55 protein-coding genes (2 of these 55 running past the window's edge) are annotated in these 57,671 nt (G+C 35.3%); 41 read left to right on the forward strand and 14 right to left on the reverse strand.

Features of this window, described 5'->3' with window-relative positions; translation table 11 throughout:
- Positions 1-737, reverse strand: partial view of a Na(+)-translocating NADH-quinone reductase subunit A gene (locus ACY2RT_RS04590; RefSeq protein ID WP_490154702.1) — the 5' portion only. It extends 616 nt beyond the left edge of the window; 737 of the gene's 1,353 nt are visible here — the first part of the coding sequence; it begins with the start codon at positions 735-737; its stop codon lies off the left edge, out of view.
- 181 nt (positions 738-918) lie between these two features.
- Between ACY2RT_RS04590 and ACY2RT_RS04595 the strand changes: the two genes are divergently transcribed.
- Genes ACY2RT_RS04595 through apaG form a run of 3 tightly spaced genes read left to right on the forward strand, consistent with a single transcriptional unit; the run spans position 919 to position 3,723 of the window.
- On the forward strand, positions 919-2,172 hold the full coding sequence (locus tag ACY2RT_RS04595) for a type IX secretion system plug protein (RefSeq protein WP_490154703.1): 1,254 nt from the start codon (positions 919-921) through the stop codon (positions 2,170-2,172).
- Positions 2,173-2,199: 27 nt separating this feature from the next.
- A complete protein-coding gene (locus ACY2RT_RS04600) occupies positions 2,200-3,336 on the forward strand; it encodes a DUF3667 domain-containing protein (protein WP_490154704.1) in 1,137 nt (378 codons plus the stop codon).
- Positions 3,337-3,723 carry a Co2+/Mg2+ efflux protein ApaG gene (gene apaG / locus ACY2RT_RS04605; protein ID WP_490154705.1) on the forward strand — a complete coding sequence of 129 codons (387 nt, stop codon included), beginning with the start codon at positions 3,337-3,339 and terminating at the stop codon, positions 3,721-3,723.
- A 5-nt stretch (positions 3,724-3,728) separates the two neighbouring features.
- Here apaG and ACY2RT_RS04610 read toward each other — a convergent pair whose 3' ends face one another.
- Positions 3,729-4,433, reverse strand: coding sequence for an NRDE family protein (locus ACY2RT_RS04610; protein ID WP_490154706.1), 705 nt, complete (start codon positions 4,431-4,433; stop codon positions 3,729-3,731).
- A 150-nt stretch (positions 4,434-4,583) separates the two neighbouring features.
- On the opposite strand from ACY2RT_RS04610, the gene pruA reads away from it, so the two are divergent.
- Positions 4,584-6,209 (forward strand): L-glutamate gamma-semialdehyde dehydrogenase, encoded by a 1,626-nt coding sequence (gene pruA, locus ACY2RT_RS04615; protein WP_490154707.1) that lies wholly within the window; start codon positions 4,584-4,586, stop codon positions 6,207-6,209.
- 80 nt (positions 6,210-6,289) lie between these two features.
- On the opposite strand, the gene ACY2RT_RS04620 is transcribed toward pruA, so the two are convergent.
- Positions 6,290-7,585, reverse strand: coding sequence for an Omp28-related outer membrane protein (locus ACY2RT_RS04620; protein ID WP_490154708.1), 1,296 nt, complete (start codon positions 7,583-7,585; stop codon positions 6,290-6,292).
- A gap of 148 nt (positions 7,586-7,733) precedes the next feature.
- Here ACY2RT_RS04620 and ACY2RT_RS04625 point away from each other — a divergent pair, with 148 nt between their 5' ends.
- Together ACY2RT_RS04625 and ACY2RT_RS04630 are read left to right on the forward strand one after the other, a co-directional pair.
- A complete protein-coding gene (locus tag ACY2RT_RS04625) occupies positions 7,734-8,216 on the forward strand; it encodes a TlpA family protein disulfide reductase (protein ID WP_490154709.1) in 483 nt (160 codons plus the stop codon).
- Between the two features lie 34 nt (positions 8,217-8,250).
- Positions 8,251-9,900 (forward strand): DUF6029 family protein, encoded by a 1,650-nt coding sequence (locus ACY2RT_RS04630; RefSeq protein ID WP_490154710.1) that lies wholly within the window; start codon positions 8,251-8,253, stop codon positions 9,898-9,900.
- Between the two features lie 74 nt (positions 9,901-9,974).
- Here ACY2RT_RS04630 and ACY2RT_RS04635 read toward each other — a convergent pair whose 3' ends face one another.
- On the reverse strand, positions 9,975-10,703 hold the full coding sequence (locus ACY2RT_RS04635) for a T9SS type A sorting domain-containing protein (protein WP_490154711.1): 729 nt from the start codon (positions 10,701-10,703) through the stop codon (positions 9,975-9,977).
- A 387-nt stretch (positions 10,704-11,090) separates the two neighbouring features.
- Between ACY2RT_RS04635 and ACY2RT_RS04640 the strand changes: the two genes are divergently transcribed.
- A complete protein-coding gene (locus ACY2RT_RS04640) occupies positions 11,091-12,776 on the forward strand; it encodes a T9SS type A sorting domain-containing protein (RefSeq protein ID WP_490154712.1) in 1,686 nt (561 codons plus the stop codon).
- Between the two features lie 76 nt (positions 12,777-12,852).
- Here ACY2RT_RS04640 and rsmG read toward each other — a convergent pair whose 3' ends face one another.
- Entirely contained in the window at positions 12,853-13,482 is a 630-nt protein-coding gene (rsmG, locus tag ACY2RT_RS04645) for a 16S rRNA (guanine(527)-N(7))-methyltransferase RsmG (RefSeq protein ID WP_490154713.1), read from the reverse strand.
- A 127-nt stretch (positions 13,483-13,609) separates the two neighbouring features.
- Here rsmG and ACY2RT_RS04650 point away from each other — a divergent pair, with 127 nt between their 5' ends.
- Together ACY2RT_RS04650 and ACY2RT_RS04655 are read left to right on the forward strand one after the other, a co-directional pair.
- Complete coding sequence (locus ACY2RT_RS04650; RefSeq protein WP_490154714.1) at positions 13,610-14,710, forward strand: fatty acid desaturase family protein; 1,101 nt, start codon at positions 13,610-13,612, stop codon at positions 14,708-14,710.
- A gap of 4 nt (positions 14,711-14,714) precedes the next feature.
- Positions 14,715-15,902, forward strand: coding sequence for a pyridoxal phosphate-dependent aminotransferase (locus ACY2RT_RS04655; RefSeq protein WP_490154715.1), 1,188 nt, complete (start codon positions 14,715-14,717; stop codon positions 15,900-15,902).
- A 76-nt stretch (positions 15,903-15,978) separates the two neighbouring features.
- Here ACY2RT_RS04655 and ACY2RT_RS04660 read toward each other — a convergent pair whose 3' ends face one another.
- The gene (locus ACY2RT_RS04660; RefSeq protein WP_490154716.1) at positions 15,979-16,788 is read right to left on the reverse strand and encodes a T9SS type A sorting domain-containing protein; all 810 of its coding nucleotides are present in this window, start codon (positions 16,786-16,788) and stop codon (positions 15,979-15,981) included.
- A 251-nt stretch (positions 16,789-17,039) separates the two neighbouring features.
- Between ACY2RT_RS04660 and ACY2RT_RS04665 the strand changes: the two genes are divergently transcribed.
- Positions 17,040-17,357: a cupin domain-containing protein gene (locus ACY2RT_RS04665; protein ID WP_490154717.1), complete on the forward strand. Its 318-nt coding sequence runs from the start codon at positions 17,040-17,042 to the stop codon at positions 17,355-17,357.
- Here ACY2RT_RS04665 and ACY2RT_RS04670 read toward each other — a convergent pair whose 3' ends face one another.
- Both ACY2RT_RS04670 and trkA read right to left on the reverse strand, forming a co-directional pair.
- Positions 17,358-18,863, reverse strand: a complete 1,506-nt coding sequence (locus ACY2RT_RS04670) for a TrkH family potassium uptake protein (RefSeq protein ID WP_490154718.1) — start codon at positions 18,861-18,863, stop codon at positions 17,358-17,360.
- A complete protein-coding gene (gene trkA / locus ACY2RT_RS04675; protein ID WP_490154719.1) occupies positions 18,863-20,212 on the reverse strand; it encodes a Trk system potassium transporter TrkA in 1,350 nt (449 codons plus the stop codon). The genes ACY2RT_RS04670 and trkA overlap by 1 nt, the downstream gene beginning before the upstream one ends.
- A gap of 133 nt (positions 20,213-20,345) precedes the next feature.
- Between trkA and ubiE the strand changes: the two genes are divergently transcribed.
- Together ubiE and porT are read left to right on the forward strand one after the other, a co-directional pair.
- Positions 20,346-21,077, forward strand: coding sequence for a bifunctional demethylmenaquinone methyltransferase/2-methoxy-6-polyprenyl-1,4-benzoquinol methylase UbiE (gene ubiE, locus ACY2RT_RS04680; protein WP_490154928.1), 732 nt, complete (start codon positions 20,346-20,348; stop codon positions 21,075-21,077).
- Positions 21,078-21,079: 2 nt separating this feature from the next.
- Positions 21,080-21,787 carry a type IX secretion/gliding motility protein PorT/SprT gene (gene porT, locus ACY2RT_RS04685; protein WP_490154720.1) on the forward strand — a complete coding sequence of 236 codons (708 nt, stop codon included), beginning with the start codon at positions 21,080-21,082 and terminating at the stop codon, positions 21,785-21,787.
- On the opposite strand, the gene ACY2RT_RS04690 is transcribed toward porT, so the two are convergent.
- Positions 21,774-22,502 (reverse strand): TrmH family RNA methyltransferase, encoded by a 729-nt coding sequence (locus tag ACY2RT_RS04690; RefSeq protein ID WP_490154721.1) that lies wholly within the window; start codon positions 22,500-22,502, stop codon positions 21,774-21,776. The genes porT and ACY2RT_RS04690 overlap by 14 nt on opposite strands.
- 36 nt (positions 22,503-22,538) lie before the next feature.
- Between ACY2RT_RS04690 and tamL the strand changes: the two genes are divergently transcribed.
- Genes tamL through accD form a run of 3 tightly spaced genes read left to right on the forward strand, consistent with a single transcriptional unit; the run spans position 22,539 to position 27,090 of the window.
- A complete protein-coding gene (tamL, locus tag ACY2RT_RS04695; protein WP_490154722.1) occupies positions 22,539-25,097 on the forward strand; it encodes a translocation and assembly module lipoprotein TamL in 2,559 nt (852 codons plus the stop codon).
- A gap of 43 nt (positions 25,098-25,140) precedes the next feature.
- Complete coding sequence (gene fbaA, locus ACY2RT_RS04700) at positions 25,141-26,208, forward strand: class II fructose-bisphosphate aldolase (RefSeq protein WP_490154723.1); 1,068 nt, start codon at positions 25,141-25,143, stop codon at positions 26,206-26,208.
- 15 nt (positions 26,209-26,223) lie between these two features.
- On the forward strand, positions 26,224-27,090 hold the full coding sequence (accD, locus tag ACY2RT_RS04705; protein ID WP_490154724.1) for an acetyl-CoA carboxylase, carboxyltransferase subunit beta: 867 nt from the start codon (positions 26,224-26,226) through the stop codon (positions 27,088-27,090).
- A 42-nt stretch (positions 27,091-27,132) separates the two neighbouring features.
- Here accD and ACY2RT_RS04710 read toward each other — a convergent pair whose 3' ends face one another.
- On the reverse strand, positions 27,133-27,963 hold the full coding sequence (locus tag ACY2RT_RS04710; protein WP_490154725.1) for a hypothetical protein: 831 nt from the start codon (positions 27,961-27,963) through the stop codon (positions 27,133-27,135).
- A 178-nt stretch (positions 27,964-28,141) separates the two neighbouring features.
- Between ACY2RT_RS04710 and rpsO the strand changes: the two genes are divergently transcribed.
- The 21 genes from rpsO (at position 28,142) to ACY2RT_RS04815 (ending at position 49,529) form a co-directional block, all read left to right on the forward strand.
- Positions 28,142-28,411 (forward strand): 30S ribosomal protein S15, encoded by a 270-nt coding sequence (rpsO, locus tag ACY2RT_RS04715; protein ID WP_490154726.1) that lies wholly within the window; start codon positions 28,142-28,144, stop codon positions 28,409-28,411.
- Positions 28,412-28,608: 197 nt separating this feature from the next.
- Positions 28,609-30,828 (forward strand): polyribonucleotide nucleotidyltransferase, encoded by a 2,220-nt coding sequence (locus ACY2RT_RS04720; RefSeq protein ID WP_490154727.1) that lies wholly within the window; start codon positions 28,609-28,611, stop codon positions 30,826-30,828.
- 171 nt (positions 30,829-30,999) lie between these two features.
- Positions 31,000-31,914, forward strand: coding sequence for a hypothetical protein (locus ACY2RT_RS04725; protein ID WP_490154728.1), 915 nt, complete (start codon positions 31,000-31,002; stop codon positions 31,912-31,914).
- Positions 31,896-32,618, forward strand: a complete 723-nt coding sequence (locus tag ACY2RT_RS04730; protein WP_490154729.1) for a hypothetical protein — start codon at positions 31,896-31,898, stop codon at positions 32,616-32,618. Before ACY2RT_RS04725 ends, ACY2RT_RS04730 begins: the two co-directional genes overlap by 19 nt.
- A gap of 36 nt (positions 32,619-32,654) precedes the next feature.
- Positions 32,655-33,416 (forward strand): hypothetical protein, encoded by a 762-nt coding sequence (locus ACY2RT_RS04735; RefSeq protein WP_490154730.1) that lies wholly within the window; start codon positions 32,655-32,657, stop codon positions 33,414-33,416.
- Between the two features lie 185 nt (positions 33,417-33,601).
- On the forward strand, positions 33,602-34,711 hold the full coding sequence (locus ACY2RT_RS04740; protein WP_490154731.1) for an ImmA/IrrE family metallo-endopeptidase: 1,110 nt from the start codon (positions 33,602-33,604) through the stop codon (positions 34,709-34,711).
- Positions 34,698-35,222 carry a DUF4411 family protein gene (locus tag ACY2RT_RS04745; protein WP_490154732.1) on the forward strand — a complete coding sequence of 175 codons (525 nt, stop codon included), beginning with the start codon at positions 34,698-34,700 and terminating at the stop codon, positions 35,220-35,222. The genes ACY2RT_RS04740 and ACY2RT_RS04745 overlap by 14 nt, the downstream gene beginning before the upstream one ends.
- Positions 35,223-35,378: 156 nt before the next feature.
- Positions 35,379-35,603: a hypothetical protein gene (locus ACY2RT_RS04750; RefSeq protein WP_490154733.1), complete on the forward strand. Its 225-nt coding sequence runs from the start codon at positions 35,379-35,381 to the stop codon at positions 35,601-35,603.
- A 151-nt stretch (positions 35,604-35,754) separates the two neighbouring features.
- The gene (locus ACY2RT_RS04755) at positions 35,755-36,714 is read left to right on the forward strand and encodes a hypothetical protein (RefSeq protein WP_490154734.1); all 960 of its coding nucleotides are present in this window, start codon (positions 35,755-35,757) and stop codon (positions 36,712-36,714) included.
- Between the two features lie 141 nt (positions 36,715-36,855).
- Entirely contained in the window at positions 36,856-37,413 is a 558-nt protein-coding gene (locus ACY2RT_RS04760; RefSeq protein WP_490154735.1) for a hypothetical protein, read from the forward strand.
- Positions 37,414-37,721: 308 nt separating this feature from the next.
- The gene (locus tag ACY2RT_RS04765) at positions 37,722-41,483 is read left to right on the forward strand and encodes a fibronectin type III domain-containing protein (protein WP_490154736.1); all 3,762 of its coding nucleotides are present in this window, start codon (positions 37,722-37,724) and stop codon (positions 41,481-41,483) included.
- Between the two features lie 188 nt (positions 41,484-41,671).
- Positions 41,672-42,226, forward strand: coding sequence for a Crp/Fnr family transcriptional regulator (locus ACY2RT_RS04770; protein WP_490154737.1), 555 nt, complete (start codon positions 41,672-41,674; stop codon positions 42,224-42,226).
- Between the two features lie 162 nt (positions 42,227-42,388).
- Entirely contained in the window at positions 42,389-43,090 is a 702-nt protein-coding gene (locus ACY2RT_RS04775; protein ID WP_490154738.1) for an alpha/beta fold hydrolase, read from the forward strand.
- Positions 43,091-43,184: 94 nt separating this feature from the next.
- Complete coding sequence (locus tag ACY2RT_RS04780; protein ID WP_490154739.1) at positions 43,185-43,694, forward strand: alpha/beta hydrolase; 510 nt, start codon at positions 43,185-43,187, stop codon at positions 43,692-43,694.
- Complete coding sequence (locus ACY2RT_RS04785) at positions 43,687-44,397, forward strand: hypothetical protein (protein ID WP_490154740.1); 711 nt, start codon at positions 43,687-43,689, stop codon at positions 44,395-44,397. The genes ACY2RT_RS04780 and ACY2RT_RS04785 overlap by 8 nt, the downstream gene beginning before the upstream one ends.
- Before the next feature lie 211 nt (positions 44,398-44,608).
- Complete coding sequence (surE, locus tag ACY2RT_RS04790; RefSeq protein ID WP_490154741.1) at positions 44,609-45,511, forward strand: 5'/3'-nucleotidase SurE; 903 nt, start codon at positions 44,609-44,611, stop codon at positions 45,509-45,511.
- 172 nt (positions 45,512-45,683) lie between these two features.
- Positions 45,684-46,724 (forward strand): hypothetical protein, encoded by a 1,041-nt coding sequence (locus tag ACY2RT_RS04795; RefSeq protein WP_490154742.1) that lies wholly within the window; start codon positions 45,684-45,686, stop codon positions 46,722-46,724.
- A 23-nt stretch (positions 46,725-46,747) separates the two neighbouring features.
- Positions 46,748-47,290 carry an RNA polymerase sigma factor gene (locus ACY2RT_RS04800; protein ID WP_490154743.1) on the forward strand — a complete coding sequence of 181 codons (543 nt, stop codon included), beginning with the start codon at positions 46,748-46,750 and terminating at the stop codon, positions 47,288-47,290.
- Complete coding sequence (locus ACY2RT_RS04805; protein ID WP_490154744.1) at positions 47,290-47,955, forward strand: hypothetical protein; 666 nt, start codon at positions 47,290-47,292, stop codon at positions 47,953-47,955. Before ACY2RT_RS04800 ends, ACY2RT_RS04805 begins: the two co-directional genes overlap by 1 nt.
- On the forward strand, positions 47,942-48,541 hold the full coding sequence (locus tag ACY2RT_RS04810; RefSeq protein ID WP_490154745.1) for an Lcl C-terminal domain-containing protein: 600 nt from the start codon (positions 47,942-47,944) through the stop codon (positions 48,539-48,541). The genes ACY2RT_RS04805 and ACY2RT_RS04810 overlap by 14 nt, the downstream gene beginning before the upstream one ends.
- Positions 48,542-48,665: 124 nt before the next feature.
- A complete protein-coding gene (locus tag ACY2RT_RS04815) occupies positions 48,666-49,529 on the forward strand; it encodes a sigma-70 family RNA polymerase sigma factor (protein WP_105216487.1) in 864 nt (287 codons plus the stop codon).
- Between the two features lie 146 nt (positions 49,530-49,675).
- On the opposite strand, the gene ACY2RT_RS04820 is transcribed toward ACY2RT_RS04815, so the two are convergent.
- Positions 49,676-50,176, reverse strand: coding sequence for a hypothetical protein (locus ACY2RT_RS04820; RefSeq protein WP_490154746.1), 501 nt, complete (start codon positions 50,174-50,176; stop codon positions 49,676-49,678).
- A 137-nt stretch (positions 50,177-50,313) separates the two neighbouring features.
- On the opposite strand from ACY2RT_RS04820, the gene ACY2RT_RS04825 reads away from it, so the two are divergent.
- The 4 genes from ACY2RT_RS04825 to ACY2RT_RS04840 all read left to right on the forward strand — a co-directional run bounded on the left by ACY2RT_RS04825 (position 50,314) and on the right by ACY2RT_RS04840 (position 54,475).
- Positions 50,314-51,312 carry a hypothetical protein gene (locus tag ACY2RT_RS04825; protein ID WP_490154747.1) on the forward strand — a complete coding sequence of 333 codons (999 nt, stop codon included), beginning with the start codon at positions 50,314-50,316 and terminating at the stop codon, positions 51,310-51,312.
- A gap of 114 nt (positions 51,313-51,426) precedes the next feature.
- Positions 51,427-52,089 carry a ribulose-phosphate 3-epimerase gene (gene rpe / locus ACY2RT_RS04830; RefSeq protein ID WP_490154748.1) on the forward strand — a complete coding sequence of 221 codons (663 nt, stop codon included), beginning with the start codon at positions 51,427-51,429 and terminating at the stop codon, positions 52,087-52,089.
- Positions 52,090-52,170: 81 nt separating this feature from the next.
- Positions 52,171-53,265 carry a helix-turn-helix domain-containing protein gene (locus ACY2RT_RS04835; RefSeq protein ID WP_490154749.1) on the forward strand — a complete coding sequence of 365 codons (1,095 nt, stop codon included), beginning with the start codon at positions 52,171-52,173 and terminating at the stop codon, positions 53,263-53,265.
- A gap of 85 nt (positions 53,266-53,350) precedes the next feature.
- A complete protein-coding gene (locus ACY2RT_RS04840) occupies positions 53,351-54,475 on the forward strand; it encodes a T9SS type A sorting domain-containing protein (protein ID WP_490154750.1) in 1,125 nt (374 codons plus the stop codon).
- Between the two features lie 55 nt (positions 54,476-54,530).
- Here ACY2RT_RS04840 and ACY2RT_RS04845 read toward each other — a convergent pair whose 3' ends face one another.
- The 3 genes from ACY2RT_RS04845 to ACY2RT_RS04855 form a co-directional block, all read right to left on the reverse strand.
- Positions 54,531-55,367 carry a zinc-dependent peptidase gene (locus ACY2RT_RS04845; protein WP_490154751.1) on the reverse strand — a complete coding sequence of 279 codons (837 nt, stop codon included), beginning with the start codon at positions 55,365-55,367 and terminating at the stop codon, positions 54,531-54,533.
- 101 nt (positions 55,368-55,468) lie between these two features.
- The gene (locus ACY2RT_RS04850) at positions 55,469-56,179 is read right to left on the reverse strand and encodes a Bax inhibitor-1/YccA family protein (RefSeq protein WP_490154752.1); all 711 of its coding nucleotides are present in this window, start codon (positions 56,177-56,179) and stop codon (positions 55,469-55,471) included.
- A 34-nt stretch (positions 56,180-56,213) separates the two neighbouring features.
- Complete coding sequence (locus ACY2RT_RS04855) at positions 56,214-56,747, reverse strand: DUF8685 domain-containing protein (protein WP_490154753.1); 534 nt, start codon at positions 56,745-56,747, stop codon at positions 56,214-56,216.
- Between the two features lie 140 nt (positions 56,748-56,887).
- Here ACY2RT_RS04855 and hemN point away from each other — a divergent pair, with 140 nt between their 5' ends.
- Positions 56,888-57,671 carry the 5' portion of an oxygen-independent coproporphyrinogen III oxidase gene (hemN, locus tag ACY2RT_RS04860; protein ID WP_490154754.1) on the forward strand. 581 nt of this gene lie beyond the right edge of the window, so the window shows 784 of its 1,365 coding nt (coding positions 1-784); it begins with the start codon at positions 56,888-56,890; its stop codon lies off the right edge, out of view.

The following is a 57,671-nucleotide window of genomic DNA, read 5'->3' on the forward strand; positions in this document are numbered from 1 at the left end:
AAATCCTGAGCTGAAACTGTCCAAACTGTTTCTCCTTTATTAATTGGGTCCAACTTTGCAATTTGTGTTCCTACATTTCCTGCAGGGTGTGGCCCCGATACTTTGTGTATTATACAATCTTTAAGATCTGCAAAAGGAGAGGTCCCAGTTTTTCCAATTGCTATATGGACTGGGCCATCTGTCAATTTACTCAATCCCGTGACCGCAGCTTGCAATTGTTTTTCTTTACCTTGTAATGAAAAATCATAATCCGCTGCTAACGGAGCTGTTGCATATGCCGAAACAAAAATTGCTTTTGGTGCCACATCCGGATTTGCAATTACGTCATATGGACGCTGTTTTATAAAAGGCCAGCATCCAGAAGCAAGCAAGTGTTTCTTTATAGCTTCCGGCTCCATAGAGTCTGGATTAACAATTCCAAAATCTTTGTAAACATCTTGCTGGTCTGCATCTATTAAAAGCTCTGTAATGACACGCTTAGCTCCTCTTTCAATTTTGGTTAGGGTACCACTTACAGGAGAAACAAATTTAATTTCTTCCTTTGCTTTCGAATAAAATAAAACGTCTCCGGCTTGTAGTTTGTCTCCTTCTTTAACCACCATTTTTGGGGTGATTAAGTGAAAGTCTGAAGGTCTAATGGCAAAGGTTCTTGACCGCGGTGCGTTGGAAAGAGTTTTGTCCGCTTCGCCCTTCAATCTAATCGTAAGACCTTTTTTAATCTTAATGTCTTTGGACATAGGATGATTGTGTTAAAAATTTCTTTTTTCTCCCGAACAGATTTCGGGAGTGCAAATTTATAAATTTAAAGTAGCATCACATAATAATTATATATAATTTTCTTATAAAGTCGAAAGTGTATTTTTCGATAAAATTTAAGGCACAAAAATTGTTTATCTTTAGGCTCACAAAATTGCTTTTATGTTCAAAAAGACTTTCGCTTTTATTTTTTTAGCCTGTACGGTTTATCAGGCAATTTCTCAAGTTGAAGAAAAAGTAGCACCTCAATATATAAGTACCATCCAGTTTAGTGGAACAACCTCACAAAGTCAGCTCCCTATTATACGCTTGGGTGAACGGTTACAACTTTCTTTTGATGCACTAAATGGAGATGAAGAAGATTATTACTATGTAATTTCACATCATAATTTTGATTGGACCCCCAGTGACCTATCTAAAGGTGAATATCTTAATGGTTTTGATGAAGTGAGAATTGAAACTTATGAAAATTCATTGAATACACTTCAGATTTTTTCCCATTATACACTTAGCATTCCCAATAGAGAAACCAGAAGAATTACTAAAAGCGGGAATTATCTGATCAGTATATACAATGATGATAATGACCTAATATTTTCAAGAAAATTTATGGTTATGGAGACCATCGTTGGAGTGGATGTAGAAATTAAGAGATCTCGTGACCTAAAATATATTGAAGAAAAGCAAGTTGTTAACTTCACTGTTAATTCACCAACATTGTTACTGATCAACCCAAAACAGAATGTTAAAACCTTAATACTTCAGAACAGTAATTTAAAAACTGCTATTTTCAATTTAAAGCCTCAGTATACTATTGGAACAGAACTTATTTACAGATACGATAAGGAATCTGCTTTTTGGGGAGGAAATGAGTTTTTAAGCTTTGACAATAAAGATGTAAGGTCTGCGTCCTATGGTGTTAGAAAAGTAGAATTAAGCGACATTTACGAAAATTATATATTCACAAATGTTTCCCGAAAAAATCGCCCCTATACCTATAACCCGGATTTTAATGGAAACTTTATTGTAAGAAATATAGATGCTCAAAATCAGAATATAGAAGCTGAGTACGTCCGTATGCATTTTAACCTTCAGTATTTTGAGGATATTGGCGACAAAGAAATTCACGTCTATGGAAACTTTAATAACTGGACCATTGATGGAACCACCTATTTAGAATATGATAATACGAGTGATACCTTTAGAAACTCCAGACTCTTCAAACAAGGGTATTATGATTATAAGTATGTATTAGTAGATCGTGACGGCTCTATTGATGAAGGTGCCATTGGCGGAAATTTTTGGCAAACTGAAAATCAATATACTGTATTAGTATATTATAGAGATTTAGGAGGCCGCTATGACCGTATTATTGGTATGGGAACAGGAAGTTCCACAAACATTACCAATAACTAACAGGCAAAACATTATTATCTTTATAGTATGGACACTAACAAACCTGTAAAGAGTAATAGTAGAAAAGCTTTTAAATATCGTGGGGCAAAGTGTCTTAATTGTGGTCATCCATTAGATTTAAGCGATCGGTATTGTTCCTATTGTTCACAACTGAATACGAGCAAGCAACTCTCATTAAAAGATTTTTTTGGAGAATTTATCGGAAGTATTTTAACCTATGATTCACGCTTACGGTATACTATTAAAGACCTGCTATTAAAGCCCGGAACCATTACCAAAAATTATGTGCAAGGGCAACGTCTTAAATATGCCAATCCCTTTCGGTTCTTCCTAAGCGTTTCAATTATTTTCTTTTTAATTCAGGGGCTAATGACTTCTATTTCTCCTGATTTGAATTCTTTTATAAACCTTAACAATAATGGGAATGCTGTAACGCTTGACTCCCTCACGAATCAAAACATTGTGTATCAAAGTGAAAATGGAACAAATGATACTTTAAAGCTTTCTGAACTGGAGGTAATTACTAACAACAACATTATTCCTATTGAAACCAAAGAGGAAGAGGAGAGTTTTAAGTACATCTCTGAATCGGGTTTTGATACCATACAATGGTCCAACAGGTTTGTAGAACGTTTTGTTCTGTATCGTGATTTTTATAAGCTTCACAAAATAAAAGATGCATCAATTGCATTGGATAGCCTTAATCACAATAAAAGTGCTTACAATCGATGGGTTTATAACAAGAACAATTCCATTGACCGTATTGTAGAAGACCCTTTTGGGTTTGGAAATTATATGATGGGTAAAGTTCCTTTTTTCTTGTTTTTCTTCACACCCTTATTTGCATTTTTCTTTTGGATAATCTATTCTAAAAAAAAGTATACATATATGGAGCATATGGTTTTTATCTTCCATATTTTCAGCTTTTTATTTTTGGGAATGCTCATCTGCCTTATTCCGGATTTACTAATAGACACTGAAATCTTTGGTGGTATTTTAATAGGACTAATTGGCCCTTTTTACTTTTATAAAGCACTCCGTAACTTCTACAAACAAAGCCGTTTGATAACAATCATAAAATTTGTACTTTTAAACTTTGTATTTTGGTTTAGTTCATCTATTGCAGCACTATTATTTTTTGCGGTAACCGCAGCAGCATATTAAATGGTACAACAAGTAACACAAGGGATCAAAGTTTCGGTTGAAACTAGTTTTGAAGGCACATTTTATAAGAATTATAAAATGTACTACGCCTATGGTTATGTTATTACCATTGAAAATCAAGGAAAAGATACTGTACAGCTTACAGCGAGACACTGGAAAATTAAAGACGCTCTAAACAATGTTGAAATTGTTGAAGGTGAGGGTGTTATAGGAAAAAAACCTGTTCTTCAACCTGGCGAAAAACATATTTACAACAGTGGTTGCCTGTTACTTTCTCCTATAGGATCCATGAAGGGGTATTATGCTATGGTCAACTTTAGTACCACCAGAAAATTTCGGGTAGCAATTCCTTCCTTCAAATTAAGTGCGCCTTTTGCCATTAATTAAAAATACTAGCTAAAATCCAGCTTTGTTATCTCCTTTTTTTGCAGATCTTCATAACGCATTACTGTAGTTTCAGCTTTTATAATTTGTGTAATACTTTTGGTTTTCACAAAACCTCGATCCATAATGATATCTGTTTCAATATTTCCATCGCCTGCAGTTTTGTGAAAATGTAGCAATTCTACTTCGGAAGGGTTTAAATTTTCGAAAAGAAACTTTGAGAACCATTGCTCTCTCTTCCTTTTTACTTCTTGAGAATACAGTAATGAAGAAGACCAAATATGTGGGACAAGTGATTTTTCTTTAAAGTGCGAACTCATTCCATCCCAAACAAGTTCAAACAAACGCAGCTTTTTTTTCCATTCTACCATAATAATGGTAAAAGGCTCAATATCATTAAAGTTGTAGGTTTCAATTTTAGAAATGGCATCCTCCGAGGTTAACAAATCGGTCACAATGATACCACGACTCATTCTATATATATCCTTACGCTCATGCGCAGTAAAACCCCCATTCAGTAAACAGATTATTCTGCTTTGATTACTTGTGCCAATCCATGTACCTCCGGCTACTTCGTCTTTCGGAAACAATAATTCCACACCATTAACCCTATATTGTTGTGGTGAGATAGTACTACGGTCCGGAGCTTCATCTCTATTTGAAGTTAAAACAAAGCCTGTTGTTGCTTTTGGTATAAAAGTTACAGTACACATATTATAAGTGGTCTATTTTTGAAAAAGAAAATTACAAAAAAAGGTTGGTGTAAAACGTTAAGTATTCGTTAGAAGCTTTTCTATTTCCTTTTTGAAATTTGTACCTTTGCACCTTGCTTAATTAACAATACTATAAAAATAAATATACTGATGGGAAAAGGATTTTTTGAAGTACCAATAGCTGTTAACGAACCTGTAAAGGGATATGCTCCGGGCTCACCGGAACGCAAAGAAGTTTTAGCTACCTATAAAAAAATGTACGACAGTACTATAGAAGTACCTATGTACATTAATGGTAAAGATGTTAAAACAGGAGATACAGCTACCATGTCACCTCCTCACGAGCATAAACATATATTAGGAAACTATCACAAGGCCGAAAAAAAGCATATTACCGAAGCTATCGAAACAGCTTTAGAAGCTCGTAAATTGTGGGCAAACATGCCTTGGGAACAACGCGCAGGTATTTTTCTTCGTGCTGCGGAGTTGATCGCAGGCCCATACCGTGCAAAAATTAATGCCGCAACTATGCTGGGGCAGTCAAAAAATATTTATCAGGCAGAAATTGATGCTGCTTGTGAATTAATTGACTTTTTACGATTTAATGTTCAATTTATGACCGAAATCTATGCCGAGCAACCAGAATCTACTTCTGGAGCTTGGAACAGATTGGAGTATCGGCCACTGGAGGGTTTTATATATGCCATCACTCCTTTTAACTTTACAGCCATTGCAGCTAATTTACCTGCAAGTGCTGCATTGATGGGAAATGTAGTGGTTTGGAAACCAAGTGACAGCCAGGTATATTCTGCCAAAATAATCTTAGATGTTTTTAAAGAAGCAGGAGTCCCTGCAGGAGTTATAAATATGGTAATGGGTGATCCGGTGATGATTACAGATACTTTACTTGCCAGCCCGGATTTTAGTGGAATTCACTTCACGGGCTCTACTCATGTTTTTAAAAATATCTGGCAAAAAATAGGAACCAACATACATAACTACAAAACCTATCCCCGTATCGTTGGAGAAACAGGAGGAAAAGATTTTATTGTCGCACACAAGTCGTCAAATCCACAACAAGTAGCCACTGCTATTTCCAGAGGTGCATTTGAATTTCAAGGGCAAAAATGTAGCGCGGCAAGCAGGTGCTATATTTCAAGAGAAATTTGGGAAGATGTAAAAGAATTATTGATTGCAGATGTCAATTCTTTTAAAATGGGATCTCCCGAAGATATGAGCAATTTTATTACAGCAGTAATTCACGAAGGCTCTTTTGATAAATTGTCAAACTATATAGACCAAGCTAAGAAAGACAGTAATGCTGAAATAATTGTTGGTGGAGGCTATGATAAAAGTGAAGGGTATTTTGTAGAACCTACGGTTATTGTGACCGAGGACCCCAATTATACAACAATGTGTACAGAACTCTTCGGACCTGTAGTTACTATCTATGTTTTTGAAGATAACGACTGGGAAAAAACATTACACCTTGTTGATGAAACCGGTGAATATGCTTTAACAGGGGCTGTATTTAGTGAAGATCGTTATGCATTGGAGAAAGCAGTACATATTTTAGAAAATGCTGCCGGAAACTTTTATATTAATGACAAGCCTACCGGAGCCGTTGTTGGACAGCAACCTTTTGGTGGTGCAAGAGCAAGTGGAACCAATGATAAAGCAGGAAGTAAATTAAATCTTTACCGATGGATCTCGCCCAGAATGATTAAAGAAACATTTGTTTCGCCAACAGATTACAGATATCCCTTTTTAGGATGAAATAATTAAGGATACCTAATTTAAAATAAAAAAGCCATCCGCCTTAGGCGGATGGCTTTTTTTATCAGAATATCATTATTCTATTCGTATTCTTTGTCTTCATTTATATCAGCAAACTGAGAATTTCTTGCAGTGTTATCTGCACTTACAACCATTGCTATAAGCTCAAGGTTTGCCGCTACATATTCAGAAGGGATCGTTACGGTAAAACTTCTTGTATAAGTATCAAAAGAAGCAGTAGCATCAATCTCATCTCCTAATATATTAGTAAGAGACATCCTTAACACTTCATTATGTTCAAAATCGGGAATTGGATTCCCCATTTGATAAAAAGGACTTGTTGGGTCGGTATCATAATAATTTGTTTGGTCGTGTATCAACCCGTTTTCGGTTAAATAAAGTACTAATTTATCTCCCGGCATCGATCCGTTTTCGTAAACTACTTTTACATCAACCGTAAGAGTAGTTCCTGTCAATTGAGAGTTAACAGCAATTGCAAGATCGGTTTCTTCTCCGGCAATACCAATTATATCACTAGTTGCATACGGTATGCTCCATGTCGTTGTTCTGTTAATTCTGGCAGCAGGAAGTCCGAGTACACCAAATTCAGCTTTTAATAAACCAACCTGATCAAAATGATATGGATCCGGGTTACTGTTTGCTGTTTCATGGATAGCAACAATAGATACATCACTAGTAGCAGCATGTGCATCTACGATAGCGGCAGCAACACTTGGGCAATATCCACACCAAGTACCTGTATAGTCTTCTAATACAACTTTACGCTTCGGCACAAAGACAACAAATGATTTGGTTTCTGTAGTTTCAGTAGTCCCTGATACATCGTATTCTGCATATACATCGAAACTACCTTCGGTAGCAGACGAATATGTATTTCCGGATATTTCCGTATCATTCACATAGAAAGTAGCTTCAGATGTAACATCGTTTCCGTCTGAATCTACCATAGTAAATGTGATTGTTTGGTTCCGAAACGCTTTTGCATGGTCTACTAAAATAGTTCTTTCATCAGCATCAATTACATCAAAACTTAATGAGTTACTACTTATTCCTAAATAGGAAGCATACACTTCGAAATTTCCTTCGGCATCAAAAACGTAATTGGCTCCGGTTATTTCATTTTGGTTTACATAAAACACTGCATCGCTGGTATAATCAACTCCATCATCTCCTTTGACAATAAAATTTAAAGATTCATTAACCACCAAAACATTATCCTGAGAATCACTGGTAAGTTCTAAACTTGCAAAACTTCCACCTCCAACAAGAGGTACATTCTCTTCTTTTTTACTACAAGAAATTATAGTAACTATTGATAGAATTAGAGAAATTTTAAAAAAAAATTTGGTATTCATGATTGTGGCATTTGATTTGTATATGCAATAATACTAGTTTTTTAAAAGAATTTATATTAAGAAATGAAAAAAAATGACTTATAAAATTTTATTTATTCTTTTTTAAAGAAAATTAACTAATATTGCCTAATTAATAAAACCTGAACTCATGAACAAAATTGTATTCCTTTTATCTGTTTTAGTAACATTTAGTGCTTTCTCTCAGGAAGATTTACCTAATGTAGATCTTACTACCATGGAGGGAGGTACAATTAGTGTCAAAGACGCAACCCAACAAGATAATGTAGTGATCGTATCCCTCTGGGCTACTTGGTGTGTTCCTTGTTTAAAAGAACTGGACGCCATTAGTGAAGTATATGATGAATGGCAAGCTGAAACCAGTGTTGAGCTTATAGCTGTTTCTGTTGATGACAGCCGTACCGTAAAACGTGTTAAACCCTTAATTAATGGTAAAGGATGGGATTATACAATCTTACTTGATTCTAATAACGACTTTAAGCGTGCTCTTGGTGCTGCAACTGTTCCGTTAACTTTATTAATTAAAGACAGCCAGATTGTTTACAGGCACTCGGGGTACAGCCCAGGTGCAGAAGATGAACTGTATGAAAAAATCAAAGAGTACTCAAATTAATTTACTTATTACTTAACCAACCAATCTTTTTTGAATGAAATACTTAATCTTTTCTTTCGCTATTCTATGCAGCGGATTTACGTTTGCACAAGACAATGGATATTTTTTTGGAGGACTGGAGTCAAACTCTCAGTGGCTTTTGGATGACGACGGCATCAATTTTGTAACACCGGAAGACCAATTCAGGTCCAACAATTACGTACAACTTAACTACAGTTTAGGTAAGTTTACGGCCGGTGTACAGTATGAATCTTATTTGCCTTCTTCTTTACTGGGATACTCTCCTGTTTATGATAATGGTAATAACATTGCAACCTATTACTTAAACTTTAAAAACGAAACACTTGATATAACCGGTGGATTTTTCTACGAACAGTTTGGAAGTGGCCTTATATTACGTGCCTGGGAGGATAGACAATTAGGTGTTAATAATGCACTTAAAGGAGTTAGAGTGAACTTTCAGGCCACAAAAGATCTTGAGCTTACAGGTGTTTACGGACAACAACGAAATGGGTTTGTTGTTTCTGAAGGTGTTATTCAAGGAGTTGATGCCAACTTCGATCTTAGCTCCGCTTTAAAAATTGAAGAGGTAGACCTTAAATTGGGAGCCAGTTATGTAGCCCGTTATCAAGATCGAGGTACCAATGAAGCTATTCCAAGTAATGTAAATGCTTATGGAGGAAGATTGGATTTTATTTGGGATAACTTTTACGGAGGTGTTGAAGCCATTACAAAAGGTCCGGATGCTATTGCCAATGAAGGCCAATTGGTTTCTAATAAATTGTATGATGGAACCGCCTTACAGGTAAACTTAGGGTTTGCAAAAAAGGGAATTGGCGTAAACAGTACATTTAGACGCCTTGAGAACTTTAGTTTTTATAGTGACCGCCTGGCGGAAGGTAATGTTTTCAATGAGCTAATAGTCAACTATGTCCCTGCATTGACAAAGCAGCAGGATTATCTCCTAACAAATATATATGTCTACAATGCCCAACCGCGTTTGATTGTTGAAACTTTTGACCAAAGAGCCGGTGAAGTGGGTTCTCAAACAGATATATTCTATTCTTTCAAAAAAGGGACTACTCTTGGAGGAAAATATGGTACTAAATTGGCTTTTAATTTTTCGTATTGGGCTGGTTTAGATGCTGAATTTAATATTCCTAACCGTTGGTATGAAGCAAAATTCATTGGAAATGGACCAAGACTATACAGAGACTGGAGTGTGGAAATTAAGAAACGATGGACTCCAAAGTTTAACTCTGTTATTACATTTCAGGACGTAATCATTGATAAAGGTGTTACCCTTGGAGGTCCAGTAGGAGTTCAAGGAGATATTAAAGCTAAGATTGGTGTTCTAGAAGGTATTTTCAAATTTAAAGGAAGTAAATCTTTAAGAGTAGTAGGACAACACTTATGGAGCGATCAGGATAGAAAAAACTGGGCTGCAGGAGTATTGGAATATAACTTCTCCTCAAAATTAGGAGTGTATGTTGCAGATTCATGGAATTATGGTGGAGAAGAAGAAATCCACTATTATAATCTGGGTGGAAGTTATTCTAAAGGAAGAACTCGTGTAGGTGTTAATTACGGACGCCAAAGAGGAGGATTGATATGTGTGGGAGGTGTATGTCGTTTTGTTCCTGAGAATACAGGCCTAAGTGCTAATCTTGTAGTTACCTTCTAAAAAAAGAATTTAAACATAAAAAAAGCCGATAACAGAATTGTTATCGGCTTTTTTTATGTTAGAAATAATATTGTTTATCTAACAACTATCTTGGTTGTTTGAGAAACACCTCTATTATTTGTGAAATGTAAAAGATACATTTGAGATCTTAAATTTGAAACATTGATCGATTGTTGTCCAACACTTAATGTCTCTTGCTGTACTACTCTTCCCTGTAGGTCATAGATTACCAGATTAACATCTTCATTGATAGTTATGTCAAGTTCACTTGTTACAACGGTAGACTTTACAGCAACATCAAGTTTATTTATATCATTTACGCTCAATGCAGCAGGATCATAACGGTAGGTCATAGATAAAGGAGTACCTATCTCATTTCCTCCACCATCTACCTGATAAAATCTAAAAACATATTCTATAATATCAGTTCCATTTCCAGGATCTGAATTATACATATGATTTCCTGCTAATGTTTGTCCACCTGGAGCAATAGTAATAACATCACTTCCCGGAGGGTACACCTGGCCAATAACAATACCAGTATAACACAATCCAAAACATAGTTCCATTTGCGAACCGTCAGCATTTAGTGCACTTACAAATTCAATTTTCATATTAATATCATCTGTAGCAGAGGTATTATTAACAAAGAAGTCTAAAGAAGCTTCAGGATAAGTAATTACTCCATATGTAACAACATCTCCATCAACTATAGGATTTCCGTCATGATCTTCAACAGTATATTGTGCAGTCACAGTGATTGCAACAAATAACATGCATAGTAATAGTAAATTCTTTTTCATTTTAATAAATATTTAAGTTAATACAGTATTTTTTAGCTTTTTGATGACTAAATCATTTAGCTAAAATACTTTTTTTTTATTAAAAACATCATAATAATTAACTGATTTCAAAGTCAGTATCTACATTTCACTAATCTTAAGCAAATACCCATAACCACTAAGATCAAAAAAAAATTATTTTTTTATTCCTACCAGTTTAATGGGATAACTCTGTTTAAAAGCTGTTCGAAAAGAAAAATATAAAGTGCTATTGAAATCCGGATCGTGATGTATTATAAAACTTGTTTTTTAACGCCAATTTTGTATCTTTAACAATTAATTCGCTCTTTTTTTATGAAAAAGAAGAATTTGTCTAAACTAAATCTAATTAATTAAAAAATTAAAGAAATGCTAAAAAAAATACCCGCTATTTTAGTATTTATGTGTCTGGCGACCTTTGCTTATGGTCAAACGATAGTAAGTACTACTCCTGAAAACAAGAAAGTAATCCTTGAGGAATTTACAGGTATACATTGTGTATTCTGCCCACAAGGCCATGCTATTGCGCAAGCAATACAAGACAACAATCCCGGAAATGTATTTTTGATTAACATCCACACAGGTAGTTTTTCAAATCCTGGTGCAGGTGAGCCTGATTTTAGAACTCCTTTCGGATCAGCTCTTGCCAATCAATCTGGTCTGGTAGGATATCCTGCTGGTACAGTAAACCGTCATATATTCCCTGGTCAATCACAGAGTGGTGGAAACCACACTGCTATGAGTAGAGGTAACTGGACTGGTACATCGAATACAACACTTGGAGAAGCTTCTTACGTTAACGTAGCTGTAGAAGCAGAAATTGATGTTTCAAACAATGAGCTTACTGTTCATGTGGAAGCATATTATACAGGTGACAGCCCGGAAGCTTCTAACTTATTGAACGTTGCTCTACTACAAAACAACACCTTAGGGCCACAAACCGGAGGGAATATGGGCGATGAATATGTTCACCAGCACAGATTAGTACATTTGGTTACAGGACAATGGGGAGCTTCTATTTCTCCTACTACTACGGGAACCTTTATTGATGAGACCTATACATATACAATCCCTGCAGACTATAATGGAGTACCTGTAGAATTAGCAGATTTGGAAGTAGTTGCTTTTATTAGTGAAACGCAGCAGGAAATTCCTAGTGGAGCCGGAGCTTATCCAACCTATGTAGGATTTGCAAATGCCAATGATGCTTATGCCAGATATGTAGAGGACATTGATGACCAATGTGGTTTTGATATATCTCCTAAGGTGAATATCCAAAATGTGGGTGGTGATGAATTAACTGCAGTAACAATTAACTATTCTGTGAATGGTGGACCAACTCAATCATATGATTGGACAGGTTCTCTTCTTTCTTTACAGAATGAAACTGTTGAGTTACCTCCAATCTCTTACACAATTCAAACTAATAATTCAGTAGAGATCACTTTAGAGAATGACGAAAACAATGCAAACAATGTTACAAATAAGACCTTTGATACTGCTATAGAAGGTACTGGTACTGTATTTATGATATTAAATACTGACAACGCTGGTAGCCAATGTACATGGGATGTTGTAGATTCTTCAGGAACTACCGTTTACAGTGGAGGTCCTTATGGAAACAATGAAACCATTAACGAAACATTTAGTTTACCAGCTGAGTGCTACAAATTTAGCGTGTATGATTCCGGCGGAAACGGTGGAGGTTCTATAGTATTATATGATACAAACAATGATGTATTATACAATAGTAGTGGAAACTACGGTGCTGGGGACTCTGGCAACTTCTCTTCTGACGGAACATTAGGCATCGGCGATAATGCACTTGAAGGTATTCGTTTGTATCCTAACCCTACCAATTCAATCTTGAATATATCTAATGCTGCAGCTTCAACTGTAGAGATTTATAATTTATTAGGACAACTTGTTGCAACTAAAACAAACATCTCTAATAATGACCAGATTGAAGTTTCACGTTTACAAGCTGGAACTTACCTTGTTAAAGTTTCAAAAGACAATGCTGTTAAAGTAGATAAATTGATTATTTCTAAATAATATTTAACAGTTTACATTAGTATTTTAAAACTCCGGCAGATTTGCCGGAGTTTTTTATTTAAGTATATAGTTTCCCCTATCCTTTATATTTTAAGGGAAGGTGCACTAGACATTTAGTTTCAAAAAAATCTTCTTTAAAAAAATCGCTCAGTGGATAGATTCTCGCTTTGGGGAATAAAGAAAGTTCTTCTGTAAGTTCACCTCCTTTTAGATAAAGGATGCCATTTTTGAACTCATGGTTGCTTTTTTTAGCCACCCTGTTCTTTACCCAATGCACAAAGGTTTCCATTTGTGCTACAGCCCGGCTTACTATAAAATCGTATTGGTCTGGTATTGTTTCTACACGTGTGTTGGTGATCTTTACATTTCGCAATTCCAACCCTTTGGAAACTTCCTCCACAACTTTTATTTTTTTCCCAATACTATCCACTAAATGAAAATGTGTTTCAGGGAACAGGATTGCCAGAGGAATACCCGGAAATCCTCCGCCGGTTCCAACATCCAGTATTTTAGCTCCGGGTTTAAAGGGTTGTATTTTGGCTATTCCTAAAGAATGTAGAACATGTCTTAGATATAGTTCCTCGATATCTTTTCGAGAAACAACATTAATTTTTAAGTTCCAGTCCTTATATAATTCGCTCAATTTAGCAAACTGTTGCTGTTGTTTTTCAGAAATATCAGAAAAGTAATTGAGAAGTAATTCCATAGTAAGTTATCAACTGCAAAAGTAGGGTTTCTTTAATAAATTTATGATTTCATTGTACTGTTTTACAAGGAAGATGTGTATTTTAGCGCTTTCCTTTAAAGGAATCCCCATTTAAAACAAAATTATTTTGAGAAAAACACAAATATCCTTCTCGAGAGTTGATTCTGCTAAGTTTTTTAAAACACTCAACAAACGAGTAAATAACTATTTTAAGGAAAATAACATTTCCCGTAATGGTAATTGGAAATTACATCTCAAAACTGTAGTGATGTTTTCCTTATTTTTAACTCCTTACTTTTTATTTTTGACACTTAATTTCCCCTGGTGGGCTCAATTATTGCTTACTATAGTTATGGGTGTCGGTATGGCAGGAGTTGGTATGAACGTAATGCATGATGCCAATCATGGCGCATACTCCTCTAAAAAATGGATCAATAAGATAATGGGGGGAAGTATGTATATTCTTGCCGGAAATGTTTATAACTGGCAGGTTCAACACAATGTACTACACCATACGTATACAAATATTCACGGACATGATGAAGACCTGGAAGCTGGAAGAATCCTTAGGTTTTCAGAACATTCCAAATGGAACAGGTTTCACAGGTTTCAACATTACTATAGTGTCTTTTTTTATGGGTTACTTACTATTAATTGGGTTTTAACGTCAGATTTTCTTCAGACGAAACGGTATCTCGCTCAAAAATTAGCTTACGGTAAACTCCCAAAACCTGCAACTCAATGGAGTGTATTAATTATTACAAAATTGATTTATGCAGCTATTTGGATATTAATCCCTATACTTTTCTTCGATATAGCGTGGTGGAAAATATTGATTGGCTTTTTTATTATGCACTATGTAGCAGGCTTGATTTTAAGTATCGTTTTTCAATTAGCGCACGTAGTAAAAGAAGCAGAAGTAATGCTGCCGGACCCGTCAGGAACCATGAAAAATACCTGGGCAATTCATCAGCTGTTCACTACTGTTAATTTTTCAACTAAGAACAAAATTATGAATTGGTTTACCGGTGGGTTAAACCACCAGGTGGAGCATCATATTTTCCCAAATATAAGCCACATTCATTACTCAAAGATTTCTGAAATAGTAAGACAGACAGCTCGAGAATTTAACTTGCCCTACAACGAATATAAAACTACACGAAAGGCAATTATTGCTCATTTTAAACATTTAAAAGAAATGGGATTAAAACCTGTAGTCCCTGCTTAGAGTTATGAACCCAAAACTTTCTAACCGTGTCAACAAAATGGCCACTTCTGCAACCTTGGCCATGGCGGCAAAAGCACGAGAATTACGAGAAGAAGGAAAAGACATCATTGGCTTGAGTCTTGGAGAACCGGATTTCACAATACCCGAATTTGTAAAGGAAGCTGCTATTCAAGCCATAAAAGATGATTACCATGCGTATACTCCTGTAGACGGCTACAGAGATTTAAAACTGGCCATTATTACCAAGTTTAAGCGTGATAATAATCTTACATATTCACCTTCCCAAATTGTAATATCTACCGGTGCAAAGCAATCACTTGCAAATTTGGCCATGGTACTGCTTAATGAAGGTGATGAAGTATTATTGCCAGCTCCATATTGGGTAAGTTATAGTGATATTAGTAAAGTAGCTGGCGGTATACCCGTAGAAATACCTACTTCCATTGAAACCGATTTTAAGATCACTCCGGAAGCTTTAAAGGCTGCTATAACCTCCAAGACCAAAATGATGATCTACAGCTCTCCATGTAATCCCAGTGGCTCTGTATATAGTCGTGAAGAATTACGAGCTCTGGCAGATGTTCTGGTGAAGTATCCTGATATCATTGTGGTAAGTGATGAAATATACGAACACATCAATTTTACTGAAGGACATGCCTCTATAGCACAGTTTGAAGATATGTATGACCGAACTGTAACTGTAAATGGTGTTTCCAAAGCGTATGCAATGACCGGATGGCGTATTGGGTATATTGGCGCTCCCGAATATATTGCTCGTGCCTGTAATAAGATGCAAGGGCAAATTACAAGTGGTGCAAATTGTATTGCACAAAGAGCGACTATCACTGCTTTGGAAAATTCGCCCAGTAAAATTCAATATATGGTAGATGCCTTCAAAGAAAGACGGGGGATGGTTTTACAGTTACTCTCTGAAATTCCCGGATTCAAAACCAACGAACCTGAAGGTGCTTTCTATGTATTCCCCGATATTTCGTATTACTTCGGAAAAACCCTTCGCGGAAAAAAAATTAATTCTGCATCCGATTTTTCACTATATCTTCTGGAAGAAGCCAATGTAGCAACAGTTACCGGTGAAGCTTTTGGGGATGCAAATTGCATTAGGATATCCTATGCTGCTTCAGAAACAGAAATTAAAGAAGCTATGAGAAGAATTCGAGAAGCAGTTATCTGAACTATTAAACTATGATCGTAAAATAAAAAGCTCACTAGTTTCCTAGTGAGCTTTTTATTTTAAAAGGATATCCAAATTATTTGATTATCAAACTTTTATTAGCAGATCCTAAATCTGTGTTCACATTCACTATATAAGCTCCACTGGATAGGTTTGCATCAATTTTTATAGAATTACCATCAAAACTATTGGTGTATACTAATTTTCCAACAACACTATAAATATTAACTACTGCACTGGTTGTAGCATTATTTAATTTTAAATTAATGGTAGAACCATTACTTGGATTTGGAAACAATTGAAAGCTTACTTCTAATGCATCATCTTCAACTCCTAATACAGGTGTACAAGGGTCTGGGGTAGGGTCAAAACCAACCGGAAACGTTGATTCCAAAAGTGACATAGAAATACTTCCATTCCAAATATCCTTTTCTAAGAGAGTGTTATTTGGGCCAATAAGACAAAAGGTTGGATATGCAGCTACTCCAAAGTTATTATCTACAGCAGCGCTACCTCCTTCATTCGATGCTGCAGGAGCATGCTCAAAAGGACCACCATAAGTTTCTTCATAGGCGATAACTTGCGCATCATTGTCATTACCATTATTTATGGAAAGACAATATACTTCTCCTTCATTACAACCGTATTTATCATAAAATTCGCTAAAAACCGGTTGATTTACTTGGCATGGTACACAAGCCACAAAAAAGAAATCTAAATAAACATATTTTCCTTGAGCAGTAATACTATAAAGATTGTGTTCATTTCCATCAGTATCGGTTACGGTAAAATCATCTACAACATCTCCTACATTGTAGTTTTGAACTTGTGCATTTATAGATAAGCCAAATACAATAAATGCTAATAATAAAGTAATTTTTTTCATGATCGGGTAGTTTAAAAGTTTATCTAAAACTACAAATATATTGTTTAAAAACAAGGGGTTAAGCTTCCTTTTCATACATAAAGAAAGAAGTTTTTTTCAATTTCGCTTCTGCTAGCTTTACCTGTCTGCTACCCTACTTTTTTAATAGGAATATTATTATTTTCAAAAAAAATTATACAATCGCCTCTTTGAAGCTATTTTTGTGTAAGTATTATATACCAAACAAATAAAAATATATTAAAATCTATTCCATGTTTACATCTTTTCAAAATTGTGAGCCTAAAGAAATTGCTCCGGGATTTACAGCCCGTTTTATTCATACAGATCTACAAACTCATGCATTAGTAACTATAAAAAAAGGGGCTGTTCTTCCTGAGCATTCTCATATACATGAACAAGTTTCACAAGTTATGGAAGGTGAATTTGAATTAACTATTGACGGAAAAACCAAACTTTGTAAAAAAGGAGATGTAGCTATTATAAGTTCAAATAATAATCACTCAGGAAAAGCACTGACATCTTGTGTAATCTTTGACGTTTTTACACCTGCAAGAGAAGACTACAAATAGTTACCTGTTCCTCCAGAAGAAAGGTGTTAGTAAAATTAATACTGTAAAGAGCTCCAAACGGCCTATGAGCATTAAAAAGCAAGACCACAATTTTGTTAAATCCGGTAAGTTTCCATAATTATTTACCGGGCCTAAGTCGCCTAATGCAGGGCCTACATTGCCTAAAGTAGATGCAGCAGCACCCAAAGCAGTATCAAAATCAAGTCCCAGCCAGGAAAAAACCAGTACACCAACAATAAACGAAAGCATATACAAAATAAAAAAACCTAATATGTTAAATACAATAGGTTGCTGTACCGCTTTGTTGTTATACCTAACCGGTAAGACTGCATGCGGATGTAGTGTCCTCTTAAACTCCATAATCCCATTCTTTACCATGATCAAATGGCGTACAATTTTCACCCCCCCTGCGGTAGACCCGGAAGAACCTCCTAAAAACATTAAACAGAAAAAGAAGATGGTCAAAAAGGGTGTCCACAGCATATAATCTGCTGTGATAAAACCTGTAGTGGTTACAACTGCAAGTACCTGGAACAATCCATGACGCACAGCACTTTCAAATTCTCCCCAAACCATAGGATGTGCAATGCTGGAATCTGTAATATCACCTTGAAAATAAATCACTAATGAAGCTACAATTGTAAATACAAGGATAGCATATCCATACAAGCGGAATTCTTCATCTTTAAATATTTTGCTAAACTTGGTTTTAAAGGCAAAATAACTTAGTACAAAATTCGTTCCCGCCAAAAACATAAAGAACATTATAATGTACTGTATTAAAGGTTGTCCGTTCCAGTGAGCAACACTAGCATTTTTAGTAGAAAAACCTCCTGTACTAAGAGTACTAAGTGAATGGTTTATGGCATCAAAAAAACTCATGCCGGCGATCTTTAGAAGTATAGTTTCTGCTATGGTATACCCCACATAGATAAGCCATAAACGTTTCGCTGTATCTGTAATCCGCGGATGTAATTTATCTCCTCCGGGGCCCGGAGCTTCAGCAGCAAAGAGTTGCATCCCTCCTATTCCCAGTAAAGGTAAAATAGCAATTGCCAATACAATAATACCCATTCCTCCTATCCAGTGAGTGATGCTACGCCAAAAAAGCACTCCGTTGGGAACACTTTCAATATCACTTAAAATGGTGGCCCCTGTAGTAGTATACCCACTCATAGTTTCAAAAAAAGCATTTGTAAAACTCGGAATAGCACCGGTAAACACATAAGGAAGTGTTCCTGCCAAGGACATAAATATCCAACCAAAAGTTACAATAATGTACCCTTCTCTTTTTTGAATTTCTTTACGATGATTACGAGTGGCAAGCATGACAGCTCCACCAAGAATAAGAGTAACTACCCCGGCTAAGAACATTTCTTTAACTACACCATCTTCATAAGCAAAACTCACCAAAGTAGCCAATAACATAAAGCCTCCATTAACGGTAAGTAAAAGCCCCATTAAATGAAAGATAATTTTAAAATTAATCCTGGAAATTGAACGCATTACACAAAGAGTTTTTCAACTTTGGCAATAGATTGTGGTAAACAGCATACTACGATACGGTCACCGCTTTGTATTTTAAAATCACCTAAAGCTATGATACCTTCACCGTTTCTAACTACTCCTCCAATAATTGCAGACCTCGGAAAGTCAATCTCTTTAACAATCATATCGCAAACTTTTGAAGTAGGAGAAACAATAAATTCCAAAAGTTCTGCATTCATGTTATTCAACTTTGTCATTGCTACTACTTCCCCTTTTCTAACATAGCGGAAAATATTATTTGCCGCTAAAAGCTTCTTGTTGATGAGTGTATCTATCCCTATAGAATGTGATAACTGAAAGTAATCCATATTTTCAACCAAGGCAATGGTCTTTTTAACTCCTTTAGATTTGGCAACCAGACAGGACATAATATTGGTTTCACTGTTTCCTGTTACTGAAATAAAAGCATCCATATCTCCTATAGATTCTTCCTGAAGCAATTCGACATTTCTTCCATCACCATTAATCACCAGGCAATTTGGGAGATCATCGGCAATCTCAAATGCTTTATTTTTATCGTTTTCGATTAGTTTTACGTTAAAACTGTTTTTACAAAGATCATTAGCCGTTTTACATCCAATATTACTTCCACCTAAGATCATTACATTTTTAATTTCCTCTCTTACTTTTCCACTCAATTTATAAATATGATCAACCCCGGCCCTGGTAGTTGTAAAATAAACCTGATCCCCTTCTTTGAACTTTGTATCCCCACGCGGAATAAGCGTATACTGTGTACCGTAGCGTTGTATGGCAATTGGCACATATTTCAACTCAGGATATTCTTTGCCAACTTCTCTTACGGTTTTACCTACAAAAGCTGTCGTTCTTGAAAGAGAAAGCCCAATCATGGTAAGTGCACCACCTTCAAACTCATACGTATCATTAAAAGCACTTTGGTTAAGAAGTAATTCTATTTCATTAGCTGCAAGAGATTCGGGAGAGATCAATTCGTCAATACCAAATTTTGTAAATCCAACTTCGTCTTTATTCTCAATAAATTCGGTATTTGAAATACGGGCGATGGTCCGTTTCGCTCCTAGTTGTTTTGCTAAAACACAAACAGTAATATTGGTGGTTTCACTGGAAGTAACTGCAATCACCAGATCTGTACGTGCTACTTTAGAATCCCGCAACACCGAAATTGATGTAGCATCTCCCCTAATAACACGAATATCCAAATGTGTATCGGCATAGGCCAAAGAATCCCTATTGGTATCTATAAGTGTAATATCTTGGGACTCGAAAGAAAGGAGTTTTGCTAAATGAAATCCAACCTCGCCGGCGCCGGCAATAATAATTTTCATAAAATCTTAAGCAATAGGTGCCACAAAGGTATAGAATTTAATACAATTGGCACATAATCAAATATAATTCTATTAAACAGATGATTAGTTTACAAATTGTAAAAAAATGGTAGCTTTGCAGCCGCTATTTACTATGAGTGAGAAAGTAAAACCATATAAAGATTCCAATCTCAACAAGAAGAAACAGGTTGAGCAAATGTTTGATACAATTTCCGGTAATTACGACGGGCTTAACCGTTTAATTTCATTGGGAACAGACAACAAATGGAGAAAAAAAGTCATTAAAATGGTGACTGAAAAAAAACCGGATACAATTCTGGATATTGCTACAGGAACCGGAGATCTTGCTATTAAATTTGCTGAAAAAACAAATACTTCAAAAATTGTAGGTTTGGACCTTTCCGAAGGAATGCTTAGTATCGCAAGAAAAAAGGTTTCGGGTACTTCTCTTAAAAATACCATAGAATTTATAAAAGGAGATTCTGAAGCTTTGCCTTTTGAAAGCAACTCGTTTGAAGCAATAACAGTCTCTTTTGGGATACGAAATTTTGAAGATCTGGAAAAAGGGCTTTCAGAAATTTACAGGGTATTAAAGCCTGATGGGTTATTTGTTATTCTGGAAACCTCGGTTCCAACAAAATTTCCCTTTAGACAAGGATACTTTTTTTATTGTAAAGGTTTATTACCTTTTATTGGTAAAATCTTTTCAAAAGATAAAGTAGCCTACAAATATTTAAGCGAAAGTGCCTCTGTTTTTCCCTATGGAGAAAAACTCAACAATATTTTAAGAAAAATAGGGTTTATAGAGGTGAAAAATAAACCACAAACTTTTGGCGTGGCTACAATTTATAACGCCACCAAATAATTATGAAGAAATTATTTTTTGTATTAGCAATTATTTTGTTTGCACAAAGTGTACAAGCACAATTATTCAGCAAAGAGAGATTGGCAAATCTGGAAAATTTTGACAATCGTTTTCTTACCTGGGGTTATTTTTTAGGCTTTAATGCTTATGATTTTAAGTTCGATTATATCGATCAGAATACAGATGCCAATACCGATGTGCTTGTAGAAGGACAATCCGGATTCAATGTAGGGCTTATTGGTGATATGCGTATCAATAATCATGTAAATCTACGGTTAGAACCAGGGCTGTATTATACCCAACGAAATCTTACGTTTCCGGGGTTTGAAGAAGAAAAGGATTTTTTACGGGAAGTGAAATCAACCTATATTCACGTTCCCTTACTGGTAAAACTATCTACTAAAAGATTGAACAATATCCGTCCTTTTATTGTCGCCGGGATTTCCACATCGCTCAATTTATCAAGCAACCAGAAGAACCCTGATGATAATTCAAATGGAGAATTTAGAATGACCAATAGCACAAGTTATTACGAACTTGGGTTTGGGATAGACTTCTATCTATACTACTTTAAGTTTACGCCTTCAATTCGTGGAGTGTTTGCTATGAGTGATGAATTAGTTAAGGATGCAGACCCCAATAGCCCCTGGACAAGCAATATAGAGACAATGGCAACCAGAGGTATTTTTGTCAATTTTACGTTTCAGTAAACCGCCTGAATTCACTTAACAAAATTGCCGTTGCCGTTGCCACATTCAGGCTTTCGGCATCATGCTGTTCTCCAAATTGTGGGATAGTGATTTTTTCCCGTACTAATGCCGTGACCTCTTCAGAAATTCCATTAGCTTCATTACCCATCACTACAATGGCTTCTTCTGGCATTCTGTTAGAATACACATTAACACCTTGCATATAAGCACCATAAACCGGTAAAGAAGTATTTTTTAAAAATTCTGAAAGAACAACATACCTAAGCTGAACTCTTGCAATAGAGCCCATGGTTGCCTGTATGACTTTTGGATTGTAGCAGTCTGCTGTATCCTTTGAACATATCAGTTGCGTCACTCCAAACCAATCACACAGTCGAACAATAGTACCCAAATTCCCCGGGTCACGGACAGCATCCAGAGCCACTATTAATCCTTTGTCACTTATTTCTTTTTGTTCAGGAATCTCAAAAATCGCCAATGAAGTATTGGCAGTCTTCAGAAAACTTAATTTCTGGAGCTCTGTTTCTGTAACCTGAAAATGATTTTCAGAAGGCTTTAAGGTCTTTTCTGTAGAAAAAAGAGAATGCAGTTGTAATCCGGCTGTTAGAAATTCAGCAATAACTTTCGGACCTTCAGCAACAAAAAGTCCGGTTTTATCTCGGTACTTTTTTTGTTGTAAACTCGTTATTAATTTTATTTGACCTTTACTTACCAAAATATAGTATTTTTGAATTGAAGTAAATCCATACGATTGACCCAAACCCTCACAAAAATATCACTATTTTTAGGATTAACGATATTCCTATTTTCCTGTAACGCTGTAAAACGTGTTGATGATGATAAATTCTTACTAACCGAAAATACAGTTGTTGTAGACAGTGTTAAAATTAAAGATACAAAAGTGTACAGCCAGCTGTCACAACGTCCAAACTCAAAGGTATTGGGGATTCCCATTGGAATTTACATCTACAATTTGGCAAACCCCAGTCCGGATTCCACCTTCCAGCGTTGGTTACATAAAAATCCAAAAAGACAAGAACGCCTGGTACGCTTTCTTTCCCAAAAACAAGTCGATGAACTTGGCAACAGCTATATAGGTTTTAATAAATGGTTGCAGAAATCGGGGGATGCTCCTGTAGTGATCGATGAAGATAAAATCAATAAATCAATAAATCGTTTAAAAAGATATTATTCAAGTTTTGGATATTTTAACACCCAGGCAGATTATACGATCAATAAAAATGAAAAGAAAGAAAAAAGAGCTTCTATAACCTATAATGTGAAGCGTTATCAGCCATATTTTATAGATTCCATTTCTGAAAAAATAAGCTCCCCGGTGGTAGATTCTTTATATCAGGAAACAAAAAGGAATTCATTTATAAAGAAAGGCAAACAATATGCAGCCAATGATTTTGTAAACGAACGCGACAGACTAACCATTCAATTTAGAAATTCCGGCCTGTATTATTTTGATCAAGATTATGTTGGTTTTGAAGGGGATACTGTACAAACAGGACATAAGGCCAATATGACCCTAATTATTCCTGACCGTAAGATTACCAATGGAGACAGCACACGTACCGAACCCTTCAAAATACATAAAATCAATGAGGTTCGCATTGTAACAGATTATAGCTACACTAACAGAAATAAAAAATTGAAAGATTCTGCTTCCTATAATGGTTATAAGCTATATAGTTATGATGACCTAAAGTTCAGACCCAAAGCAATTACCGATGCAATTTCCATTGCTCCGGATAAGATCTTTAAAGATATAGACAGAACTCTCACCTATAACCAAATAAGTAATCTCCGTATCTTTAAATACCCTAACATATCCTATCAGGAAGATCCCAAAGATACTACCGGTACAGGACTTATTGCCACTGTGTTGTTAACCCCTCAAAAGAAATATACCTTACAAGCAGATTTTGATGTAATTCCCTTTCCTTCCCCTATTCAACAATTTGGAATGGGTTTTAGTGCTACATTACTTACCAGAAATGTATTCAGGGGAGCAGAAACTTTAGAAATTTCCGGCCGTGGAAATGTGGGGTCATCTAAAGATGCCGCAGACAGTGACAGTCAGTTTTTTAATATTTCAGAAGTTGGAGGTGATGTAAAGCTAACACTGCCACGTATTTTGTTTCCAATTAATACAAATAAAATAATTCCCAAATATATGTCGCCTTTTACCAGTATGAGCTTGGGTGCCAATGCGCAAAATAATATTGGACTGGACAGGCAAAATTTCAATGCAGTTTTTAATTATAATTGGAAACCTTCAAAAATTAGAAGTAACCAAATTGATTTAATGAACATTCAATATGTACGCAATTTGAATATTGATAATTATTTCAATGTATATCAAAGCTCTTACAATCGACTCAATGAAATTGCACAGGAAGTAGGGTATGATTTTAATAATCCCTCTACAGACCCGATGCTGGAAATCCCAACAGAGACCAATGAGTTTATCAGTTATGTTTTAACCGAAGGTGACCCGAATGTTTCCGATGATAATTTTCAGGAAGTATTGAGTATTGCCGAAAGACGGTTTCGCCTTACTGAAAACAATCTGATTTTTGCATCCAACTTCACCTGGGTAAGGGATAGCAGGGAGAATATCTTTGACAATAGTTTTTCAAGAACACGTTGGAAAGTAGAGGTTGCAGGGAATTTACTTTCGGGAATTGCAAATATTGCCGGTTTCGATAAAAATGAAGATGGTAATTATAAAACTCTTGGAGTTGTATTTTCACAATATGCAAAAGCAGAAGCAGAATATATCAGGCATTGGGAACTTAATGATAATAACATTTTTGCCATAAGAGCCTTTGGTGGGATCGCTATTCCGTACGGCAATAGTAATAGCATTCCTTTTACCCGTAGTTATTTTGCGGGAGGCACTAATGATAATCGTGGATGGCGGGCATACGACCTGGGGCCCGGTAGTAGTGGAAGTATATTAGATTTCAATGAAGCTAATTTTAAAATTGCCTTAAACGGTGAGTACAGGTATACTATTTTAGGGGATTTTAAAGGTGCTTTCTTTGTAGATGCCGGTAACATTTGGAATGTCTTTGACGAAATTGAAGCTCCGGAATTTAAATTTGAAGGTATTCAAGACCTTAAAGAAATAGCAGTTGCTTCAGGTTTGGGGATCCGTTATGATTTTGGATTCTTTGTTTTTCGTTTTGATGTTGGCTTTAAAACCCATGACCCTGCAAGGCCAATAGGAGAACGTTGGTTTAAAGACTATAATTTTGCAAATGCAGTTTATAACATAGGGATCAACTATCCCTTCTAAACCATTAAATTTTGTTATTTTTGCTTTCCTAATCGATCGATCTATGAGTCATTCTATTCAACCCGGTGTTGCAACGGGAAGAGAAGTTCAAAAAATACACAAATTCGCTAAAGAAAAAGGATTTGCATTGCCAGCTGTTAATGTGGTTGGTTCCAATAGTATTAATACGGTAATGGAAACTGCCACAACTTTAAATTCCCCGGTAATTATTCAATTTTCTAATGGAGGTGCCCACTTTAATGCAGGGAAAGGACTTTCCAATGAAAATCAAAGAGCTGCCATTGCCGGTGGTGTTGCCGGAGCAAAACACATTCACGAATTGGCCAAATTATATGGTGCTACCGTTATTCTTCATACAGACCATTGTGCAAAAAAATTATTGCCCTGGGTGGATGGTTTACTGGATGCGGGCGAAGTACATTTCAAAGAAACCGGAGTTCCCTTATATAGCTCCCACATGTTAGACCTTTCTGAAGAACCCATTGAAGAAAACATTGAAATCTCAAAACGCTATTTAGAGCGAATGAGTAAAATGGGAATGACATTAGAAATAGAATTAGGTATTACGGGAGGTGAAGAAGACGGGGTGGATAATACAGATGTAGATTCTTCAAAATTATATACACAACCTGAAGAAGTTTCCTATGCTTATGAGGAATTGATGAAAGTCAGTGATCAGTTTACAGTAGCTGCTGCCTTTGGAAATGTGCACGGTGTTTACAAACCCGGAAATGTGAAGCTAACTCCTGTCATCCTTAAAAACTCTCAGGATTATGTTCAGAATAAATTCAATACGGGACATAACCCAATTGATTTTGTTTTTCACGGCGGAAGTGGTTCCACGCTGGAAGAAATTCGAGAGGCCATTGGCTATGGTGTGATAAAAATGAATATTGATACCGACTTGCAATTTGCCTTCAATGAAGGAATTAGAGATTATATGGTCAACAATATTGATTACCTTAGAACCCAAATAGGAAATCCGGAAGGAGCTGATGCTCCCAACAAAAAACATTACGACCCCCGTAAATGGTTACGCGAGGGTGAGCTTACATTCAAGAAACGATTAGAACAAGCTTTTCAAGACTTGAACAACGTAAACACATTATAAACGAAACCCAACAATATGTCTTGGTTTAAAAGAACAAAAAAAGGGATTCAAACTCCCACCGAAGAGAAGAAAGATGTCCCTAAAGGACTTTGGTATAAATCCCCTACCGGGAAAATTGTAGATTCTGATGAGTTGGAAGCCAATTTTTATGTTAGTCCGGAAGACGGTTATCACGTTCGAATAGGCAGTAAAGAATATTTCGAAATATTATTTGATAACAACGAATTTAAAGAACTGGACAAGGGTCTGGCTTCTAAAGACCCTTTAAAATTCGAGGATAGTAAAAAATATACAGACCGCTTAAAAGATGCACAGGAAAAGACCGGATTAAAGGATGCTGTACGCACTGCCGTTGGCAAATCCATGGGAGAAAATATTGTAATTGCTTCTATGGACTTCAGTTTTATAGGTGGTTCTATGGGAAGTGTTGTAGGTGAAAAGATTGCACGTGCAGCCGACTATTCCCTAAAAAAGAAAATTCCATTTTTAATGATCTCAAAAAGTGGAGGTGCCCGTATGATGGAAGCTGCACTTTCCTTAATGCAACTGGCAAAAACAAGTGCTAAACTTGCACAACTTTCAGATGCAGGAATTCCTTATATTTCTCTATGTACAGACCCGACCACCGGGGGTACCACAGCTTCTTTCGCCATGCTGGGAGATATAAACATAGGCGAACCGGGAGCATTAATTGGTTTTGCAGGTCCAAGAGTTGTACGTGATACAACCGGTAAAGAATTACCTGAAGGCTTTCAGACTTCAGAATTTTTACTGGAACATGGATTTCTAGATTTCATCTCTCACCGTAAAAACCTGAAACGAAAAATCAATCTCTATCTGGACCTCATATTAAACAGGCCGCTTAGAGAAAAAACCGCATAAAAAAAGCCGCTTCTCAAAGCGGCTTTTTTATATAATATTGTACTATAGTCCCAGAAGAATAGTATATTCTTGTCCGTTAAAAGTAAGTATTGCTTTATTATCACAGGTTCCATCACCAAAATCCAAAGTTCCGGTAAGTGCTTGTTGAGAAATGGTTAAAGTACCACTCACCAAATAGATACAAGATAATTTCCTAATGAGTGGCCGTGTGACTTCACCACTTCGGGTAAATCCATTTGAGAATGTAGTGTTCCAGTTTCCGGTAATACTATAGACATTATCTGTCCATGTACCACTTCCAACACCTTCTATCCATTCAGCAACACGTAAACCAACCCGGGTAGCCGTAATATTAGTATTTGAAAAACTAACCGTGATCGTCTCATTTACGGTAGAGGACGGATTACCATTATCATTCTCAATATCACGTACGATCTCACCTCCTCCTGTTACTCCATGTCCATTATAGGTATATTCTTCAAAAGTGTAATTGATGGTTCGGGTGCCGTTTACAATACCGCCATATTCCAGATTGATCTTTCCGGAAACCACGCTTCCGTTATTCAATGTGCAGGATGTTCCAAAGTCCAATACAATAGTACCACCATCACCATTGGGCGTGATCGTAATAATTGTACAGGAAGGAAAGAGTGAAATAATACCACTTTTGGTTTCTTCAGCCTCGTCATAACCGTTCTCCATAATATTAAATGTATTCTCCACAATAATGTCGGCTTGTGCCGCACGGGCCGAATCTTCTGCCGAATAATTAACATCTATTGTACCGCTATCGTCATTTGAACTACAACTTGTTATAAAAATGCTTGCGATACAACAAGAAAACAGGGCGATTTTCTTTATTAGAGTTTCCATAAGTATGATTTATAATTTATGTTATTACGATCTTAAAAACGGAAAAAGACCTGATTTCGTATACACTTTGTAAGAAAAGGAGTCGGTATTACCTTGATATTAAATAGATTTTTGTACTTTTGCCGCTTGATTACCAAAGAGGTAATTTGTACATAAAAATCATTTAAATAATATTGGCATGTATTTAGCACCAGAAGAAAAAGAAAAGATCTTCGCAAAACACGGAAAGTCTAAGACCGACACCGGTTCTGCAGAAGGACAGATCGCATTATTCACGTACCGCATTGATCATTTAACAAAACATCTTAAAGCAAATCACAAAGACTATAACACAGAGCGTTCTTTAGTGAAGTTAGTAGGAAAGCGCAGATCATTGCTGGATTATCTTATGAAGAAAGACATTATGAGGTATCGTGCAATCGTTAAAGAATTAGGATTACGTAAGTAATAAAAATGGGACGCTTTGGTGTCCCATTTTACTTTTTATATATTTTTTTCAGAATTTTAATTCTGAAACACATAGAAAAGCTACCCTTAGGTTTTTCATTGGTCAACAACCACACACAACAACACAACCCTCGATCGATTGACGATCGCTGACCAAATGTAAACGCTCATATGATATGGGCAAAAATGAAAAACAAAATGATACCAAAAGTATTTAAAGAGGTCATAGACCTTGGCGACGGTAGAGAGATCTCTATTGAAACCGGAAAATTAGCAAAACAGGCACATGGTTCTGTTGTTGTGCAATCTGGAAAGTGCATGTTACTATGTACTGTAGTTTCCAATTACGAACAAAAAGATCTGGACTTCCTTCCATTGACGGTAGATTACCGTGAAAAATTCGCAGCTTCAGGACGTTATCCGGGAGGTTTCTTTAAAAGAGAAGCAAGACCCAGTGATGGTGAAGTGTTAACTATGCGTTTAGTGGACCGTGTATTACGTCCACTATTCCCAAAAGATTATCATTCGGAAACACAGGTGATGATCCAATTAATGTCTCATGACGATGATGTAATGCCGGATGCAATGGCAGGATTGGCAGCTTCAGCAGCTATTCAATTATCCGACTTCCCTTTTGAGTGTGCTATTTCCGAAGCAAGAGTAGGACGTGTAGACGGCAAGTTCGTTATCAACCCTACCAGAGCTCAACTAGCAGAATCTGATATCGATATGATGATCGGTGCTTCAATCGACTCTGTAATGATGGTGGAAGGCGAAATGAAAGAGATCAGCGAAGAAGAAATGGTAGAAGCCATTCAATTTGCTCACGATCACATTAAAAAACAATGTGAAGCGCAAATAAAATTAGCCGAAGCTTTCGGAAAGAAAGAAGTTCGGGAATATGAGCCGGAAAGAGAAGATGAAGAATTGGCTAAAAAGATCCACGATATGGCATACGATAAAGTATATGCTATCGCAAAAGCAGGGTCTGCTAAACATGAAAGAAGTGCTGCCTTTTCAGAAATAAAAGAAGAAATTAAAGCTACTTTTTCTGAAGAAGAATTAGAAGATCTTGGCGACTTGATTTCTAAATATTACCGAAAAGCCGAAAAAGCGGCCATTCGTGATCTAACCTTAAATGAAGGTTTGCGTTTGGACGGAAGAAAGACCGATGAGATCCGCCCTATCTGGTGTGAAATAGATTATTTACCATCTACACACGGTTCTTCTATCTTTACAAGAGGAGAAACACAGGCATTGGCAACTGTTACTTTGGGAACTTCAAGAGAAGCTAACCAAATAGATATGCCATCGTTTGAAGGTGAAGAAACTTTTTACCTGCATTATAACTTCCCTCCTTTCTCTACAGGTGAAGCAAGACCCATAAGAGGAACTTCACGTAGAGAGATTGGTCACGGAAACCTGGCACAACGTGCCTTAAAAGGGATGATCCCGGAAGATTGCCCATATACGGTACGTGTTGTTTCTGAAGTGTTAGAATCTAATGGTTCTTCTTCTATGGCAACTGTATGCAGTGGTACCATGGCACTAATGGATGCTGGGGTACAATTGGTAAAGCCAGTTTCAGGAATTGCCATGGGATTGATCTCTGATGGAGAAACTGGAAAATATGCTGTATTAAGTGATATTTTAGGAGATGAAGACCACTTAGGAGATATGGACTTTAAAGTAACCGGAACAGCAGACGGAATTACTGCCTGCCAGATGGACATTAAAGTAAAAGGACTTTCGTATGAGATCCTGGTAAATGCATTAAAACAAGCTGCTGCCGGCAGAATACATATTCTTGAAAAATTGACCGATACGATCGCTCAACCTAATGCAGATGTGAAGCCACATGCTCCAAAAATGGTTACTGCTACCATTGCGAACGAATATATTGGTGCTTTGATCGGGCCGGGTGGAAAAGTGATCCAGGAACTACAAAAAGAAACGGGTACTACCATCGTGATCAATGAAGACCCTGTAACCGAAGAGGGAATCGTTGAGATCCTTGGTACAAATCAGGATGGCATCGATGCTGTATTGGCAAAGATCGACTCTATTACCTTTAAGCCGGTAGTAGGAAGTGTGTACGAAGTGAAAGTGATCAAAATGTTGGATTTTGGCGCTGTAGTTGAATATATGGATGCTCCCGGTAATGAAGTATTGTTACACGTTTCTGAACTGGCATGGGAACGCACCGAAAATGTGAGCGATGTCGTGAACATGGGCGATGTTTTTGATGTCAAGTACTTTGGAACCGACCCTAGAACCCGTAAGGAAAAAGTATCGCGTAAAGCACTATTGCCAAAACCGGAAGGTTATAAGGAAAGACCACCTCGTAATGACAACAGAGGAAGAGATAATCGCGGTAGAGATAATAGAAATCGTGATAGAGATAAAAAAAGAGACTAATGCATTCCCACGAAAGCGAGAATCTCTTACCCTAAGTATAAAAACGCCTCCTTAATTGGGAGGCGTTTTTTGTTTATGGGATAGTGCTTTAAAATAATTTATCTTTACAGGATAACAGTAATAAATGTTGCAATATAACAAGTTAGCAGTAACCTAAAACACTAATAGTGAATGGCAAGAGTAAAAATTGATGGTAATTTAATTTTAAGTTACGAATACGAAAATTACCGTGAAATCTATTGGACAACTCTTTCAAAATATATTATAGAAAAATATGGTAAGAATGAATTTACTAAACACACTGAAGTCGAGAAAATTCTATTAGATTGTTTCCAGTATCTCGTAGATGAATTCAAATTCCTAATCTTTGAAGAAATGAGTATTTCTTTTTTCAATTATGTTTTCTACTTAAATGAAGAATCTCAAGAGTTTTTAGTTAAAACAAGAGGTGGTTTACCATTTGGAGAGATTAATGAAGTTGACTTTTCACGTTATAGACGAATTCTAAAACTGATCTTGGAACAAGGTTGTGATATAGACTTAAAAAGTGGAAAATTCCCAACAGGTCAAGATGTTTTTAGAATGGATGAAAAAATTCAAAAACTATTTTATCTTGGAACTTGGATATATACATTTGCCGATTACATTTCTTACCAAAAAATGATTGGAAATGCACAAAAAATAAACTTTAACCAAGATGAACATATTGGAGTTTATTGGAAAAAACACTTTGAAGAATCTTATAATAACCTTTTTCTAAAATTAGAAGGAGACTATGCAAATGGTGCTTTTGAGGAAAATGCAGTTGAAGAACTAAAAACTGCCATCAACAAATGTTTTGATATTGATTATGACTTTGCAGGCGACCTAATTTTTGAAATAAAAAAGCACTTTAGCGACTCAATATTTCAAACAATTGAACCTTATGTCTTGCCAATTAATTTAATGAATTATTATAAAATAGATAAGTTAACAGCAGAGTGTTTTTATAATGGCTTATCTCTTTCAAGACAAAATAAAATGTCAATTGAAGATGTTATTCTAAAACCATTTCGACAGAAAGGTATATGTACAGACCTATTCTGATATATACAATCGAAAGTGTTGAACGTGCTTTGATAGGAAAAGGAAAATTTGCTGAGAGTATATATGTTTTAGCGACCAATGCAATTAGTTGGAATACAATACCAAAAGAGTGGAGAGATAACAAGTGTATGGTAAGATATATGAGTCGAAAAGGAAACGAGCACGATTCTATATTAGAAGATAAAATTGAAGATATTCTAAAACATCATAAACTTCGCTTTTGTAGAAACATAAAGTCTTTTAAAAGACCCGGAACCGATAACATAAGAATCGATAATGAATTAGCTGGAGAAATCGATTTTATCGTTATAAATGAGCATAGAAAAAAAATAATTGTTGCTGATTCAAAATACAATAAGTCAAAATACGAAGCTGTTGGCTATAGAACAGACAACACTAATTTTATCAATAAATATGAGCCACAATTATTAAAAAAAATCAATTGGATATCTAACAACAAAGTTATTCTACAAGAACATTTGAAAATAATTTATAAAATCAAAGATTTGGACATTTCAAACTTTGAGGTTGAAGGACTATTTTTTATTAATACACCAACATTCTATATGTTTAATGGAAAATACAAAGCGATAACATTAAACCAACTAAAAAATTATTTTTCAGAAACATACGAACCTTTTTCTTTCAATTATAAAGATGAAGAAGGGAATGAATCTATTATTCAGCACCCATATTTTAAATAAAAAAGTATAAATATAAAAAAGCTCTCAAAAATTAATATGAAAGAATTATACGCAGAAGAATTAATGGTTTTATCTAGCATCCAATTATTTGCTGCAAATCCTAATCATATAAAACCAGAAGTTTTCGGAACAGGCTGTATAATTCAACATCGGGGGAAATTTTATTTAGTTTCAGTTTTTCATAATATTAAGTATCAAAATTTAAGTATATATCTTGAAACAAACTTGCCACCAGACAATGAAACGATGTTGATAGTTCCAATTGGTGAATTTATGTTTTTTGATTTATTAAAAATTACAGAAAACACTGACGCAGAAGAACTTTTAGAAATGATTGAAAAAGGAGGAGAAAGACTGGATATAACATTTTCAAAAATTGAAAACCTACCGCAACTTTTGCAACCTGAAATTGATTTTGGTTTTATGAAAGTAGAAAGAGGTAGTAAAGTGTACTTAAAATCGGAAAGTATAATTGAACCTGACAAAGATTTTACCTATGGCTTTTATGGAAAAATAAAACATAAATACGATGGAAAATATTTAAAAATGCAACCCACCTTAAAAAACAATCTGAAATACCACAAATCAAATAAATACTTTCATAAATTTCTAGCACCTAAAGTTATTAAATCAAAAGAAGATTATGAAGGATGTAGTGGTGCGCCAATTATTGATACAAAAGGTAGACTAATTGCTTTAGCTTGTAAGGTACATACAAATACTAAACTCATTTATGGTTTTAAAATTAAAGAATGTTTGAAACTTTTAGACATAGCAATTGATACAAATCAAATATAGAAAAGGCAACTGCTAAAAACGTATATAAAAATTGCTCAAGATTTGGCTATCTTTGGCTTCTCCCCTACTTTTAATACCAAACGATTACGACTGAAAGATTTATGCTATCAATAAAAGCACTTTTCATATACAAAATCGTTTTAGCCAATACTATATTAAACCTAATAGATTATCTTTAGAAGCATATGTCAAGATTAATAGTAAATATCAATCCCGAAATTTTAAAATGGGCTCGTTTAGAATCTGGCTATTCAGTCAAGGAAATATCTCAAAAAATCAGTTCAGATGAATATGAACGTTGGGAAGTAGATGGTAAAAATATTCCTTTTGGAAAACTAAAGCGAATAGCTAACTATTATAAAAGGCAAGTTGCTGTTTTCTTTTTAGAGAATGTTCCTGAAAAGTCAAAAAAACCTAGAGATTTTAGAAATTTATCACCTAACAATAGTCAACTCTCTAAGAAAACTTTACTCGCTCTAAGAAGAATGAATAGATTTCAAAAGTTTGCTCTTGAAATTGAAGGTGAAACATATTGGAAAAGTAAATACTCATGGCACAATGAACTCACGAGTTTAAATCTTGAACAAGATGATTTAGCAAATTGGCTTCGTTCTAAACTTGAGGTTTCGATTGATGAACAAATACAATGGAAATCTGCTAATGAGACTTATAGAAATTGGAGGAACACTATAGAAGAGAAACTTGGAATATTGGTTTTTCAATTTTCCATGCCTATGAATGAAATTCAAGGTTTTTGTACAACAGACAAAATTCCTTACTCAATTGTAACTAATAGTAACCACTCATACTATGGCAGAGTTTTTACTCTCTTTCATGAATTAGGCCATATTCTTCGTCATACATCAGGTATGTGTCTTATGGATTTTACAAATACTCAAACTAAAATACAAGAGGAGTTTGAGTGCAATAGCTTTGCTGCAGAATTTCTAATACCAGCAAATACTATTATTGAAACAAGAAACCTTTCAGAAATAAAAAAATATTCAAATATGTTAGGTGTTTCTCGAGAAGTTTATTTGCGTAGAATGAAAGACCTAAAACAGATTAATGACTTATCCTTTTTCTCTCTACTAGAAGACATAAAATCAACTTATAAGGAAAAGAAAAAGAAAAAAAAAGTTATTATAAAACCAGAGGTAAAAAGTCGAGCCGAAAGAGGGAACACATTTTATAATTTAGTCTTTGATGCACTGGATAATAAGAAAATTAACTACAGTGACGCTTCAGGGGCTTTAGGGTTAAGAATCAATAGATTAGCACATGAGTTCGAATAGAAATACTATTTACTGTATTGATTCTAGTGCTTTTATCACAATGCAAAATCACTATTCAAGAAGGCTTATGCCGGATTTATGGAAACATCTTGAAGATTTATTTAATGATGGTATATTAATTTCGCACAAGGTTGTTTTTGATGAAATCGTTCCTAAGCAAGGCAAAAAAGATTCTTTAGCAAAATGGATTACCCCATTTAAATCATCATTCCAAGAAATTACTCAGGAACAATTAGATTTACTTCCAGATATATTATTGAATTTTCCGAAACTAGTTGATGAAGATTCTGAAAAAGATCAAGCAGATATTTACTTAATTGCAATGTTAGTTTCAAAATTGAATGATTTAGGATTATTTGGAAAAGAATCGAATTATGTGATTGTCAGTGCAGAGAGTGAACGCTCATCTATTAAAATACCCGCAGCTTGTCGACATTATGATATTAGACATATGAATTTAAATCAATTTTTCGATTCCATAGGTTTGCAATTTTCTGTTTCAAAGTCGTAACTCAATTATACTGGTCATAACAAAGACATATATAATTCAACGCAGCCCAATTATCGAAGAACAATTTTTACTATCTTTCAAAGTATTAACTTAATCCGTATTTTTGAGCAAGGGCCAGGACAAAGAATGGGATTAGCCTTTTTATAAACAAAACGTATGAATGCAGAATTATTAAAGACCTACAAGCAATTGGAAGGAATGAATCAAACAGAAGAGGTACTTCAAATTAAGAACCAAATAAAAGAGTCCTTATATCAACAATTGCGATATCACTTTTTAGAACTTTCCGGTATTGGGCGAGTAATTGGTTACGAAGAACTCCAAAATGAATTGGCAAAAGCCATTGAGTTACTTGAAATTGAAAAACAAAGGGGAAAATAATGTACTCTAACAATGCTAATAATTCAGCACTGCTGAATTGATCATCCAAAAACAAATACTATTTAAAAGTCTGTGTAGCTGTGGAAAATTTTATCAAATTTTCACTCTGAAATCATAGCCGGGACCATTGTGCGTAATTTAAAATCCATTTATGATGAAATATTTTTTCTTAATTTCAATACTCTTTTTTACAACTTTATCTTTTGGTCAAGGAACAGTAGAAGCCGAAATTGATACAATTTTTAATTATCAGTTTGAGTCCTTAAAGAATAAACATCACAAAAAAGTTCTAATTGATGAAGCACATAATACAATATATTCCATTCCATCAGGAAAAATTACATCCAGAGAAATGTTTAGGATTATTGATAGTGATGGATTTAATGTTCAGTTTACAAAAAAGAGATTAGACTCAACTCATTTGAGTTCAACGAACCCTGATTTGTTGATTATTCATGGCATGCCTAATGATAAAATTAAGCTAGAAAATAATGAGAGTAAAGAATATTTATATAAATCTCCGCTAAAGAACGAAGAAGTAGAAGCAATTGGTAAGTACGTTTTTAATGGTGGTAGTCTTTTACTTTTTTTAAGTCATTTTCCAGGAGGTAGTGGCGCTTTACCACTTTTAGAAGCATTTAACGTTAAATTTAGAGACGGTTATGCATACCAAAACCAATACCATACAAGTGAAGGAGGGGATTGTGGACATTTTTTAATGAACGAAACTAACAAAATGCTTAATAAAATGCATCCAGTTTTTACGAGCAGTTTAGATAAAAATACGCTCCCTGAAAATATTAGGTTTTATTGTGGTGCAGCAGTATTTAGAAATCCTGAAGATGCCATTTTACGTTTTCCTGATAATACTATTAATTTTACGCCAACCAATAATGGTATTGATGTTGAAGAAAACTCTAATTCATATGCAGGAATGATTGGCTTTCAATATGGTTCAGGAAGAGTAATAATATCTACGGATCAAGGAATTTTCAGGAGTTTAGATTTAATTATAAAAGGAAAGAAAATACCTGTTACCATACATGACCCAAAAGCAAATAATGCATCCTTACTTTTAAATAGCATAAGGTGGCTTTCCAAATTACAGTAAAAACTACGCACAACAACGTATATAGTTCACCTGCCCGACTGCGTCATTCAGGCGGGTTGCTCCAATTTACTATCTTAGTACTAACGCAACAAAACCATATACGAAGACGTAGGCAGTAATTTGAGCAAACCATAATAGAAAATGAATAAACCGATTAATATACTACTCTTTATTCTGACTTTAGTTTTTTACGGTTGCGGAACAGGTCCTTGGTATATTCAAAAGAATTTATATAACACATACAAAGAACCTATTTATCAAAATTCTGATTTAAAATTTAGAACTGATGGCTTTTATGCACAATTATCTGATTCAAAAAAAATTGATTATTCTAAAAATGTTCTTGTTTTTAATAATAAAGGCTATAGTGTTTCATTGAGCCATAATGAATTGCAAAATTTGATTAAAACTCAAAAATCAATTGATGCGGAGCTTGATTGGTGGAGGATTAAAAATGACTCAATAATTATCGAAAATTACGGTGAGACAAAAAGGTTGATGAAAACAATGGTTTGGTGGTATAAAGGAAAAATTCTTAATGATTCAATTATCGAAATTGCTTATCAAGATGACAATTATGAATATGGAACTTACAAATATAAGTTTGTTGAATCTGACAAAATACCTGAATTGAAAAACGAAGCTCGCTATTTCACAAAAGAATGGTATATATCCAATTTGAATGAATCGCGAAAATAAAAACTACAGCCAACAACGTGTATAATTCATTGCGACTGGTTTTCTCTATCTTAGTGCTTACAGCAACAAACCATAAACAAACACATTGGACACCCAATTTGTTGGTAGTAGAATTTCTTATTGTTAGAATATATAAAAAGCACTTCCAAATTTTGGGGGTGTTTTTTTTATCTCATGCAACAAGGTTTAAAAGAGTTGTTTATCCGGTCAAGTGCAAATTATTTTATAATTAAGTAGTCTTTTTCCTACATTTTTGTTAAATTTGAGTCTCCCCAAGTTTAACTAAAACTAACTTAAATTTATTTACCATGAAAAAACTATTTTTTGCATTCGCATTATTATGCGGAGTACTATTGTATGCCCAGGACGGTTCTCAAAAGGCAACCTCTTATGGTTCTGCGGCATATATGAGGGAAATTCCGGCATTATCCTCTATGGACAACATTATCTCTGCTGCCGGTTTTCAACATGTTGCTCCTCCCAAAAGAAGGGGAAGTAACACTTTTGTTCCGGGAAAGGGTCTTCCGGCCGGTCCGGATCCTTTATTGGAACAACAACGAAACGTACAAACAATTCCGGGGAGAGCACCCATAACAGATTTTATTGCACATCAAGGGACTGTCTTAAACGACCCTACCGGAGCCATAGGCCCAAATCATTATGTGTACGCCTTTAATACCGGTTTTGGAATTTTGGACAGAAGCGGGAATGTATTGGTTCCGGAAGCTTCATTGGGAACATTGTTCCCGGGAGAAACATTAGGAGACCCTGTAGTGGTGTATGACCGCTTTGCAGACCGGTTTATCATTATGGAATTTAGTAATTCTCCCAATGGTTTTTTAATTGCCGTTTGCCAGGGCCCGGATCCGGTTAACGACGGATGGTATACCTATCGTTTTAATACCGGTAGTTTTCCGGATTACGAAAAACTATCTGTCTGGGGTGACGGATACTATATTACTGCCAACAAAGATCAAGGTTCTACTACCACAAGTGATGTGGTTTATGCAGTGGAAAGAGATGAAATGCTGGTAGGAAATGTCAATGCACAACTTATTGGCTTTCCATTACCGGGCTCATCTAATAATGGATTTTACAGTCCGGGTGGATTCAATGCCCTTGGAACTTCCCTCCCACCTGTTGGTGTTCCACATCCTATTGTATATATGCAGGACGATTCATGGAGTGGTGTTTCTCAGGATCATTTAAAGATCTGGAATATAAGTGTGGACTGGAATACTCCTTCCAACTCATCAATTTCATCCCCACAACAGATCAACACTTCGTCTTTTGACAGTGTTTTTGACAATGGTTCATTTCAAAATCTGGATGAACCCGGAAACGGCCCGGATATTGACGCTCTTCAGGCTACCATGATGTATATGACCAACTACAGGCGTTTTGGAACGTATAATTCTGCAGTTATGAACTTCGCTGTAGATGTTAGCGGTAATGATACCAGAGCCGGAATTAGATGGTACGAGTTAAGACAAAGTGCAGACGGACAGCCATGGACCATTTATCAGGAAGGAACCTATAGCCAACCTAACTACAGTACTTTCTGTGGAAGTATCAGCATGGATTATCAGGGAAATATTGGTCTGGCCTACACTATTGTAAGCAGCTCGATCTATACTTCCCTTAGATATACAGGTAGATTGGCAGGTGATGCATTGGGCACTATGACCGTTGCAGAACAAACCATTGTAAACGGAAATGCACAAAATAACCGTAGTGACGGTCGATATGGAGATTATGCTCAATTGACCGTTGACCCGGTAGACGACCTAACATTCTGGCATATTGGAGAATATATGAGTGGAAGTAGTTCTGTGGTTAGAAAAAGTCATGTGGCTGCTTTTCAAATTGGAACCGGAACACCAGATAACGACCCACCATCTGACCCTACAGGTTTAGCTGCATCCAATACTACAGCTACCAGTACAGACCTGTCGTGGAATGCCTCTACAGATAATGTAGGCGTAACCGGATATGATGTATACCAAAACGGAAGCGTAGTAGGTACAGCCGCTACTAATAGTTATACCGCATCTGGTCTGTCACCTTCAACAGCATACGCATTCTATGTTATTGCAAAAGATGCAGCTGGAAACCAGTCCGGACAAAGTAATACTGTAAATGTAACCACCACTGCCGTTACAGCATGTACGGGAGGTATTACTTCTTATCCGTATAGTGAAAGTTTTGAATCTTCTATTGGTGCGTGGTCACAAGATACAGGAGATGATATAGACTGGACACGTGATAGCGGAGGAACGCCTTCCAATAATACAGGGCCATCAAGCGGAGCAGACGGCTCATGGTATATGTATGTGGAAGCAAGTTCGCCAAACTATCCAAACATTCAAGCTATTCTAAATTCGCTATGTTTTGATCTTAGCGGTGCTTCACAAGCGACCTTTTCGTTTCAGTACCATATGTATGGTGCAACAGACATGGGAACCTTCAGTCTGGAAGCTTCCAATGATGATGGAAATAGCTGGGCTTCCATTTGGAGCCAGACTGGAAATCAGGGGAACCAATGGAATATCGCAGATGTTGACCTTGCCGCCTATGTAGGCAATAGTGTTCAATTGCGTTTTAACAGAACTACCGGAAGCACCTGGCAGGCAGATATTGCAGTAGATGCTATTTCTGTATCAACTTCAGGAAGTGATACCGAAGCACCTAGTGCTCCGTCAAACTTAACAGCTTCCAATACTACAACATCTTCTACAGACCTGTCCTGGACAGCTTCTACAGATAATGTTGGAGTAACAGGCTATGATGTATATCAAAATGGTTCTTTGATTGGTAATACCGGAAGTACTTCTTACAACGTTACAGGATTAAGCCCTGCAACCAGTTACAATTTCTATGTTGTTGCTAACGATGCTGCCGGAAACCAATCTGCACAGAGTAATACTGCAAATGTAACTACCAATAGTACTTCAGGTTGTAGCGGAGGAATTTCTTCTTTCCCTTATTCTGAAAGTTTTGAAAGCTCAATTGGAGCCTGGACACAAGATACAGGGGATGATATCAACTGGACCCGTGACAGCGGAGGAACCCCTTCCAGTAATACTGGGCCATCAAGCGGAGCAGACGGTTCCTGGTATATGTATGTGGAAGCCAGTTCACCTAACTATCCTAATATACAGGCCATTTTAAATTCCCCTTGTTTTGACCTGAGTGGAGAAACACAAGCTAACTTCTCGTTCCAGTACCATATGTATGGTGCGGCAGATATGGGAACTTTTGTTTTGGAAGCTTCTGATGATAATGGTAGCACCTGGACTTCAATCTGGAGCCAGACCGGAAATCAAGGAAACCAATGGAACTCTGCAAATGTAGACCTTGCCACTTATGTAGGTGGAAGTGTTCAACTGCGTTTTAACAGAGCCACAGGAAGTACCTGGCAGGCAGATATTGCAGTGGATGATATTTCAGTATCTACAGGGAATACAAATAACTGTGCTGCGGCAGACCTTACGTTAACCATTACATTGGATGACTATCCGGAAGAAACCGGATGGACTTTACAAACTTCCGGAGGAACTACTGTAGCTAGTAACAGTTACTCAACAGCAAACCCTGATGGTTCAACTGTAGTTGAAGACATTAATGGATTAGCTTCAGGAGATTACGTATTTACTATCACAGATACCTATGGTGATGGAATTTGTTGTTCCTATGGAAACGGTTCTTACACGCTTGAAAGTTCCGAAGGAGTTATTGTAACAGGTGGTAGTTTTGCTTCATCAGAAGTTACTAATTTCTGTGTGGATGCTACAAAAGCACATAATCCTTTACAAACCTATACCTTGTTGGATGACAACAGTGATGAATTCAGAATTTATCCAAACCCTGCAAGAACCATGGTTACCATAAACACTTTAGGGCAAAACATTGATGATATTAAGATATTCTCAATGTATGGAGTGCTTGTGAGACATATTAAAGATGTTAAAGGAACGAGTCTTGATGTATCTCAACTTTCGTCTGCAACTTATTTTGTGAGGATCACTTCAGGAAATAGGATCGTGACACGTAAGTTTATTAAGGAATAATTTTTAATGAATAGAAAATACAAACACCTCCTGAATTCAGGAGGTGTTTGTATTTGTAGAATCATTTAGAACTTATAAGATATAAACAGCCTATGGAATACTGCTGTAAAATGGATTATCTTTACTGAACAACAATAAATGTTGTGACATTATAAGCTGTCTACTATGCTCATAAATACTATTTAGTTATGAAATCTTTTCTGTCAGCTTATATTGAATTTTCAGATAGTGAATATGATTTATTCATCGCTAAAGCAAAATTGGTAGAATTTAAGAAGAATGAGTGTCTTCTTTCTTCAGGTAAATCAGTAGAAAAATTATTTTTTATTAAAAATGGTCTACTCCGTGGTTATCGCTTAATTGATGGTGTTGAAGTAACACATCACTTTTTTACGGAAAAATGGTTCGCCACAGACTATGAGAGTTATTTAACCGGTAGATCAGGAGAGTTATATTTAGAAGTGCTAACAAATGTTTTGGTATACGAATTTAATAAAAGTGACCTGCTGTCATTCTTTCAAGAATATCCAAAGTTTGAAAAAATCAGGGCAATCAAAGCAGAAGCTGCTTATCTTCAACTGGTAGAAAGACTCAAAAATTTCCAAAACAAAGATTTAAAAACACGCTACGAAAATCTTATAGATAAAAATCCAAAATTATTTAATCTGGTCCCACAAAAATACATAGCATCCTACCTTGGAGTAGCACCTCAAAGTTTGAGTAGAATAAAAAGTATCAAATAAAATATGATTTATTAACAAATGTGAATGCAAATAGAATTATCTATTGTTAATATTGCTTATGATATATAATATTTAATGCTAAAAAAATATATTCCCTTTGTAATCTTAATCTTTATTCTTGGCTGCAAAAAAAAGTCACTTACAAAGTTAACTGATAGCCGTGTGTCTCTAACTGACACCTTTCCAATAAAAAATAAAACTTCCCGAATATGGAAGCAAGGATGGGTTTCTGTTCCTGAAAATAGAAGCTCATCCTCTCCAGATTCAATTGAATTACCTTATATATTATCTAAAACCACTGATTCTACAAGCAGCAATAATGTTCCTATACTGATTATGTCCGGTGGCCCCGGAAATTCATCTTTAAATATGGTAAATGGCGTTGTTAATACTCATTGGGGGGAAAATAATGATATTATAGTCTATGAACAAAGAGGAACCATTTATTCAAAACCATCTTTAGTATGTCCTGAAATAGACTCTTTACGAATAATTGGTTTGAATAAAGGGCTTTGGGGTAAATCATTAGATAGTCTAAAAATGTTAGGAACACAATTGTGTTATGAAAAGTTCACATCCAGGAACATTGATTTTAATGGTTATAATACCTTAGAAAGTGTTGAAGATATTGAAGAACTAAGAAAAACGCTACAATTAGATAAGATGATTCTGTATGGGATGTCTTATAGTTGTAATCTTATGAAGGCCTATGCCCAAAAATACCCTGAAAATACGAAAGCCTTGATTTTGGATTCACCTCTTCCCCATCAAAGCAATTATGATGAAGAAGCCTATCAAAATATCGACAGGACTTTGATGAAAATAGTAAAAACACTATTCAAATGCTACAGATCTATATTTTAAATGGGAAGATTATATTGCTACGATAAAAGATTCTGTTTTTGAAGTTTCCATTAATTCTAAAAAGTATAAGTATACAAAAAATGAACTTATAGATATGGTGCTTTTAAAGATGAGTTCACATGAGTCCATTCCGGAAACTACAACAACAATTTCAAGTTTAATAAATAGTGATCATAGTGGTATATCTGATGTCATCAAATACTATTTAGAACCTTCCGGACAAGCGATGGGAATGCGTTATTCTGTGTGGATTAGCGAAGAATTATCAGAAGAAAAAGAAGAAATAATTTTGTTACAAGGAAAAATTTACCCTTGGTTAGACGGTTATAATGCTAACGATGTTTCGTTTAAAACGGCCCAGGTTTGGAAGGTAAATTCAATTTATGAAAACAGAAAGTGGCCAGAGTCAAATTACAATGGTCCGGTATTAATTTTATCTGGTCAATTTGATCCCTGGACTCCAGAATGGTATGGAACCAAAATGCTTCAATACTTACCAAATGCCAAACATCAAATTTACCCCGAAAACTCACATTTGCCCGGTTTTACAAGAAAAGGAATTGATGATATTTTTGAATTCATTAACACCATCCAAAATGAGTAGGTTCTATGTACTAATGACCATTTTACTACTCGCTGGTTGCCAGTCAAAAAAAGAAATAGATCCTATTGAAGAAAAGCCTGAAATCCGCTGGGTGAAAGATAATGTCCTAACTTCAAATGAGCTTCCAAAAATCAAAATTGAGGTAGATGAAGAATTTAGCTTTATTGGTAAATTTGATTTTGAAATAATTGCAAATTCAGAAGAATATTCAGAAGACATACTAGGCAAAGTAATAGCTTCAGGTGAAAGGTATATATTTGCATCTACAGATAAAAAAGGTTCTTTAATTAAACTCTTCATTGTACAATTTGAGGGGTTCTTACCTGAAAATGATTTAATCTATAATTATAATTTTGACAATGCAGACTTCATAGGAGCGAATAAGTATCGACATAATACCTGGTACTATGATACCAAAGAATCCATAAAAGAAAACCCAAAGGGAGAATGGGCAAAAACCATATCATTTTTGGCTGATAAAGGTTTTCATATAGAAGATCATGTAATGATGTCGAGGTTTGTTGGATTGGCCAGTGAGGACAGAAAAAATGAAATCATTATTTTTTATCATGAAATGCTTAAAAATTCAACCGTATATTCATTAGATGAGTGGCTGAGTCTTCAACACACTCAAAAAATAATAGCAATGGATAGTGTATTTATTCAGCGTTCACGGAAAAGTTTTAATATTATTGAAGACTAAAACTAGCATTCAACAATTCGTTTAGTCCATTGCTGCTAAACAAAGACCTGGTTTATTTCCTATCTTCAATCTAAGTAACAAAACCATACACAAGAGCGTTGTATACAATTTCTTAATCAAAACTGTAACCTATATTGAAGAAACTAAGTCTAATTACTTAAAACTATGTTTTTTAAAAATCATGGCAAAACACCCTCATTAACAGATCATCATGAAAAACTTCGTATATATAATCATTTTATCTTTCGTACCACTATCGGTCTTTTCTCAACAAAACAACTTCAAATTCGATCATATACTAATTACCAATGATGATGGTATTGAAAACATAGACATATTAATAGCTCTGGCCAAGAGCGTGAAACCACTTACTAATAGAGTATCAGTAGTAGTATCTACACAAGATCGCTCAGGAAGCTCCAATTACATTACTTTTGGAAAACACAGATCCTCTTATGAGATAACCGCAGAATATTTTAGTGATGATAAGAATATTGGAATTTATACCATGCCCGGCTATCCTGCAGATTGCGTTTTATTAAGCTTAAGTGGTCTTTTTCCCAATGACAGACCGGACCTTGTGCTATCTGGAATTAATGGCGGATCAAACATTGGGCCTGCATGGTTCACTTCGGGAACCATTGGAGCCGTGAGAATGGCTACTTTTTTGGGAGTACAGGGAATTGCATTTTCAGGATTTGATGATGACAATGAGAAGTCATTTAGTATGATCCCGGAATGGATCTCTAAATTCATAAAATCTGGAATTATAAAAAAAATTGACCCCAAAAGTTATTTAACAGTTGCTTTTCCGGAAATGCCGCTTGATAAAATTAAAGGGATAAAAGTTTCTGAAAGACGCATAGTATACGGCCAACCTAAGGCATTTCAATTTAAAAAAGTGTTAGGAGAAAACATGAACGAACCGGATAATAAAACTATTTGGGTATTTTCACCAAAGGGTGATCCTAATACCGGCACTGCAAAGGATGATGTTTATTACTTAGAGCAGGGGTTTATTATCATATCGGCAATGACCATAAATGAAAACAACGAAAATTTGTCTGAAAAACTTAGATCTATGGAAGTATTGATTCCAAAGTTTAATAATTAGAAAAATCTAAACATTGTATACAGCAATGCATATAAAATATAGCTGTGCTGTTGGTTAATTGTATACGCTTCCTAAAAACATGGGAGGCGTTTTAATTTTAAAAACTAGATGTTATTTAAACGCAACTTTTTTGAGTCTCTTCAGACTATAAAGAAATACCAAAAAGGTTGCTATGAAAAATAGTATCTATCTAACTCTAATTACCCTAATTGCAATATGCAATTCATGCAATAATGAGCCTATTTCAGAAGCACAGATCAATACAGATACAATCGCAGTTGATTCAGAACTGTATTTACTCATTGAACGCGTTGTAGAAAGTCCCTCAGAGGATTATATAGACTGTATATATTTCAATTATGCTTTTGTTTTATTTGTTTTTGACGAACAAATGCAATATATAGAAGCTATATCTATTAGTTCCGATATGCAATTTAGTTTGTTCTTAGAAAATTTTCCCGAAAATCACACAATTAGCCTGAACTATCCTATAAAGGGCACATTAAACAATGGGGAACTTATTGAAATAAACAATAATGATGGATTAAAAGAAGTTATTGACCGGTGTATCCGACAAGAACAACAAGGACTATGTAATAATACATTGGTAGATTGTTCGTGGAAAGTAAAACCCTTGCATGGTTACCCAAATGATTACGAAGGAGATTATTTTAGTGTGAACGATAGTAGTCTTTTACAATTTCATGTATCTAATGAAATATATTTTGGAACTTGGGTTACTTTTTTCATTGGTAATGAATTGCACCTAAATATGAGTTTAGTTGCTGAAAATGCAATTACAGACCAATGGAATTATGATTGGAAAGTTGTTTATTTGAGCGAAGAACGAATAGAACTGGAACAAGGAGAAAAACGAGTATTAATTGAAAAAGACTGCACGATAAATTGTGGATTAGGTGTTTATGAAGTTTGTGAATTTGAAAACAATCCGGGTTTTGCAATGTTTGAATTACAAGAATATTCCATTTGTAATGATATACCAGATTCTCATAACGGTGTATTGGCAATAACACTTTCTTATTTTGAAACTGAAATAAACGCGCAAAATAATATAGATCCCATTTCTGCTACAGAATATGTAAATACCTATAACCCACAAACTATATTTATGAGAATTGAGAGTTTAGAAACCAATACACTATTCGGATTGAATTCAATTACTATTGAGGCTATCCAATGTAACGGAAACTAATTAAAATTAAAGCTTATTACCGTTTGAAAATAGAAGATTTAATAGCCGCTTGTAAAAATAATGATCGTGTGGCACAAAATGAATTATTTAACCAATATAAAGACATATTGTATTCACTCTCGCTTAAATATTGTAGGAATGAAACAGATGCCGAAGATAATTTGCATGATACTTTTATTACCATTTTCAGAACCATCAAAAAATACAAACACAGAGGGTCTTTTGAAGGATGGATGAAGCGTATTGCTATCTATAAAGCTATAGATAAATATAAAGCAAAAAAGCCAACACCCATTAAAGTAAATAATGACATTCTTGAAGATACAACGGTACAGGAAGAAATAACAGATCTGCCATTGGATACTATTTTGCAAATGGTTCAGGATTTGCCGGACCAATACAGATTAGCATTTAACTTATACCAACTAGATGGTTTCTCACATAAAGAAGTGGCCGGAATACTCAACATTTCAGAAAATACATCAAGATCAAATTATCACAGAGCAAAATTGATATTAAAAAATAGAATTATTCAGTTGCATACTCAAAGAAAAAATAACTGCTAATGGGAAATAGAAAAGACATCGGTTTTCTTATGAAGGAAAAACTAAGCAATGCACAAAAAACTCCTAATGAGAATCTTTGGGAGAAAATAAATGACACATTGGATGCTGAAGAGAAAAAACGTAGGCGATTCCTACTTTTTTGGCGGTTTGGAGCCGGTATTGGTTTTATTTCAATTGTAGCATTCCTTATATATGTAATGCCCTCACATAATGATTTTAAAATTAATAGTGCTACAGAAACAGAGGTTACAAATGAAAATAAGAAATTACCTCCGTTACTAGGAGAAAAAAGCACTCTTAGGTCGAATTCTAAAATTGATCATTTGGAAAAAGAAAAAAATAGTAAAGAAAAATCAATAGAAAATGCTGAAGAAATTTCGGAAGATGAATTTGATAAAAACAAAAACCCATTTGTCAAAAAATCCAGTCCAAAAGAAAAATCAAAAAAGAAAAATAAATCTAATACTGATAACAATACTGTTACAACAACATATAGCTACTATAATAGTACTGATAATATTAGAATTGAAACAAAAGATAAATCTGTTATTGATAGCTTAATTCATATATCAAAAACAAATGATTCTATATCAAAACCAATTATAGACAGTACTGTTAACTTAAATAATAAGCAAATTAAAAATGATTACAATGAAAACAATTAAAGTTCTAAAATTCATTCTTCTAACATTTTTTATCGCAAACATCTTCAACGCATGTAGCACAAAAGATGATACTAATGAAACCGAAAGGGTATTTGAAATTGGAGATAGCCACCAAGGGGGTATTATTTTCTATTTAGATAATACGAGAGAGCATGGCCTCATTGCAGCTCCTTTTGACCAAATAGATGGACCTTGGGGGTGTATAGCAAATATAGAACCCATTGCGCTAAATTTAGAGATTGGAATGGGTATGGAGAATACTTTAGCTATTGTTAATGCTTGTGGTGAAGAAGGAATTGCAGCTCGTATCGCATATACATTATCATTGAATGGATATAATGATTGGTTTCTTCCTTCTATAAATGAGTTGGAAAGAATGTATACCTACAGAGATCTTATTGAAGGTTTTAATGAAAGTTATGCATCGGTATACATAAGTTCTTCAGAGTTTTATTCTAACGACATTGGAGGATATCTTAGCTGTTGGGTTTACGATTTTGGAGAGATTCAAATCATTTCTGGTTCGAGAAAACTAAATTCGAATAAAAAAAACACCTTTAGGGTAAGAGCCATTCGGGAATTCTAAGCTTTCTTATCTACATCTTTATTCATTTTTCTAAAAAAAAGCAACCTTTTGTAACATTTTGTGTCTTTTTTACGTATAACTTATTGCACAAGCACATTTAACTTAAGAAAAAGGACATACCTTAATGAGACAACTTAAAATTACGAAGCAAGTTACCAACAGGGAAACGGCTTCTTTAGACAAGTACCTACAGGAAATAGGAAAAGTTGACTTAATTACCGCAGACGAAGAAGTAGAGTTGGCACAACGTATAAAAGCGGGTGACCAGCGCGCTTTGGAAAAGTTGACCAAAGCCAATCTACGTTTCGTTGTATCGGTAGCAAAGCAATACCAAAATCAGGGGTTAACCCTTCCCGACCTTATTAATGAAGGGAATCTTGGATTGATCAAAGCTGCACAGCGTTTTGATGAAACCCGTGGTTTTAAATTTATATCCTATGCTGTATGGTGGATTCGTCAATCTATTTTACAGGCATTGGCGGAGCAGTCTCGTATTGTTCGCTTGCCATTGAACAAGATAGGTAGTATCAATAAAATAAATAAGACCTTTGCATTCTTAGAGCAAGCGCACGAACGTCCGCCTTCTGCTGAAGAGATCGCAAAAGAACTGGATATGACGATCAACGACGTTAAGGAGTCTATGAAGAACTCCGGACGTCACGTATCTATGGATGCGCCATTGGTTGAAGGAGAAGATTCTAACCTTTACGATGTATTGCGTAGTGGTGAATCTCCTAATCCGGATCGTACCTTATTGCACGAATCACTTCGTACCGAAATTGAGCGTGCTTTGGAAACTTTAACCCCGCGAGAAGCAGACGTGATCCGTTTGTACTTTGGATTAGGTGACCAGCACCCAATGACACTTGAAGAAATTGGTGAGACTTTCGATCTTACCCGTGAACGTGTTCGACAAATTAAAGAAAAAGCGATACGTCGCTTAAAGCATACTTCAAGAAGTAAGATCTTAAAGACATATTTGGGATAAAATCCCAATAACAGCAACAAACAGTTAAAAATAACTGTTCGTTTTTTGATTGATGAATGACCTCCGGCTGATTACCGGAGGTTTTTCATTATACTATATTGAGCTCTGGTAATATCACTAAAATTATTATCTATTTAGTGAGCACATTAAAATCGTTTTCCTATAGAGATTCCTACTCTTGGATATACTTCACTCAATACATCGGTATTAAGAAAATTTCTTCCCATACCGCCCACCAGTTCTGCTACCCAGCCTTTACTACGTGTTATAAACTTGGCTCCTACAGCCATCCCGGCGCCAAGTCCGAATTCAGATTCAGTTTTTGCGTCATTGTTTTCTTCTGTGAATATTCCAGTATTTGCTTCAATAAAGAAACCTGCATTTCTTTTTTCTCCGAAGTAGAACCGAAAATAAGGTACTACGATGAAATTATAATCAATATCCTCATCCACAGAAAATGCAATGGAAAGTCCGGCAGAAGTTTCATCACTTAAGATACGCTCGTAGGTAACTTCAGGAAGTCCTGCGATTACATAACCAACATTCAATTTAAATTCGTTGTTTCCGGAAAAATTCTCGGTAGATTCTTCTTGTGAAATTCCTTTGAAACTAAAAAGGATTATTACTAAAATACATACATGTTTCATGAGTAATCAATTTTAAGGTTCAATGATTTAAAATTACTTGCAATTTTTAATTTTAAATTGTGGAAAAAATAAAATTATTTCACTTTATTTTGCATTTTTTACAAAATATTGTATCATTAGCGATCAAAACTTAAATTATGCAAGAGCAGTTTATAAAACATATACAGGGGCAATTGGGAGACAAACAATCCATTATTGATGAAATTGGAGGTATTCTTAACTTAAGTTATGACGCAGCCTATAGACGTGTAACTTCCAGAACTAATTTGTCTTTGGAAGAAGCAGTAGTGTTGGCCAAGCACTTTAAAATCTCCCTTAACAAGTTATATGAAGTTGGGGAACAAAACACTTTGCTTGCAGAAAAATCACCAGCTATTCGAGATGTCTCCGATCTGGAAAATTATTTTACTACTTCCTTTAAGAGCATCGAGCCGCTTATAAAGCTGAAAAGTGCTTCCATTATATATTCAGCAAAAGACATCCCTATATTTTACACCTTAACAGATACATTTATCACGAAATACAAGTTCTATGTATGGCTCAAGTTTCTGAATGAAGACGGTAGTATGTCCAAGACCTCTTTTGAAGAATTCATAGAAACCATTCCGGCTTCACTTATAAACAGTGCGGTAAATCTTGCAGATCGCTACAACTATATCAATATAACTGAGTTTTGGAACGACAATACCATTAATGGGACCTTACAGCAGATTTTCTATTATTTTGAAACCGGTTTACTATCCAAAAAATATGCATTGCTCATCTGCGAGGACCTGAAAGACATTCTGAATCACGTAGAACAACAGACCATTGATCAAACCATTCTAAATTCTAAAAATAACGCCACATACTATTTGTACAAGAGTGACCTGCTTACAATGAGTAATACCGTCATGGTAAAAACTCAGTATCATAAAATGTTTTTTAGCCCGTTTACGGTGCTTACCTATTTAAAAGTACAACACCCTCCAACTTGTGAAGAAATGGATCGATTCTTTGAGAAACAAATGAAAAATTCAAAATTGCTGGTAAACGCAGGAGAGAAAGATCGTGCATTATTCTTTAACAAAATGCAGCAGAAGATCAATACTATTATTGAACGTATCAATATAAATAACGACCTCATTTACTTTTAGGAGACAATTTTTGCTTTAGTAAGTGATCTCCGGATAGTTACCGGAGGTTTTTCATTTGCTGAACTTGTTTCAAGGTCTCATTTATATTATTACTTTTGCAGAAACCTTTTTATTATGAGCAACACTCTAATTGCACCATCGATTCTGGCAGCAGATTTTGCAAACCTTCAGCGTGATGTTGAAATGGTAAACCAAAGTGATGCAGATTGGTTTCATTTAGATGTTATGGATGGTGTTTTTGTCCCTAATATTTCTTTTGGGGTGCCTGTTATAAAAAGTATTGCCAAGCATGCAAAAAAGACACTGGATGTTCATTTAATGATCGTAGAACCGGATCGTTATATTAAAACCTTTGCAGAATTAGGAGTAAATGTACTTACCGTACATTATGAAGCTTCTACACATTTGCACCGCACTTTACAGGCTATTAAAGCAGAAGGCATGCAAGCAGGTGTAGCACTCAACCCGCATACTAATGTAGACCTGTTGAAAGATACCATACAGGATATTGACCTGGTTTGTCTTATGAGTGTAAATCCCGGGTTTGGAGGGCAAAGTTTTATTGAAAACACATACAACAAGGTAAGACAGTTAAAAGCTATAATAAAAGAAAAAGGAGCTGCTACAAAAATTGAAATAGACGGAGGAGTCACAAATAAAAATGCGTTACAACTGGTTGAAGCCGGAGCCGATGTTCTTGTGGCTGGAAGCTATGTCTTTAGGGCTTCAGATCCTATTGAGACCATTAAAGGACTAAAAGAGCTTACAAACCAGTAAATTAACCTATTCTAAGGTTAATTATTATAATAACTTACTCGGTAAAGTACCTTTTTGTATAGTTTTACTTTTTAGATCATTATGGAACCTTCTTTTGATACCTGGACCTCTATTTTTCTAATAGCCGTTGCTATGGGATTGTTTTTGTTCCTTATTCTAATCACAAGTAAAATAAAGAAAAACTACCCGATAGCTTTTTTGGTATTGGCTTTTTCAATCATTCTTTTTCAATATGTGCTTTACTGGACAAGGTATCAATTTGAGTACCCGTATCTCATATATTTTCCACATGTATGCTATTATGTGACGGGGCCGCTGTTGTACATCTATTTTCTAGACCTGTTCAATGTAAAAGTACGTTTTAGTTATGCGCTTCATTTTCTTCCTGCATTTTTAACACTGCTTCCTAATGTGGCCCACTGGCTATCATTTTTTGGGCTTGTGGAAAATGGTATTCCCTTACAATTCCTTTTAAGGGGGTACTGGTTCGTGGCAATACACATGCTTATCTACACTATATTGACAATTAGGTTGGTCTATAAAAATAATGAGCTTGACACCGAATATAAGAAAGTAAGGTACAACTGGAGTAAGATCTTAATAACACTGTATACACTGTTTATCTTATCCTATATATCTTATTATGTACTTGTTAATTTTACATTTTTTAACAACCAATGGGATTATATGATCTCAATAATGATGAGTGCCTCTATCTATACTATTGGCTTCATAATTATAAAACAACCTAAAATATTTGACGGAGAACTATTCACCAACCTGTTCATTCCTATTCAAAATAAAGACGAAAGCTTTGAAACTTCACTCCTAAATGAGTTTTACGAAAACCTGACCGTTTATATGGAAAAAGAAAAGCCTTATATAGACAATGAACTCAGGCTTGTTAATCTGGCTGACAAAGTAGGGTTTTCCACACATTTGCTATCCAAGGTGATCAACAAGAAATCCGGGAAAAATTTTAATGGTTTTATAAATGATTACCGACTTAAGGAAGCAGAAGATCTATTACGTACCAGTAAAGATGAATATATTAAGAATATTTATTTTGATGTAGGCTTCAATAATAAAGCTACTTTCTACAAAGCCTTTAAAAGCAAGCATAACTGCACTCCTTCCGAATATAAAATGAAACAGGAAAAGGTCAAATTTTCTTAAAATAGGTTTCATTTTATAATTCTAAACCCTTTTTGTTACCCCATTACTGACCTTTGGTTCGTATTAATTTCTAAATCGTATAACAATGAAAAAAATAAACACTTTTACAACCATTGGTATATTCCTGATTACTTCTATACTGTATTCACAAAATCTGGCAGTATATGTTAGTGATGCCGGGGGGTTTAATAATGGTCCTTGGCAAATAGCCAAATTTGATGAGAATGGTGACTTCTTAGGACAACTCATAAGAACCGAAGACGGGATTGTCTGGCCTCAGGATATTATTTTTCTGGATAGTGAGGAAGCAGTATTGATTTCTAATCTGGGAGCAGAAGGAATTATATCCAAGCACAATTGGTCTAATGGAGATTTTATTGAAAACTTCGCAGAAGGCCTCGGTGGCCCTACCCGAATGAAAATTGGACCGGATGGCTTACTGTATGTACTTCAATGGAGCAATACTAATAACAAAGTATTACGCTATAATCTTGATGGTACTTTTATTGACGAGTTTACTGCTGTAGGTGTATCGCAAAGCATTGGTATTGACTGGGACAGTGCCGGAGACCTCTATGTATCTTCTTACAATGGATCATCTATTCACAAATTTGATGGCACCAATGGTGATGACCTGGGCCTATTTATTGATACCGGTTTACAAGGACCTACTAATATTTGGTTTGAAGCAAATGATAACTTGATCGTATTTAACTACAATAGCGGTATTGTAAAGCGGTTTGACTCGACTGGAAATTTTGTAGAAGATCTCATCACCGGGGTGAACGGATGTGAAGGTTTTGCCTTTTTTCCAAATGGAGATATTTTAATAGGGGTTGGTAATGACGGTTCGGTAAGACGCTATGACAGCGACTTTAATTTTATTGAAAATTTTGTGGAGCCGGGAATAATAGATACTCCCAATGCCATTGTAATTAGAGATGATATTCCTCTTTCTGTTACAGAAAATAATATTAATACAGTGTTTGTCACTCCAACTATAGGAAACAAATTTGTTATAAATCGTGTGGCAACAACTTTTTTTGAAGCACTTGAAGTATACAATACTTCCGGTAAGCTTGTTGAAACCATTATCCTCAAAGAAACTACTGTATGGGACGCCTCAAAATATGCAGAAGGGATGTACTTTATAGTAGCCAAGCAAAATAACAGCAAGGTCTCACAAAAGATAATAGTAAAGAAAAAATAAGTCTTAAGAGCTCCGGTTAATTCTAAAGGTTCATTTCTTTTGAAATGAGCCTTTTTTAATAGCCAGCGAAATTAAAATTCAGCAATTTTCTGGTATAATCGTACAATTTCGGGAAATGCATTTTGAAATCGGTTGGAGATTCTATAAAATACTCTGTCATTACTGCCATAAACTCATATTGGTTGGTAAAAGCATACGACCTGAAATAGCGGGTCTCATCCAATTTGTCTTTTACTTCCTGTTGGGTCAATTGTTTTAGAATATTCTGAAATTGTTTTCCAAAACGGGAAGAATCCAAATCCTTACTTTGCATAGCTTCCAATTGCATAGCATGCATAAATTCATGAATTCCAAGGTTAAAATTGTCATCCGTTATCTTATAACCTATTTCAAAATCTTTCCAGGAAAGCACCAAAGCTTTTTCTCGGGGATTGAATTCACCTTTATGATAATCATCATTAATAGCGCTATAAAATTCATTTGGGTAAATAAGGATATATTCAATTAACACATACTCATAGTTTTTTCTGCCAAAACTAAGCATACAACCCATTGCTGCAACTAAGATCTTCATTCGTTCTGTAACCTCAAGCCCTTCTCTGCCAACAAATTTTTTATCTCCAATGAACATAGCCACTCTATGTACAAATTGCTTTTTATGTTTTTCTGAAAGTTTCTTGTAAAAAGTAAATTCATCCTCAAGAATTGACACTTGAGAAGGTGTTAATTTCTTATACACGAAATAGTGTCGAAAAAGAGGTTTATTATATCTATTGGAATACCAGCTCTCAAACAATCTGAACAATACAAAAACAAACCCCAAGAGCACAATAACATATGCATAAGGAGCCAGCCAGGTAGCATTTTCATCAGCTTGTAATAATAACATCATATAATTTGGGATTCGAAATATAACAATTATTTCATCACAGCAGGTATTCTGCTGTATGTAAACGCATTAAAACTCAATTTTATTACGTTTTAAAGCAGCAATTAATCTCTTGACAGAATACTAAGAATATACCAAAAAAGTAACATTAGAGATGCAAATAACCCTAATGATGCTGCAACATATTGATCTTCACTGTACTTGTGGACCATATTCGAGGTTTGGTATAAAATTGAACCGGAAGCCAAAACAACCATTCCTACACTAAACCAAAGCCCTAAATTAAACCCAAAAAGCACCCCGGCAACAATAAGTCCCAAGGCTATAAAAAAGCCAATTGCAAGTATTGATTTCAAAAAAGAAAAGTCTTTTTTGGTTAGTAATACAACCGCCGAGAGCCCTGAAAACAAAGACAAAGTCAATATTGCTGCCTGATTTAAAATCTCCATTCCTCCATCTTCTGCAATCATCATGGCAATAAAAATAAGCGGAATAAATATAAATGCCTCTGCCACTACATATAGCAACAATGCCAAATATTGCTTATTTTTATCATGATTGGCCAATGCCAGCTTCTCTGCATAATTAGTAACCAACATAAAACCTCCCAACATCAATAACCACAACCATCCTTGAGTTAGTGACAAAGCAAATTCCAGTATGGGTGGTATTTGAAAGAAAATAATTTCTACCAAAATAAAGAGTAATACCGCAAATGCAAGGTGTGTATATGTTTTTTTGTAGAAAGCTACCCTTTTTTCATCGGTAAGACTTCCTACAGTGATTTGCTGGTGTGGTTGTTGAATATCCTGCATACAATCTTAATTTATTGTTAGATTTAAAAATAGTCTAATTCTTCGAACTATCTCCTTTAAAATATTGTGAGTTATTCTTAAATAAAATATTGAAAGTGGTTAAACTCCCATAACAACGTGTAATATACTGTTGAAGGTCGATTTTATCCTGATCGTCCAACGTTTTACTGGAGTTGATCTTCTGTTCCATCACTCGCAATCTATCCCGTAGCATCACAATCTTATGAAAAAAGGTCTCAATTGGAACTTCTTTGTTCGATAGGTTCACATCCTTTGGTTGTAATACCATGGTCCCTCCCCTGAATTTGTCCGCAATAGGAACAATTTCACTGGCATCGCTCCATTTTTTAAGAATATCACGAAGGCTTTTTTCAATCTCATAGAAACTAACGGTATCTACCTCATCTTCTGCAATTTCAATAATTTCAAAATCATCGTCAACAGGGATGGTCTCCAGTCCAATATCAATAAAAGTAACCCAATACATTTTTGAAGTAACATTAGTTACCACCCCTTTTCCATATTCGGGGTGATTGATCCGTGAGCCAATTCCTAAAATTTTCTGCATAATATATAATTCTAAAAAGTGAAAATACACATTTTTGTTTTTCAGAATGATTTTAATTTCAAAAAAATCTCTCAATCTGACAAATATCATATTTCAACAAAGCTATCTCTCCTATTTTTGAAAACACAAATCTGCAGACTATGTGCGCATCTTTAGTTTCAAAATACAATGTGGCAGGGCCTCGCTATACAAGTTATCCTACGGTTCCTTATTGGGATAATGACAATTTTTCTTTAAAAAGGTGGAAAGAAACATTGAAAAAAAGCTTTAAAGAAACCAATAGCTCACAAGGGATCAGTATATATATTCACCTGCCTTTTTGTGAAAGTTTATGCACATTTTGCGGTTGCAACAAGCGTATTACAAAAAATCATGAGGTAGAAGTTCCTTACTTAAAATCCATATTAAAAGAGCTACAATTGTATGCCGATCTGTTTGGGGAACGGCCTATCATAAAAGAACTGCATTTAGGTGGAGGAACACCCACTTTTTTTACACCAAAAAATTTACAAATGTTGATGGAAGGGCTTTTCAGAAAAGCTAAAAAAGCACCCGATGCTGTACTGAGTTTTGAAGGGCACCCTAACAATACAACCATAGAACATTTACAAGCTTTAGCAGATTTTGGCTTTACTCGCGTTAGTTATGGCGTACAGGATTATAACGAAACAGTACAAAAAGCTATCCATAGAATTCAGCCGTTTGAAAATGTAAGATCTGTGACCGAAGCAGCTCGTAAAACCGGTTTTACTTCTGTAGGCCACGATATTATTTTTGGTTTACCATTTCAAACTCGGGAGCACATCATTCAAACCATTGAAAAAACCAAACAATTAATGCCCGATCGTATTGCTTTTTACAGCTACGCACATGTACCATGGATAAAAGGTAATGGCCAGCGTGGTTTTAAAGAGGAAGATCTGC

Source organism: Ulvibacter sp. 2210JD10-4 (assembly GCF_058148525.1).

Coding starts and splice junctions, on each gene's coding strand:
- ACY2RT_RS04625 (WP_490154709.1), top strand. CDS start 7,734: ATGAACAAAATTGTATTCCTTTTATCTGTTTTAGTAACATTTAGTGCT.
- ACY2RT_RS04850 (WP_490154752.1), bottom strand. CDS start 56,179: ATGCAGGATATTCAACAACCACACCAGCAAATCACTGTAGGAAGTCTT.
- ACY2RT_RS04720 (WP_490154727.1), top strand. CDS start 28,609: ATGATACCAAAAGTATTTAAAGAGGTCATAGACCTTGGCGACGGTAGA.
- ACY2RT_RS04825 (WP_490154747.1), top strand. CDS start 50,314: ATGCAAGAGCAGTTTATAAAACATATACAGGGGCAATTGGGAGACAAA.
- ACY2RT_RS04845 (WP_490154751.1), bottom strand. CDS start 55,367: ATGATGTTATTATTACAAGCTGATGAAAATGCTACCTGGCTGGCTCCT.
- ACY2RT_RS04795 (WP_490154742.1), top strand. CDS start 45,684: ATGAAAAATAGTATCTATCTAACTCTAATTACCCTAATTGCAATATGC.
- ACY2RT_RS04640 (WP_490154712.1), top strand. CDS start 11,091: ATGCTAAAAAAAATACCCGCTATTTTAGTATTTATGTGTCTGGCGACC.
- ACY2RT_RS04620 (WP_490154708.1), bottom strand. CDS start 7,585: ATGAATACCAAATTTTTTTTTAAAATTTCTCTAATTCTATCAATAGTT.
- ACY2RT_RS04820 (WP_490154746.1), bottom strand. CDS start 50,176: ATGAAACATGTATGTATTTTAGTAATAATCCTTTTTAGTTTCAAAGGA.
- ubiE (WP_490154928.1), top strand. CDS start 20,346: ATGAGTGAGAAAGTAAAACCATATAAAGATTCCAATCTCAACAAGAAG.
- ACY2RT_RS04780 (WP_490154739.1), top strand. CDS start 43,185: ATGGTGCTTTTAAAGATGAGTTCACATGAGTCCATTCCGGAAACTACA.
- ACY2RT_RS04755 (WP_490154734.1), top strand. CDS start 35,755: ATGATGAAATATTTTTTCTTAATTTCAATACTCTTTTTTACAACTTTA.
- ACY2RT_RS04810 (WP_490154745.1), top strand. CDS start 47,942: ATGAAAACAATTAAAGTTCTAAAATTCATTCTTCTAACATTTTTTATC.
- ACY2RT_RS04835 (WP_490154749.1), top strand. CDS start 52,171: ATGGAACCTTCTTTTGATACCTGGACCTCTATTTTTCTAATAGCCGTT.
- ACY2RT_RS04760 (WP_490154735.1), top strand. CDS start 36,856: ATGAATAAACCGATTAATATACTACTCTTTATTCTGACTTTAGTTTTT.
- ACY2RT_RS04635 (WP_490154711.1), bottom strand. CDS start 10,703: ATGAAAAAGAATTTACTATTACTATGCATGTTATTTGTTGCAATCACT.
- ACY2RT_RS04745 (WP_490154732.1), top strand. CDS start 34,698: ATGAGTTCGAATAGAAATACTATTTACTGTATTGATTCTAGTGCTTTT.
- ACY2RT_RS04600 (WP_490154704.1), top strand. CDS start 2,200: ATGGACACTAACAAACCTGTAAAGAGTAATAGTAGAAAAGCTTTTAAA.
- pruA (WP_490154707.1), top strand. CDS start 4,584: ATGGGAAAAGGATTTTTTGAAGTACCAATAGCTGTTAACGAACCTGTA.
- ACY2RT_RS04670 (WP_490154718.1), bottom strand. CDS start 18,863: ATGCGTTCAATTTCCAGGATTAATTTTAAAATTATCTTTCATTTAATG.
- rpe (WP_490154748.1), top strand. CDS start 51,427: ATGAGCAACACTCTAATTGCACCATCGATTCTGGCAGCAGATTTTGCA.
- ACY2RT_RS04730 (WP_490154729.1), top strand. CDS start 31,896: ATGTACAGACCTATTCTGATATATACAATCGAAAGTGTTGAACGTGCT.
- ACY2RT_RS04595 (WP_490154703.1), top strand. CDS start 919: ATGTTCAAAAAGACTTTCGCTTTTATTTTTTTAGCCTGTACGGTTTAT.
- ACY2RT_RS04765 (WP_490154736.1), top strand. CDS start 37,722: ATGAAAAAACTATTTTTTGCATTCGCATTATTATGCGGAGTACTATTG.
- ACY2RT_RS04840 (WP_490154750.1), top strand. CDS start 53,351: ATGAAAAAAATAAACACTTTTACAACCATTGGTATATTCCTGATTACT.
- ACY2RT_RS04770 (WP_490154737.1), top strand. CDS start 41,672: ATGAAATCTTTTCTGTCAGCTTATATTGAATTTTCAGATAGTGAATAT.
- fbaA (WP_490154723.1), top strand. CDS start 25,141: ATGAGTCATTCTATTCAACCCGGTGTTGCAACGGGAAGAGAAGTTCAA.
- ACY2RT_RS04735 (WP_490154730.1), top strand. CDS start 32,655: ATGAAAGAATTATACGCAGAAGAATTAATGGTTTTATCTAGCATCCAA.
- ACY2RT_RS04660 (WP_490154716.1), bottom strand. CDS start 16,788: ATGAAAAAAATTACTTTATTATTAGCATTTATTGTATTTGGCTTATCT.
- trkA (WP_490154719.1), bottom strand. CDS start 20,212: ATGAAAATTATTATTGCCGGCGCCGGCGAGGTTGGATTTCATTTAGCA.
- rsmG (WP_490154713.1), bottom strand. CDS start 13,482: ATGGAATTACTTCTCAATTACTTTTCTGATATTTCTGAAAAACAACAG.
- ACY2RT_RS04655 (WP_490154715.1), top strand. CDS start 14,715: ATGAACCCAAAACTTTCTAACCGTGTCAACAAAATGGCCACTTCTGCA.
- ACY2RT_RS04710 (WP_490154725.1), bottom strand. CDS start 27,963: ATGGAAACTCTAATAAAGAAAATCGCCCTGTTTTCTTGTTGTATCGCA.
- porT (WP_490154720.1), top strand. CDS start 21,080: ATGAAGAAATTATTTTTTGTATTAGCAATTATTTTGTTTGCACAAAGT.
- rpsO (WP_490154726.1), top strand. CDS start 28,142: ATGTATTTAGCACCAGAAGAAAAAGAAAAGATCTTCGCAAAACACGGA.
- apaG (WP_490154705.1), top strand. CDS start 3,337: ATGGTACAACAAGTAACACAAGGGATCAAAGTTTCGGTTGAAACTAGT.
- ACY2RT_RS04750 (WP_490154733.1), top strand. CDS start 35,379: ATGAATGCAGAATTATTAAAGACCTACAAGCAATTGGAAGGAATGAAT.
- ACY2RT_RS04855 (WP_490154753.1), bottom strand. CDS start 56,747: ATGCAGAAAATTTTAGGAATTGGCTCACGGATCAATCACCCCGAATAT.
- ACY2RT_RS04805 (WP_490154744.1), top strand. CDS start 47,290: ATGGGAAATAGAAAAGACATCGGTTTTCTTATGAAGGAAAAACTAAGC.
- ACY2RT_RS04740 (WP_490154731.1), top strand. CDS start 33,602: ATGTCAAGATTAATAGTAAATATCAATCCCGAAATTTTAAAATGGGCT.
- ACY2RT_RS04610 (WP_490154706.1), bottom strand. CDS start 4,433: ATGTGTACTGTAACTTTTATACCAAAAGCAACAACAGGCTTTGTTTTA.
- ACY2RT_RS04665 (WP_490154717.1), top strand. CDS start 17,040: ATGTTTACATCTTTTCAAAATTGTGAGCCTAAAGAAATTGCTCCGGGA.
- ACY2RT_RS04815 (WP_105216487.1), top strand. CDS start 48,666: ATGAGACAACTTAAAATTACGAAGCAAGTTACCAACAGGGAAACGGCT.
- surE (WP_490154741.1), top strand. CDS start 44,609: ATGAAAAACTTCGTATATATAATCATTTTATCTTTCGTACCACTATCG.
- accD (WP_490154724.1), top strand. CDS start 26,224: ATGTCTTGGTTTAAAAGAACAAAAAAAGGGATTCAAACTCCCACCGAA.
- ACY2RT_RS04785 (WP_490154740.1), top strand. CDS start 43,687: ATGAGTAGGTTCTATGTACTAATGACCATTTTACTACTCGCTGGTTGC.
- ACY2RT_RS04725 (WP_490154728.1), top strand. CDS start 31,000: ATGGCAAGAGTAAAAATTGATGGTAATTTAATTTTAAGTTACGAATAC.
- ACY2RT_RS04630 (WP_490154710.1), top strand. CDS start 8,251: ATGAAATACTTAATCTTTTCTTTCGCTATTCTATGCAGCGGATTTACG.